The organism is Acinetobacter sp. UBA3106 (genome assembly GCA_002365595.1).
Classification (GTDB): domain Bacteria; phylum Pseudomonadota; class Gammaproteobacteria; order Pseudomonadales; family Moraxellaceae; genus Acinetobacter.
Genome location: DFAM01000009.1, coordinates 114446 through 169648, shown reverse-complemented (window position 1 = coordinate 169648; position 55203 = coordinate 114446). Strand labels below are relative to the sequence as shown.

At 42.8% G+C, this 55203-nt stretch carries 54 protein-coding genes (1 of these 54 running past the window's edge); 34 read left to right on the top strand and 20 right to left on the bottom strand.

The genetic code is table 11. The features are described 5' to 3' along the window. A partial coding sequence (locus tag B4C48_RS03455) for a GGDEF domain-containing protein (protein ID WP_291354221.1) occupies positions 1–755 on the bottom strand: 755 nt, incomplete at its 3' end. 324 nt (positions 756–1079) lie between these two features. On the opposite strand from B4C48_RS03455, the gene B4C48_RS03450 reads away from it, so the two are divergent. Further along, entirely contained in the window at positions 1080–2354 is a 1275-nt protein-coding gene (locus B4C48_RS03450; protein ID WP_291354220.1) for a replication-associated recombination protein A, read from the top strand. A gap of 275 nt (positions 2355–2629) precedes the next feature. Here B4C48_RS03450 and purC read toward each other — a convergent pair whose 3' ends face one another. From purC to dapA, 3 genes are read right to left on the bottom strand one after another with little or no spacing between them, the layout of a single operon-like run. Further along, positions 2630–3349 carry a phosphoribosylaminoimidazolesuccinocarboxamide synthase gene (gene purC, locus B4C48_RS03445; RefSeq protein WP_291354219.1) on the bottom strand — a complete coding sequence of 240 codons (720 nt, stop codon included), beginning with the start codon at positions 3347–3349 and terminating at the stop codon, positions 2630–2632. Between the two features lie 36 nt (positions 3350–3385). After that, complete coding sequence (locus B4C48_RS03440; RefSeq protein ID WP_291354218.1) at positions 3386–3991, bottom strand: lipoprotein-34 precursor (NlpB); 606 nt, start codon at positions 3989–3991, stop codon at positions 3386–3388. Between the two features lie 13 nt (positions 3992–4004). Next, positions 4005–4904 carry a 4-hydroxy-tetrahydrodipicolinate synthase gene (gene dapA, locus B4C48_RS03435; protein WP_291354217.1) on the bottom strand — a complete coding sequence of 300 codons (900 nt, stop codon included), beginning with the start codon at positions 4902–4904 and terminating at the stop codon, positions 4005–4007. A 728-nt stretch (positions 4905–5632) separates the two neighbouring features. On the opposite strand from dapA, the gene mhpT reads away from it, so the two are divergent. The 3 genes from mhpT (at position 5633) to B4C48_RS03420 (ending at position 8749) form a co-directional block, all read left to right on the top strand. Then, complete coding sequence (gene mhpT, locus B4C48_RS03430) at positions 5633–6838, top strand: 3-(3-hydroxy-phenyl)propionate transporter MhpT (protein ID WP_291354216.1); 1206 nt, start codon at positions 5633–5635, stop codon at positions 6836–6838. 237 nt (positions 6839–7075) lie between these two features. After that, entirely contained in the window at positions 7076–7711 is a 636-nt protein-coding gene (gene pncA / locus B4C48_RS03425; protein WP_291354215.1) for a bifunctional nicotinamidase/pyrazinamidase, read from the top strand. A 96-nt stretch (positions 7712–7807) separates the two neighbouring features. Then, a complete protein-coding gene (locus B4C48_RS03420) occupies positions 7808–8749 on the top strand; it encodes a bile acid:sodium symporter family protein (RefSeq protein ID WP_291354214.1) in 942 nt (313 codons plus the stop codon). An 88-nt stretch (positions 8750–8837) separates the two neighbouring features. Here the strand turns inward: B4C48_RS03420 and B4C48_RS03415 are convergent, their stop codons facing one another. Beyond that, positions 8838–10091 (bottom strand): hypothetical protein, encoded by a 1254-nt coding sequence (locus tag B4C48_RS03415; RefSeq protein WP_291354262.1) that lies wholly within the window; start codon positions 10089–10091, stop codon positions 8838–8840. Positions 10092–10168: 77 nt separating this feature from the next. Between B4C48_RS03415 and serB the strand changes: the two genes are divergently transcribed. The 4 genes from serB to B4C48_RS03395 all read left to right on the top strand — a co-directional run bounded on the left by serB (position 10169) and on the right by B4C48_RS03395 (position 13354). Continuing rightward, positions 10169–11389 (top strand): phosphoserine phosphatase SerB, encoded by a 1221-nt coding sequence (gene serB, locus B4C48_RS03410; protein WP_291354213.1) that lies wholly within the window; start codon positions 10169–10171, stop codon positions 11387–11389. A 422-nt stretch (positions 11390–11811) separates the two neighbouring features. Then, the gene (aciT, locus tag B4C48_RS03405; RefSeq protein WP_291354212.1) at positions 11812–12147 is read left to right on the top strand and encodes an AciT family ciprofloxacin tolerance protein; all 336 of its coding nucleotides are present in this window, start codon (positions 11812–11814) and stop codon (positions 12145–12147) included. Positions 12148–12299: 152 nt separating this feature from the next. After that, entirely contained in the window at positions 12300–12779 is a 480-nt protein-coding gene (locus tag B4C48_RS03400; RefSeq protein WP_291354211.1) for an SCP-2 sterol transfer family protein, read from the top strand. Between the two features lie 68 nt (positions 12780–12847). Beyond that, the gene (locus B4C48_RS03395) at positions 12848–13354 is read left to right on the top strand and encodes a hypothetical protein (protein WP_291354210.1); all 507 of its coding nucleotides are present in this window, start codon (positions 12848–12850) and stop codon (positions 13352–13354) included. Positions 13355–13409: 55 nt separating this feature from the next. Here B4C48_RS03395 and dtd read toward each other — a convergent pair whose 3' ends face one another. After that, the gene (dtd, locus tag B4C48_RS03390; protein WP_291354209.1) at positions 13410–13850 is read right to left on the bottom strand and encodes a D-aminoacyl-tRNA deacylase; all 441 of its coding nucleotides are present in this window, start codon (positions 13848–13850) and stop codon (positions 13410–13412) included. 355 nt (positions 13851–14205) lie between these two features. On the opposite strand from dtd, the gene pncB reads away from it, so the two are divergent. The 3 genes from pncB (at position 14206) to asd (ending at position 17220) form a co-directional block, all read left to right on the top strand. Next, a complete protein-coding gene (gene pncB / locus B4C48_RS03385; protein WP_291354208.1) occupies positions 14206–15411 on the top strand; it encodes a nicotinate phosphoribosyltransferase in 1206 nt (401 codons plus the stop codon). Between the two features lie 112 nt (positions 15412–15523). Further along, entirely contained in the window at positions 15524–16372 is an 849-nt protein-coding gene (locus B4C48_RS03380) for a sulfurtransferase (RefSeq protein ID WP_291354207.1), read from the top strand. After that, positions 16369–17220: an archaetidylserine decarboxylase gene (gene asd, locus B4C48_RS03375; protein ID WP_291354206.1), complete on the top strand. Its 852-nt coding sequence runs from the start codon at positions 16369–16371 to the stop codon at positions 17218–17220. The genes B4C48_RS03380 and asd overlap by 4 nt, the downstream gene beginning before the upstream one ends. Positions 17221–17392: 172 nt before the next feature. Here asd and B4C48_RS03370 read toward each other — a convergent pair whose 3' ends face one another. The 5 genes from B4C48_RS03370 to B4C48_RS03350 all read right to left on the bottom strand — a co-directional run bounded on the left by B4C48_RS03370 (position 17393) and on the right by B4C48_RS03350 (position 22522). Further along, complete coding sequence (locus tag B4C48_RS03370; RefSeq protein WP_291354205.1) at positions 17393–18004, bottom strand: SPOR domain-containing protein; 612 nt, start codon at positions 18002–18004, stop codon at positions 17393–17395. 22 nt (positions 18005–18026) lie between these two features. Beyond that, a complete protein-coding gene (gene argS / locus B4C48_RS03365; protein WP_291354204.1) occupies positions 18027–19817 on the bottom strand; it encodes an arginine--tRNA ligase in 1791 nt (596 codons plus the stop codon). 222 nt (positions 19818–20039) lie between these two features. Then, positions 20040–21347 (bottom strand): DUF445 domain-containing protein, encoded by a 1308-nt coding sequence (locus B4C48_RS03360; RefSeq protein ID WP_291354203.1) that lies wholly within the window; start codon positions 21345–21347, stop codon positions 20040–20042. Between the two features lie 30 nt (positions 21348–21377). Then, entirely contained in the window at positions 21378–21932 is a 555-nt protein-coding gene (locus B4C48_RS03355) for a CC0125/CC1285 family lipoprotein (protein ID WP_291354202.1), read from the bottom strand. A gap of 50 nt (positions 21933–21982) precedes the next feature. Then, positions 21983–22522 carry a DUF924 family protein gene (locus B4C48_RS03350; protein WP_291354201.1) on the bottom strand — a complete coding sequence of 180 codons (540 nt, stop codon included), beginning with the start codon at positions 22520–22522 and terminating at the stop codon, positions 21983–21985. A 212-nt stretch (positions 22523–22734) separates the two neighbouring features. Here B4C48_RS03350 and gshA point away from each other — a divergent pair, with 212 nt between their 5' ends. Together gshA and B4C48_RS03340 are read left to right on the top strand one after the other, a co-directional pair. Further along, complete coding sequence (gene gshA, locus B4C48_RS03345) at positions 22735–24312, top strand: glutamate--cysteine ligase (RefSeq protein ID WP_291354200.1); 1578 nt, start codon at positions 22735–22737, stop codon at positions 24310–24312. A gap of 21 nt (positions 24313–24333) precedes the next feature. Further along, positions 24334–24858: a disulfide bond formation protein B gene (locus tag B4C48_RS03340; protein ID WP_291354199.1), complete on the top strand. Its 525-nt coding sequence runs from the start codon at positions 24334–24336 to the stop codon at positions 24856–24858. A gap of 49 nt (positions 24859–24907) precedes the next feature. On the opposite strand, the gene B4C48_RS03335 is transcribed toward B4C48_RS03340, so the two are convergent. Then, positions 24908–26239 (bottom strand): hypothetical protein, encoded by a 1332-nt coding sequence (locus B4C48_RS03335; protein ID WP_291354198.1) that lies wholly within the window; start codon positions 26237–26239, stop codon positions 24908–24910. 248 nt (positions 26240–26487) lie between these two features. Between B4C48_RS03335 and B4C48_RS03330 the strand changes: the two genes are divergently transcribed. Then, complete coding sequence (locus B4C48_RS03330) at positions 26488–27072, top strand: YqiA/YcfP family alpha/beta fold hydrolase (RefSeq protein WP_291354197.1); 585 nt, start codon at positions 26488–26490, stop codon at positions 27070–27072. A gap of 14 nt (positions 27073–27086) precedes the next feature. Next, the gene (gene parE, locus B4C48_RS03325) at positions 27087–28967 is read left to right on the top strand and encodes a DNA topoisomerase IV subunit B (protein ID WP_291354196.1); all 1881 of its coding nucleotides are present in this window, start codon (positions 27087–27089) and stop codon (positions 28965–28967) included. A gap of 51 nt (positions 28968–29018) precedes the next feature. Here the strand turns inward: parE and B4C48_RS03320 are convergent, their stop codons facing one another. Together B4C48_RS03320 and B4C48_RS03315 are read right to left on the bottom strand one after the other, a co-directional pair. Continuing rightward, entirely contained in the window at positions 29019–29525 is a 507-nt protein-coding gene (locus tag B4C48_RS03320; protein ID WP_291354195.1) for a GNAT family N-acetyltransferase, read from the bottom strand. Positions 29526–29638: 113 nt separating this feature from the next. Beyond that, positions 29639–30373: an outer membrane protein OmpK gene (locus B4C48_RS03315; RefSeq protein ID WP_291354194.1), complete on the bottom strand. Its 735-nt coding sequence runs from the start codon at positions 30371–30373 to the stop codon at positions 29639–29641. A gap of 489 nt (positions 30374–30862) precedes the next feature. On the opposite strand from B4C48_RS03315, the gene B4C48_RS03310 reads away from it, so the two are divergent. The 5 genes from B4C48_RS03310 (at position 30863) to B4C48_RS03290 (ending at position 35305) form a co-directional block, all read left to right on the top strand. Beyond that, the gene (locus B4C48_RS03310; protein WP_291354193.1) at positions 30863–31240 is read left to right on the top strand and encodes an HPF/RaiA family ribosome-associated protein; all 378 of its coding nucleotides are present in this window, start codon (positions 30863–30865) and stop codon (positions 31238–31240) included. A 176-nt stretch (positions 31241–31416) separates the two neighbouring features. Next, positions 31417–31959 carry an ankyrin repeat domain-containing protein gene (locus tag B4C48_RS03305; protein WP_291354192.1) on the top strand — a complete coding sequence of 181 codons (543 nt, stop codon included), beginning with the start codon at positions 31417–31419 and terminating at the stop codon, positions 31957–31959. 15 nt (positions 31960–31974) lie between these two features. Beyond that, the gene (locus B4C48_RS03300) at positions 31975–32745 is read left to right on the top strand and encodes a transporter (RefSeq protein WP_291354191.1); all 771 of its coding nucleotides are present in this window, start codon (positions 31975–31977) and stop codon (positions 32743–32745) included. An 18-nt stretch (positions 32746–32763) separates the two neighbouring features. Continuing rightward, complete coding sequence (gene dsbD / locus B4C48_RS03295) at positions 32764–34602, top strand: protein-disulfide reductase DsbD (RefSeq protein ID WP_414631494.1); 1839 nt, start codon at positions 32764–32766, stop codon at positions 34600–34602. A gap of 4 nt (positions 34603–34606) precedes the next feature. Next, positions 34607–35305, top strand: a complete 699-nt coding sequence (locus B4C48_RS03290) for a glutathione S-transferase family protein (RefSeq protein WP_291354190.1) — start codon at positions 34607–34609, stop codon at positions 35303–35305. Here B4C48_RS03290 and B4C48_RS03285 read toward each other — a convergent pair. After that, complete coding sequence (locus B4C48_RS03285) at positions 35283–36482, bottom strand: GGDEF domain-containing protein (protein ID WP_291354189.1); 1200 nt, start codon at positions 36480–36482, stop codon at positions 35283–35285. The two genes, B4C48_RS03290 and B4C48_RS03285, sit on opposite strands and share 23 nt — an antisense overlap. A gap of 255 nt (positions 36483–36737) precedes the next feature. Here B4C48_RS03285 and B4C48_RS03280 point away from each other — a divergent pair, with 255 nt between their 5' ends. After that, a complete protein-coding gene (locus B4C48_RS03280) occupies positions 36738–37304 on the top strand; it encodes an FMN-dependent NADH-azoreductase (protein WP_291354188.1) in 567 nt (188 codons plus the stop codon). Between the two features lie 83 nt (positions 37305–37387). Here the strand turns inward: B4C48_RS03280 and B4C48_RS03275 are convergent, their stop codons facing one another. Then, a complete protein-coding gene (locus B4C48_RS03275; protein ID WP_291354187.1) occupies positions 37388–38299 on the bottom strand; it encodes an alpha/beta hydrolase in 912 nt (303 codons plus the stop codon). A gap of 153 nt (positions 38300–38452) precedes the next feature. Here B4C48_RS03275 and B4C48_RS03270 point away from each other — a divergent pair, with 153 nt between their 5' ends. Further along, positions 38453–38890, top strand: coding sequence for a DUF2147 domain-containing protein (locus B4C48_RS03270; protein WP_291354186.1), 438 nt, complete (start codon positions 38453–38455; stop codon positions 38888–38890). A gap of 74 nt (positions 38891–38964) precedes the next feature. Here the strand turns inward: B4C48_RS03270 and B4C48_RS03265 are convergent, their stop codons facing one another. Both B4C48_RS03265 and B4C48_RS03260 read right to left on the bottom strand, forming a co-directional pair. Continuing rightward, positions 38965–39312 (bottom strand): Spx/MgsR family RNA polymerase-binding regulatory protein, encoded by a 348-nt coding sequence (locus B4C48_RS03265; protein WP_291354185.1) that lies wholly within the window; start codon positions 39310–39312, stop codon positions 38965–38967. Between the two features lie 468 nt (positions 39313–39780). Next, positions 39781–40599: an exodeoxyribonuclease III gene (locus tag B4C48_RS03260; RefSeq protein ID WP_291354184.1), complete on the bottom strand. Its 819-nt coding sequence runs from the start codon at positions 40597–40599 to the stop codon at positions 39781–39783. A 40-nt stretch (positions 40600–40639) separates the two neighbouring features. On the opposite strand from B4C48_RS03260, the gene pyrE reads away from it, so the two are divergent. Together pyrE and B4C48_RS03250 are read left to right on the top strand one after the other, a co-directional pair. Beyond that, the gene (gene pyrE / locus B4C48_RS03255; protein WP_291354183.1) at positions 40640–41290 is read left to right on the top strand and encodes an orotate phosphoribosyltransferase; all 651 of its coding nucleotides are present in this window, start codon (positions 40640–40642) and stop codon (positions 41288–41290) included. A gap of 379 nt (positions 41291–41669) precedes the next feature. Continuing rightward, a complete protein-coding gene (locus B4C48_RS03250) occupies positions 41670–42158 on the top strand; it encodes a hypothetical protein (RefSeq protein ID WP_291354182.1) in 489 nt (162 codons plus the stop codon). A gap of 2 nt (positions 42159–42160) precedes the next feature. On the opposite strand, the gene B4C48_RS03245 is transcribed toward B4C48_RS03250, so the two are convergent. Next, positions 42161–42352, bottom strand: a complete 192-nt coding sequence (locus B4C48_RS03245; RefSeq protein WP_291354181.1) for a DUF3565 domain-containing protein — start codon at positions 42350–42352, stop codon at positions 42161–42163. Positions 42353–42468: 116 nt separating this feature from the next. Between B4C48_RS03245 and gshB the strand changes: the two genes are divergently transcribed. The 8 genes from gshB to lpxC all read left to right on the top strand — a co-directional run bounded on the left by gshB (position 42469) and on the right by lpxC (position 51850). Further along, entirely contained in the window at positions 42469–43413 is a 945-nt protein-coding gene (gshB, locus tag B4C48_RS03240) for a glutathione synthase (RefSeq protein WP_291354180.1), read from the top strand. Between the two features lie 322 nt (positions 43414–43735). Continuing rightward, positions 43736–44833 (top strand): undecaprenyldiphospho-muramoylpentapeptide beta-N-acetylglucosaminyltransferase, encoded by a 1098-nt coding sequence (gene murG / locus B4C48_RS03235; RefSeq protein WP_291354179.1) that lies wholly within the window; start codon positions 43736–43738, stop codon positions 44831–44833. Positions 44834–44846: 13 nt separating this feature from the next. Continuing rightward, positions 44847–46295 carry a UDP-N-acetylmuramate--L-alanine ligase gene (gene murC, locus B4C48_RS03230; protein ID WP_291354178.1) on the top strand — a complete coding sequence of 483 codons (1449 nt, stop codon included), beginning with the start codon at positions 44847–44849 and terminating at the stop codon, positions 46293–46295. A gap of 56 nt (positions 46296–46351) precedes the next feature. Next, on the top strand, positions 46352–47281 hold the full coding sequence (locus B4C48_RS03225; protein WP_291354177.1) for a D-alanine--D-alanine ligase: 930 nt from the start codon (positions 46352–46354) through the stop codon (positions 47279–47281). 3 nt (positions 47282–47284) lie between these two features. Next, the gene (locus B4C48_RS03220) at positions 47285–48139 is read left to right on the top strand and encodes a cell division protein FtsQ/DivIB (RefSeq protein WP_291354176.1); all 855 of its coding nucleotides are present in this window, start codon (positions 47285–47287) and stop codon (positions 48137–48139) included. A gap of 71 nt (positions 48140–48210) precedes the next feature. Then, a complete protein-coding gene (ftsA, locus tag B4C48_RS03215; protein WP_291354175.1) occupies positions 48211–49473 on the top strand; it encodes a cell division protein FtsA in 1263 nt (420 codons plus the stop codon). A gap of 159 nt (positions 49474–49632) precedes the next feature. After that, positions 49633–50823: a cell division protein FtsZ gene (ftsZ, locus tag B4C48_RS03210; protein WP_291354174.1), complete on the top strand. Its 1191-nt coding sequence runs from the start codon at positions 49633–49635 to the stop codon at positions 50821–50823. 124 nt (positions 50824–50947) lie between these two features. After that, on the top strand, positions 50948–51850 hold the full coding sequence (gene lpxC / locus B4C48_RS03205; protein ID WP_291354173.1) for a UDP-3-O-acyl-N-acetylglucosamine deacetylase: 903 nt from the start codon (positions 50948–50950) through the stop codon (positions 51848–51850). Positions 51851–51947: 97 nt separating this feature from the next. On the opposite strand, the gene B4C48_RS03200 is transcribed toward lpxC, so the two are convergent. Next, a complete protein-coding gene (locus B4C48_RS03200; RefSeq protein WP_291354172.1) occupies positions 51948–52388 on the bottom strand; it encodes a DUF721 domain-containing protein in 441 nt (146 codons plus the stop codon). Positions 52389–52495: 107 nt separating this feature from the next. Between B4C48_RS03200 and B4C48_RS03195 the strand changes: the two genes are divergently transcribed. Further along, positions 52496–53197: a M23 family metallopeptidase gene (locus tag B4C48_RS03195; protein WP_291354171.1), complete on the top strand. Its 702-nt coding sequence runs from the start codon at positions 52496–52498 to the stop codon at positions 53195–53197. Between the two features lie 257 nt (positions 53198–53454). Further along, on the top strand, positions 53455–55203 hold the 5' portion of the coding sequence (gene aceE / locus B4C48_RS03190) for a pyruvate dehydrogenase (acetyl-transferring), homodimeric type (protein ID WP_291354170.1). The gene runs 966 nt beyond the window's last position; only the first 1749 of its 2715 coding nucleotides appear in the window; it begins with the start codon at positions 53455–53457; its stop codon lies off the right edge, out of view.

The window sequence follows — 55203 nt, the reverse complement described above, 5'->3', positions numbered from 1 at the left end:
CGCTGCCCTAAGATTTGAAGTAAATAATCACCCGCAATATGCCCCAAGGTGTCATTAATATGTTTGAAATAGTCTAAATCAATCAGCAAAAAGCCCACAGACTGTTGTTGCTGCTGGGCATGTTGAATGGTTTTTTTAAAAATTTTATTAAATGCGCTACGGTTATATAAACCGGTTAATTCGTCGAGTTCAATGAGCTGTTGAAGATTCTTTTCCACAATTTGTTGTTGGGGAATATGATGCTGTGGGGTTAAAGGTTGAGTATCGTTCATGCTGGTATTCAGCATTTTATTCTCTGCATGCACTTGCTGATGCAGCTTGGTATGCTTTAAATAATGATCATGAATATCGGTGGCCGTCATCATCCAATCAATATTATCTAAATGCTGGACTGGTTGAACGGAAATCAGGCAAATTCTGTAGTCTTTTTCACCGTGTTGAATTCGGCATTCTTGTTCAAAACCTTGTTGGGTATGTAAAGCATGTTGCCAGAGTAAACTAAAGTTCGAATAATCATCAGGATGAATGAATTTTTCAGACGCATCGCTATGCTGTAGAGGAAGAGTCTGACCAATATAGTCGCAAAGCGCTTGATTATAATAATACTGATGTTGTTTGTTCTTGACCCAGACCAGCAAGGAGAATTGATCAAGGATATTTTGAATAATAAGATTTTTGTCAGATAATTGATTTGAAACGGGTGTTTTGTCATCCTGATTACGAGGTCTTCGCTTGTTTTTGAAAATATTTTCCATAAAGCTCACCCATTTAAATAATCAAGATGCTTAAAGTGTGACGTATTTCACATAATTATACATATGAACATTTAGAAGTAGAATGATTAAGTGTGTATTTCTGATGGTCTACTTATTTTGTTGAATCGACTTCACTCTCTTTTTTAAACCATCTAAAAACGATTTAAAAGTCATTTAAAATTAAATTCACGTAAAACAGACAGAATAATGATGTGGATGATGTAAAAGTAACAATAGGATTTTTTTGTAAATCAGTTCATTTGAAATACGCGATATTAAAATTACATAGTAGACTTACTTTAAGTAGAGTAAAGAAATAACAAGATGTCTGAGAGCCATATCCCCCTCCCTGAACGACTGCGCCCGCGTGACTTGTCCGAAATTATTGGTCAAGATCATCTATTAGGGGCAAGTGCACCCTTACGTCAAATGATTGATCAGGGACATTTACCTTCGATTATTTTTTGGGGGCCACCAGGGGTAGGAAAGACCACGATTGCTTTGCTTTTGGCACAGGCAGTGGATCGGCCATTTGTCAGTTTATCGGCCTTGAATACCGGGGTAAAAGAACTGCGTGAAGTGATTGCCGAAAGTGGCGATTTACTGACGCCTGTTGTGTTTATTGACGAAATTCATCGTTTTAACAAGTCGCAGCAAGATGCCTTATTGAATGCAGTCGAGAAGGGTAAAATTACCTTAATTGGAGCGACGACAGAAAACCCATCTTTTGAAGTCAACAATGCCTTGTTGTCGCGTTGTCAGGTATATACCTTAAATGCTCTGGATGATGATGCAATTCGAACTTTGTTGAATAATGCCATACAACAGGATAATTTTTTAAAAGAACGTTATATCCAAATTGACGAATACGAAGCATTACTGCAATTCGCTGCTGGTGATGCACGTAAGGCGCTAAATTTATTAGATTTAATAGCCAGTACTTTTGAAACTGATGTAGAAAATATCATCACCAATGCCATAGTGGTCAAGGTGGCCCAGCAGAATATTGCCCGTTATGATAAATCTGGCGAGCAGCACTACGACTTGGTTTCAGCATTTATTAAATCGATTCGCGGCAGTGATCCGGATGCTGCCTTGTACTGGATGGCACGTATGCTGAAAGGGGGTGAGGATCCAGTGTTTATTGCCCGTCGTATGCTCATCGCCGCTTCAGAAGATATTGGCAATTCGAATCCGAATGCCTTGCTGTTAGCAGGTGAGTGTTTCCGTTCGGTTCAAGCGGTGGGCATGCCGGAATGCCGGATTATTTTAGGTCAATGTGCGGTATATTTGGCGACCAGTGCCAAAAGTAACAGCACTTATTTAGCCATTAACAAGGCACTCGACTTAGCGGAAAAAACCGCGAATTTACCTGTGCCGTTACATTTACGCAATGCACCCACCAAATTGATGAAACAGCAGGGCTATGGTGTAGATTATCTTTATCCGCATAATTATCCTGAACATTTTGTCTTGCAAGACTATTTGCCGCCTGAATTAAAAGGCACCAAGCTGTATGAGTCCGCTCGAAATAAACGTGAAGTAGAAGGCGAGCGTTTACAACAGCGTCGTTGGCAGCAGGAACAGCAACAGCAGTAAGACAAAAAAAGCCCAATCCATAGGACGGATTGGGCTGAAAATAGGATGTCTTGGGAGAGATACATCCTAGAGGGTAAACTAAAATCCTGGTCGGTAAGCAAGATGTTTTCAAGCCATCTAGGCCAACCTCTTGTCACTTGGTATATAAGCTATATTAAATAAAAATCATAATGATGTAAAAACGATCATTTTTATTAGTAACATTTATTTTTCCGATTTTTAAGAATATAAAAAACCGAGCTAAACAGCCCGGTTTTTTTGAATCAGATAACTGATTAGATATCAGAAAGATCGATACCTAAACGTGCAGCAACTTCTTCATACGCTTCAACCACACCGCCTAAACCTTGACGGAAACGGTCTTTGTCGAGTTTTTTCTTGGTGTCTTTGTCCCATAGACGGCAACCGTCTGGAGAGAATTCATCACCTAGAACGATACGGTCGTGGAACACACCGAATTCAAGTTTGAAGTCAACAAGCAGCATATTACCTGCGTCAAACAAACCTTTAAGAACGTCATTCACTTTGTAAGTCAGTTCTTTCATTTGCGCCAATTGTTCAGCTGTTGCCCAGCCTAAAGCAATTGCCTGAGATTCGTTCACCATTGGATCGCCAAGCGCGTCATCTTTGAAGAACAATTCGAAAGTAGGCGGAACAAGTTCTTTACCTTCTTCTACACCTAAGCGACGGCACAATGAACCAGCAGCATAGTTACGTACTACACATTCAACTGGAATCATTTGCAATTTTTTCACTAAAACTTCAGTAGGAGAAAGAAGTTCTTCAAAGTGAGTTTCAATGCCAGCAGCAGCCAATTTTTCCATGATGAAGGCGTTAAAACGGTTGTTCACCTTGCCTTTACGATCCAGCTGTTCGATTTTTTCGCCGTTAAATGCAGATGCATCGTCACGGAAGACTAGGATGAGGTGATCTGCACTGTCTGTTTCATAAACAGATTTCGCTTTACCAGTATAGAGCAAGGTTTGTTTCAACATGGGGGAACCTTTTTCAAAAAAAAATGCCTAGTACGACTAGGCTGGCCAATTTTGGTAAATCTGGGTTAACAGTTCTGCAGCTTTTTCTTTGTCTGCAAAGCTGTTATCGGCATTGAACACAGCGATGTTGTTGCTTGTGCCTACAGAGGTCAGTCTTAATACATAAATCTGCTGATCAATCTTAATAGTCACTTCGTAACGATTTTTACTTTGACCCACAATGGTATGGTTCAGGCTGCTGAGGGTGGCAAGTGTGTACTGCCAAATTGTAGCAGAATTTCCATCGATTTTGAGCAGAGGATTTTGATTTCCATCACGAACCAGCTGTGGACGACCGACATTTGTACTGTCATTCTGATCACTTGCTACTGCATTGGTCTGAGCTTTGTCTGGACGTGGTAAAGCAAAACGGTTGCCGCGCTTATTTTCAAGCTTCGGTGCATGCTCAATGGCAAGCGGGTCAATTGTTGGAGATGGATACAATGGCGTTGCTGGTCGAACCATTGAGCCTTCCGGATATTTCAGAGGTTCAAGGGTTGCTGTATTTTTATAGTCCAGTGAACCGTTACTGATTCCCATGGAACTACAACCCGCTAAACTGAATGCCGAAAGTGCAAGGATTAAACCAAAACGTAATTGCATAGTGTTGTGCTCTTTATTTAATGACACCCGAAGCGTTCAGTGCTTCACGCAATGGGGTACGATATTGTTCTGCAAGAGGAGTTAATGGTAAGCGAATACCGGTACCAATTAAGCCCATTTCATGGAGTGCCCATTTCACAGGAATTGGGTTAGATTCACAAAATAAAATATTGTGTAAATTTGCAACTTCATTATTTAAGGCTTCAGCGCGATCTGCATCACCTGCAAGTGCAGCAGCACAGATCTGGCTCATTTCTTTAGGCGCCACATTGGCAGTCACCGAAATGTTGCCTTGTGCACCACAACCCATGAGCTGGTATGCAGTGGCATCATCACCAGAGTAAACGGTCATGTCTTTGCCGTTTAATCCTTCAATGAGTTCTTTACCACGGGCTACATCACCGGTCGCATCTTTAATGCCAATAATTTGTGGAATGTCAGCCAGACGGATTACGGTTTCATTGAGCATATCCACGCCAGTACGGCCTGGAACGTTATACAGAATTTGAGGTAAGTCTACCGCTTCAGCAATTGCTTTATAATGCTGATATAAACCTTCTTGGGTTGGTTTGTTGTAATAAGGCGTGACCAGGAGAGCTGCATCTGCGCCCAGCTCTTTGGCCTCACGCGTCAGTTCAATCGCTTCATGGGTAGAATTGGCCCCAGTACCTGCAATGACAGGAATACGTTTGTTGGCCACACGAATGATTTCTTTGATCACCTGGGTATGTTCAGCCATGCTTAAAGTTGATGCTTCGCCTGTCGTGCCCACAGCCACAATACTGTTAGTGCCTTGTGCGATATGCCACTCAACGAGCTTTTCTAGACCCTTCCAATCTACGCTGCCATCTTCAAACATCGGGGTGACGATTGCGACAATTGAACCTTGAATGATCTGTGCTTGCTGAGTCATTTTAAAAAATTATCCTATTTGGCCATCCAACTGAGGTAGAAAAACAGAGATGTGGACGGTTACGTATTTTGATTTATAGCAAAATTCAATGGAATTGAATGAAATTGAATAATGCTTATGCAAATTATGAACGAACAAGCGGTGAAGAACAATATGCTTTAGTCAAACCATCTAAAAACTTTATGAAAAGCAAGTGAAAAATCTAACAAACAAAACCTCGTTCATTTTCTTAAATGAATTTGAATGATAATTTTAATCAGCTTAAAGCAATGAAAAATCGTTTTTTGGACTGGAAAATGGCTGTTTCTGTCTTAAAAAGCTAGGCTTGACCCAATCAACTCGGTAATTCCGGGTAAAAAAATCGGAATTTAAGATTTAATACAGCTCAGCATAGACTTTTAAGCTATATGAATCAGACCATTCATCTATCAAAATGATCATTAAAAACGACTTTAGTAATTAATAAAAACTATTAATGTATTTTTGCTCTTTTCGCACAGGATGATTTTCAGAATAAAACTCATCCTGCTCAGATTGAGTTTTTCTGTGTGAGTTAAAGCTGATTAAGTGTTTTTGCGACTATCTGTTTGAGGTATGAGGAAGTTTTAAATAGCCGGCATTTTTTTTAATAAAGTGTAGATTATTCCACTTATTGGTAGTTATTTGAATTTCCAGACTCGTGGATGATGCTGTTCTATTTTGGACACTGATTGCACAAGGATTTTCCAATGGAAAGATCAGATAACAAGCATTCCGTCATTACCGTGGCAATCTGTTTTTTAATTGCTGTCATTGAAGGATTGGATATTCAGGCTGCCGGTATTGCAGCAGCCGGTATTCGTGAGGCTTTTGGCTTAGATAGTTCTCAGTTAGGAGTATTTTTTAGCGCAGGAATTCTAGGGTTATTGCCGGGTGCTCTGATTGGTGGGCGTTATTCAGACCGGATTGGTCGTAAAAAAGTACTGATTTGGTCAGTCGCCGTATTTGCCGTATTTACCTTATGTACCGTATGGGTAAACAGTTTCAATACCTTGTTATTGGTTCGCTTTTTAGCTGGTGCCGGTTTAGGCGCAGCCATGCCAAACTTGATCACGCTGGCATCTGAAGCGGTTAAGCCTGAGAACCGGGGACGTGCTGTAGGCCTGATGTATTGTGGTATGCCTGTAGGTGCGGCCATTTTGTCGTATGTTGCGAGTTTGGATTTTGGCTCCAACTGGAAAAATATTTTCTATTTAGGTGGTTTGTTGCCAATTATCGTGCTGCCTATCATGATTAAATTTTTACCAGAATCACGTGAATTCTTAAAATCACAAAATACCCCTAAAACTGCTGCTGTCGCTCAGGGTTTTTTTAAAGATTTGTTCAACAGCAGCAACCTGATGCGCACCTGCCTCATTTCAGTGAGCTATTTCTTCACCCTGATGGTGGTCTACATCATGTTGAGCTGGTTGCCTTCACTGTTTATGGAACTGGGCTTTACCCGTAAAGAAGGCAGTACTGCACAATTCTTCTTCATGGTCAGTGCAACGATTGGTACCATTGTACTGGGTATGCTGACGGATCGCTGGAAAAAAGCCTACGTAATTCTGTTGATGTACGGCGGTATTTTGGCTGGTTTATTCTGTTTGAATGCAGCTAGCTCATTAACGCAAATGTATATGGCTTCTGCCTTGGTGGGTGCATTCGTGATTGGTTGCCAAGGTGTACTGTATGCTTTCGGTAGTATTGTCTACCCAACTGAAGTACGTGCAACGGGCGTAGGTATGGCTTCAGCGGTAGGGCGTGTAGGTGCCATGCTTGGGCCAACTATTGCGGGTCAGTTGCTTGCCGCAGGTTTTGGTGCAGCAGGGGTAATTTCAGCTGCTATTCCATGTATCGTGATTTCAGCACTCTTTATGTTGATTCTGGTGCGTCGTTTACAAACACAAGCTTAATGTTTTGACTTATCAAAATGGCTCGCTATGGCGGGCTATTTTTATTTCTATTCCTCGCCTGTGCGCAAAGCACAAAATGACCGACAACGGATAGAAAAGTATAGGCTTGATTTGCCAGGTGAGCATGATTCTTTGCCTCCACAGTCATTATCTTTTTACCTGCATCTTTAAATACTGCAATTTGTTTTGTTATATGCTTAACAAAAATCACAATAGGTAAAGAATGGACTGAGAATTATGCAAAAAAATACTGCTTTGATTGTTGTCGATGTACAAAATGGTTTTACCCCAGGTGGAAATTTAGCCGTAGCGAATGCAGATCAGATCATTCCAAACATTAACCAATTGGCACAGTATTTTGACAATATTGTGATTACTCAAGACTGGCATCCCCAGAATCATGTGTCATTTGCTGAAAATCATATAGCAAAGCAGCCATTTGAAACGATTGAGCTGGAGTATGGTACTCAGGTTTTGTGGCCTGTACATTGTGTACAAGGCACTTCGGATGCAGAGCTGCATCCGGATCTTTATTTACCCACAGCACAACTGGTCATCCGCAAGGGCGCGCATGCCCATATCGACAGCTATTCAGCTTTTTTGGAAGCAGATCAGAAAACCACTACCGGTTTGGCCGGTTATTTAAAAGAACGCGGTATTGATACAGTTTTTATTGCAGGAATTGCTACTGATTTTTGTGTGGCATGGACCGCAATAGATGCCTGTAAATTGGGATTTAAAACCTATGTCATTTCCGACGCCACCAAAGGCATTGATTTACACGGTTCACTGCAACATGCCTGGCAAGACATGCTCGCAGCCGGGGTCAAGCGTATTCTGATGAAGGATATTGTTCAACTCAGCAGCTGCTAAAAACATGATCAGGTTGATTAAAGCTGCTGATTTGCCTGATAGATATGGTAAAACGTCTTCTCTAGATCAGACCAGCATAAATATTGGATGTATTGTATGTCTGCTTTTTTGCGCTTTACGCAATTTATTCAGAAAACCTTTGCCCTCTGGGTGGTGTTATTTGCCGGTATTGCCTTAATTGTCCCGGAAGCCTTTGTCTGGCTTAAAGTCTATATTACCTGGATGCTCGGGATCATCATGTTTGGTATGGGCATGACCATGACGGTAGAGGACTTTAAAGGAGTATTACAAAGTCCTAAAGCTGTGGTTATTGGTGTGGTTGCACAATTTGTGGTGATGCCGGGGCTGGCTTATCTGTTATGTCAGCTGTTTCAACTACCGCCGGAAATTGCCGTAGGGGTGATACTGGTCGGCTGTTGCCCGGGCGGAACAGCATCTAACGTGATTACCTATATGGCCAAAGGCAATACCGCGTTATCGGTGGCCTGCACCTCGGTTTCGACGCTTTTAGCACCTGTGTTAACCCCTGCAATTTTTTATCTTCTGGCGAGTCAATGGATTGAAATTAATGCCATGTCGATGTTGGGTTCAATACTTCAGGTGGTACTGTTCCCAATTATTCTGGGTTTGATAGTTCGTGGAGTATTGAAGCACAAAGTCGATCCCTATATTCAGGTAATGCCCTTAATTTCAGTAGTGGCAATTGTAGCTATCGTGGCGGCAATTATTGCTGGTAGCAAGGCTCAGATTCTGCAATCAGGTTTACTGATTTTAGGCGTGGTGGCCTTGCACAACGGTCTGGGCTATTTATTGGGTTTCTGGGCAAGCCGTTTCTTTAAGCTGCCTTATGCAGACAGCAAGGCTATTGCCATTGAAGTCGGCATGCAAAATTCAGGTTTAGGCGTGGCTTTGGCGGCAGTACATTTTGCTGCATCGCCCATTACTGCGGTACCAAGTGCCATTTTTAGTTTATGGCATAACATTTCAGGACCTGCATTAGCGAGTTATTGGGCAAGCAGGGCCAATAAAATAGAATAATTGTGAAGTAATCTCTGCTGAGCTCCGTTGAGACGTGTAGAGAATAAAAAAGCCGAGCATAACAGCTCGGCTTTTTTATTGACCTCTTTTAAGAGGCTTTGGATTGCTTGGCTTTTAGAATTTCCGTTCTAAACGTTTGTGCCAATTCGGCCACTTCGCTATCCATGCCGTTCATCATAAAGGCATGACGAGTCAAAACATTGGTTGGATTCGGTATACTGACCAACTGGTAACGATCTGAAATATCTTTCAGTAATTCATTTGGCAAATGAATGGCACTTTCTTTGGCAGCCAATTGCTGTACCAGACGTTCTGCCGCTTGAACCGGGCTAAGATGCATCGCTTCAACATGACTGGAAATGGCACTGCGGGTTTGCAACACAAAACGCTTTTCTTCACGATAACGTTTATATAATACATCCGATAATAACTGGAATACGGTGCTAATCATGACTAGACATTGCACAGCATTTGGCGTATCCACCGACATGCTAATGGTCGCGCCATGTTCATCAAATTTATGCACTGTAGCGATATCTGAACTGTTTAATTTGTAGTGTTGAACACACAACTCTGTCGTTTTATTCAGGAAAATCTGACATAAATTGAAATACGGAACTGAAACGGTTTTATTGACCGAATCCATGAGCTGTTTAGGGTCATAAAACTGGATATTTAAGGCAATACAGTTGTCATTCAGCACCACAGGTTTCGATTCTTTAACTTTCGCTTTTGCCTGAGCATTGCTCTGTGCCTGGGCAATCGCGACTGCGGCGTTATGCTGTTCCTGCTCTAAAGCCTGAGTCAGGGTCTGAATTTCATGTTTAAGGCGGGATTCATTATTGATACGCGCCAGATATTCGGTACGGCTTGGACGGGCAATCGCGCGATAAGCTAACCATAATAAGCCATGAATCAGCAGCGATAATAAAATCGCCAGCCATTGGGTACGTAAAATTTCCCCAATACTCGGCTGAATCAGGGTAATTTCAATACTGCCGACTTTCTTTTCATTTTGCAGCGCTTCACGAACAAACACTTCGCCTTGGCGTGTTTTGGTTAAACCACCTGTTGCCAGCACCTGATTATTGGCATCTAGAATACGAATAGAAGCCACGCTCGGGTTAGTGGCATAACGGTCGGCCAATAATGCCAATGACACCGTATTGGCCGGTTCCAGCTCGGACAGGCTATCTGTAACCAGTTGCGAGGTCATCAGCTGTCCCTGACTGGCGCGGTTTGCATTCAGCTGATGCGTCGTCGCAAGGACCAGTAAAAAAGTGTGTAAAGCAAAACTTACAATCAGTAGGCTAGCAAATAGCCCTTGTCTAGGCGCATTCAACGTAAACTTCCAAGGCATTTATGTTCAAATTCGATTATGATTCTAACAATAGTTGTAGCTCAGATCCGAGTCAATTCATGCGAGAAATCATTCTTATATCATTTTTGGGACCCGACCAGCCTAATCAATTTACACGATTAATGCAGGTATTGTCCGTACATTCTTTACAAATTTTGGACGTTGGACAAGCCGTCATCCACAACCAACTGACTTTAGGTATTGTTGTTTCGTCAGATGACCAAACTGCTACAGCATTAGCCATGAAGGAGATTCTGATTCTAGCACATGATATTGGCTTAACAGTGCGCTTTAAACCAATCTCTGCATCAGAATATGATCAATGGGTGAGTGAAGGTGGGCAGACTCGCTATATCGTGACGGCTTTGGCACCGGAGCTAAGCGCATCACAGTTACAGGCAGTGACGCAGATTGTCTCCAATCAGGGCTTTAATATTGAAACAGTCACCCGTTTATCGGGCCGTCCGGAACTGAATAATCAGGTGGAAGGACCAAAACGTTCTTGCGTGCAATTTGGTCTGAAAGGACAAATGCTCGATGCGACCGCCATGCGTGCGGCCTGCTTGCGTTTATCTGCTGAACTGAGTGTCGATGTCGCGGTTCAGGAAGACAATGCTTACCGTCGTAATCGCCGTTTGGTCTGCTTCGACATGGACTCGACTTTAATTGAGCAAGAAGTCATTGATGAGTTGGCGATTGAAGCCGGTGTCGGTGAACAAGTCGCTGAAATTACTGAACGTGCCATGCAGGGTGAACTGGACTTCCAGCAAAGCTTCCGTGCCCGTGTCGCCTTGCTCAAAGGCATGGATGCATCGGTTTTACCAAAAATTGCCGAGCGTCTAACCGTGACCGAAGGGGCAGAGCGCCTGATTTCAACCTTGAAAGCATTGGGGTATAGAACTGCAATTCTTTCTGGTGGTTTCCAGTATTTTGCTGAATACCTGCAAGAGAAATTGGGTATTGATGAAGTACATGCCAATATTCTGGATGTACAAGATGGTCTGGTGACAGGTGAAGTCAAAGGTCATATTGTCGATGGTGCACGTAAAGCATTGTTGCTGCGTGAATTGGCGGACAAAATGGACATTTCACTGGAACAGGCGATTGCCGTGGGTGATGGTGCCAATGACTTGCCGATGCTGTCGATTGCCGGTTTAGGAGTGGCTTTCCGTGCCAAACCTTTGGTTCGCCAGAATGCCAATCAGGCGATTTCAAGTGTGGGTCTGGATGGGGTGCTTTATCTGCTAGGTGTACATGATAAAGACCTCAGCCGTGCCTAATGCTTGAGTCCAACTATTGAATTTGATCTATAAAACGCGACATTGATGTCGCGTTTTTTGTTTAAAAACAAGCAAAATAAGATGAGTGGTTAAATGAAATCGTCGACAAAAACAGCATACAAATCATTATAAAAAAATATTTTTTTAACACTTTTAATGCGCTGTTTTTTTGTAATGACACGGCAAGTCCGAGCCCATCTCACTTCCAGAAAAAGTTAAAAATAAAAAAATGTAATGACAAAATAATATTGCGACAAGGTGTGTCGCTTGCTGAAAATACAAGACTTTTTTTCTTAAAAAAACTCCGCATAATGCTTGCATAGAGATTGATATAAATATATTTCATCATTTATTCATGGTATCGGGGATTTAATTTAGACCCATATAAAAGTGTCAAAATCCTATAGAGGACGGAGGTTTTTATGGTTACAGCGAATTTAGCAACCATCATAGGCTTAAGCTTGATTGCCGCTGCTTTGATAGCTGTTTTCTTCTCGCCTTATCGTCGTTTGTTAAGCTTTATGTTTGCAGGTATGCTGTTTTGGGGATTAATTGAAGCGATTCGTTTAAGTACACAACTGCTCTTTGATTTACCCATGGCATACAGCTATCTGACTGCGTTAATGTCGGTGATGGTTATTGTGACCATGCTGTTAATCCGCGAAGATCGTCGTGCAGAGCGAGCTTTAGCCAAACGCCGCTATATTGAACATACACCAGTCTATGACGATGAACAGCAACACTATTCAAGCCGCTAATTTGCAAGACTGATAAATCAAAGAAATTAAAAGATGTGCTCCGGCACATCTTTTTTTATTCATTATTGTTATACAAAGCCTTACTTGAAAAAACACAAGTTATGGTAGGATAAGTCGTCAATTTTCCAACAATTACAATAGGCTTAAATGTCATGAAACTATCTTCGATTCCTGTCGTAAAATTACCACTGGTCGATGTAAGCACGGATCCGCTTGATTTATTAGTTGCGGGCTTGGCTTTGCGTATGAAGCAATTGGCACGTACCAGTCCAAAATTTATTGAACTGGTTCATGAACGTCAATTCCGTATTCAAATTGGTACCGACCTCGGTGTTGCACGTCAAATTATTGTAAACAATGGACAAATTGACACAGTATCGGGTGATGCAGAAAAAGCAGATTTTATTTTGCAATTTGCAGACAGTGAACAGGGTGTAAAAACTTTAGTCAAAGGTGACCCAAGCGCTTTTATGACCGGCATGCAAAATGGCAGCATTAAAATGGAAGGCGATTTCGGTCTCTTGGTTTGGTTTAATAAAGTTGCAAAATTGATTCCACCAAAATTACCAAAACCGGTACAAGAAAAAGTGAAATTGGTACGTTCATTTATTCGTGAAAAAACCGGTAAGTAATCAAGATTAATTGAAAAGTATAGTTTTTTTATTAATAATACCCCCCGCTTAAATAGGGGGGTATTCTAATGAAGAAAATTTTAACAGCTTCAGTAATTGCAGCTTCAATGACTTTTACTGGTTGTGCAAGTATTTTCTCTGGTTCAACACAGACTTTGACTTTTAAATCAGTACCAGAGTCGGCTAATATTACTATTACAAATAAATCAGGTGAAAAGATTCATACTGGCTCAACTCCTGCTACTGTGACTTTAAAACGCGGTAATGGTTTCTTTAAACCAGCAGGATATGAAGTGGCTTTCTCAAAAGAAGGTTTCCAAACTAAAAAAATTCAAGTAACTGCAAGTGTAAATGGTTGGTATATAGGTAATATTATCTTTGGTGGTTTACTTGGCCTTCTGATTATTGATCCAGCTACTGGAGCAATGTATACATTATCTCCAAAAGATGTAAATGCAGTCTTAGAAACTCAACAATCAGCAAAAGTTAAAGGCCAGCAATCATTAACAGTGATGTTAGTTCAAGACATTCCTACAGATGTAATGGACCGTGCAAAATATCTTGCTACTCTTTAATTAAAATAAAAAAGCCCTCAATAGAGGGCTTTTTTATGCTTGGAATATTGTCGCGTTATTCCACTTCCAGATTAAAAGTCACTGGACCATCATTGACCAGATGCACTTTCATATCGGCTGCAAAAATACCGGTTTGTACATTTTCAAATTGAGATTTTGCATAGTCCACCAAGGCTTCATATAAAGCTTTAGCCTCGCTGGGTGGCATGGCTGGACCGAAGTCGGGGCGTAAGCCTTTTTGCGTTTGCGCCATTAAAGTAAATTGCGAAACCAGTAATAATCCACCGCCAGCCTGAGCCACATTCCAGCCCATTTTGCCCTGCTCATCATCAAAAAAGCGATATTTCAAAATCTTGTCGATCAGCTTTTTGCCCTTTTCCAGATTATCTTCTTTGCCTAATCCCAGAAAAACCAAAATGCCTTTTTCAATTTGTCCGGTTGTTTCACCTTCTACCACAACTTTTGCTTCTAGAACCCGTTGTAATAATGCACGCATAACTTAACCAATTTATATCTTCAATTTATCCGCCGCATTGTAGCAAACAGGCAGAAATTTAAGCGTTAAAATGCAAACAATATCGCAATAGCATCAGCAGGTTTTATTAAATATTTTCTTCTCTCTTTGCATACATAGACCCACCAAGGTTTTAACGAAAATGAATATAGATATTTGAACAGGAGACTTGTGGCAAAGGCATTTTGTAGCAAATGAAATAAAGACCTGGGATTGAAAAAAAGCGAGATTTAGCCCTGACTATATGGGCTTGACTGGCATAGCTGTACGCAAAACTAGCAATATCAAGATAAAAAGTGTGTTTTAATGCAGTCAGCACAGCGAAATTTCATTAGATATGGCTCCAATCATTCAATCTTTGCTTGATACTGACTTGTACAAATTTACCATGCTACAGGTGGTACTGCATAAATTTCCTCAAACGCACAGTGTTTATCATTTCCGTTGCCGTAATTTAGAGGATACCGTTTATCCACTGACGGATATTCTGGACGATTTGAACCAACAGCTCGACTATTTATGCCAGCTTAAGTTTAAAGAAGATGAGCTGCTCTATCTTCGCAGTTTACGTTTTATCAAAAGTGACTTTGTCGATTATCTGGAACTGTTCCAGCTAAAACGCCGTTTTATTAAAGCCCGCATTGATGAACAAGGTCGTCTGGACATTTGGGTTGAAGGCCCGATGGTTCAGGCGATGATGTTTGAAATCTTTGTTCTAGCCATTGTCAATCAGCTGTATTTCACGCGCATTCGTAGTGATCAGGTTTTGGCAGAAGGTGAACGTCGTTTACAGGCTAAAATTGCCCTGACTCAAAAATATCAAGCTGAACAAAATCCGGAAGATCCACCATTTCTGGTATCTGATTTTGGTACCCGCCGCCGTTATAGCTTTGCATGGCAAAAACATGTGATTGAAGAATTTCATGCAGCAGTACCTAACATTTTCCGTGGTACCAGCAATGTGCTGATTGCTAAAGAATTAGGGATTACCCCGATTGGGACGATGGCGCATGAATTCCTGCAAGCCTTTCAGGCGCTGGATGTGCGTCTACGCGATTTCCAGAAAGCGGCACTGGAAACCTGGGTGCAGGAATACCGTGGCGATTTAGGAATTGCCCTGACGGATGTGGTGGGGATGGATGCCTTCCTGCGTGACTTCGATCTGTATTTTGCCAAACTGTTCGATGGTTTACGGCATGATAGTGGCGATCCCTATGAGTGGGGTGACAAGGCTTATGCGCACTATAAAAAACTGAAAATTGACAGCAAAACCAAGATGCTGACTTTTAGTGATGGCTTGAATATCGAGAAAGCCTGGAACTTGCATCAGTATTTTAAAGACCGTTTTCAGGTCAGCTTTGGTATTGGTACCAATTTAACCAATGACCTGGGACAAAAACCCCTGAATATTGTGTTAAAACTGGTGGAATGTAATGGTCAATCAGTAGCCAAAATTTCTGACAGTCCAGGAAAAACCATGACCGATAACGATACTTTCTTGGCTTATTTACGTCAGGTATTTAATCTCGCCGAAGTAGAATAATCATGATTGCTATAGCTGATTTTTTGCTAAATGAATGCAAAAAATCAGCATAATAGTGAAAATGACTTGTGCTAAGATCGTCCTGTTGATCTAAATAAAACACGAAAAAAGTATGACTGTATCTGCATTTAATTTTGGTCTGCTGATAGAAGCAGAAGAGCTGGTTCCGTTTTTAGGCAATGAAAAATTACGCATTGTCGATTTAAGCCGTCGTTCTGTTTATGATCAATTGCATATTCCGCATGCCATTCATGTGCAACCGAAGCAACTGGTACGGCAAGAAGAACAGGCTTCAGGTTTATTGCCCGATGTAGAAGGCTTACAGGCCTTAATTGAGTATCTGAATATTTCTCCGGACCATCATGTCGTAGCTTATGATGATGAAGGCGGCGGCTGGGCGGGGCGCCTGATCTGGAACCTGCATTGTCTGGGTTTTGAAAATACCAGCGTGTTAAATGGCGGTATTCATGCCTGGCTGGCAGCCGGTTTGCCTACTTCTTCAGAAGTGGAAAAACCAGATCCTGTAGCGCATCTGGTGGAGATCAACCAGGAGAATATTGAAAAATACCGTATTGAATATGCAGATCTTTTAGAAAAAGTCCAAAACAATAATATTCAATTGTGGGATTGTCGTACTGAAGATGAATATACCGGTCTTCGACTCGCAGCGCGACGCGGCGGTCACATTCCAAATGCCCGACATTTTGAGTGGAGTACTGCCCTAAACCGTGAAAATCATTTAAAATTACATCCTTTAGAACGCACTCAACAGCGCTTAGAACAACTGGGTTTCAATTTAAAACAACCTGTGGTGGTTTATTGTCAGTCACATCACCGTTCGGGTTTGGCCTATATTCTGGGCCGATTACTCGGTTGGAAGATACGGGCTTATGATGGTGCGTGGAGTGAATGGGGCAACCGCCTCGACAGTCCGATTATTACCGGAGAGTTACCATCTTGAGCTTCGCATCACGTTTAAAAAAACAAATTTTTATTCAAGCGCAACGTGTTGTGCCACAACACCAATTATCACGTGTCGTGGGTAAACTGGCTGCCAGTGAACATCCGATTATCAAAAATACCGTGATTCAGGCTTTTAAAGCCCAGTATGGCATTGATATGTCGATTGCTGAACAAAGCAATGCATTGAAATTCAAATCATTTAACGATTTTTTTACCCGCTCTTTAAAACAGGGTGCACGTCAAATCGATACGGATCCACGTAGTATTGTTTCACCCGCCGATGGGGCTATCTCACAGTTGGGCAAGATTGAAGAAGGCGATATTTTTCAGGCCAAGGGTCAAAGCTTTTCGGTGGAAAAACTGATTGCCGATCCGCAATTGGCTGAACCTTTTAAAAATGGCCATTTTGCGACTGTGTATTTGTCACCTAAAGATTATCACCGTGTGCATATGCCTTTTGCCGGCACTTTGACTGAAACCTTGTATGTTCCAGGTGAACTGTTCTCGGTCAATCAAACCACTGCGGAAAATATTCCGGGCCTGTTTGCGCGTAATGAACGGATGGTGTGTTTGTTTGATACTGAACTTGGTCGTATGGCGGTAGTTTTAGTGGGGGCTATGATTGTGGCAGGCATTGAAACCGTAGCCACAGGCAAAGTAAAACCTACAGGACGCTTGGAGCTAAACCAGCACAATCTGTTTCTGGAAAAAGGTGCAGAGTTGGGCCGTTTCTACTTGGGCTCAACTGCGGTGATTTTATTTGAAAAAGATAAAATGCAGTGGGACGCGATGTTTAAAGCCAATTCTGTGGTGGTCATGGGTGAAGCTTTGGGACATACGGTTTAAATGCTTTTAGCCTCCCTTTTTTAAAGAGAGGTTGGAGGGATTATTTACCTCTTGAATTATATTAATCCTCCTCAGTCCCCCTTTGTTAAGGGGGATGTTTCATCAAGGAAAAAATTTAGGACGGTCAAAATAAAAAAGCGCCTCAAATGAGGCGCTTTTTTATGGATTAAACTTAGCGTTTCACCACAATAGAATCAATGCCACTGCGTTGTAAGGTCTGCTGGGCAATCATCGCAGCTTCCTGAGAATCATAAGGTCCTGAAATCACACGGTACCAGGTTTGACCGCCTTCCACCGATTTCACCACATCCGCAGACAAACCATTCAAGATAATTTCAGCACGGCGTGCATCGGCACTATCTGGATCAGGATAACTACGAACCTGCAGTATAAAACTTGGTGGCTGGGCAACTGGCGCTTCAGAAGCTTCTAGACCTGGCTCGGCGGTATCTGCCGGGGGAGCTGTTTCTGCTTCTGGTGCTTCAACAATCACCACAGTTCCCGAGTTTTTAGTTTCAGGCACAGCCTGATCAGGAATAGGCGTCACTTGCTGTTGTGGCAATAAATCGTAGAAACGATAATCTTTGTTTGTATCTTCCTGATAATGCTCAGAATTAATCTGATTCTTCGGTTTGACCGGTGCCCACGGCTTCCATAGCATCAAAGCTACAGCAAAACTCAACACGATTAAAATAACCACCAATGTTCCTAACCATGCAGGAATCAATGGCTTTTTCGGCTTACTCGGTCGCTCAGAGACACCGCGCTGCGTTTTTCCAAACACGTGGGACTTCCTTTTGTGCTAATTACATTGATGTAGGAGCAGATACACCTAATAATTCTAAACCATTACGTAATACTTGTTGTACGTTTACTGAAAGTAATAAACGGGCTTGCGTAAGTTCAGCATCATCATTGAGTACTTTATGCTCATTATACCAACCGTGGAATAAAGCTGCCAATTCTTTCAGATAGTTACCGACTTGATGCGGTTCATAACTGTTGGCTGCACGAATCACAATTTCCGGATAGGCTGCAAGTTTGGCCAGAATTTCAGTTTCGGCATCAAGATCCAGTTTTACCGCAAATTGACGTGCATTCGCAGCATCAAAATTCACATCGGTAGAGGCGGCTTTTTCAAGCATACGGCAGATACGGGCATGTGCATATTGAATGTAATACACCGCATTGTCCTTGCTTTGTGAAACAGCTAGGTCCAAGTCAAAGTCAATGTGCTGTTCAGATTTACGCATCACGTAGTAGAAACGCGCTGCATCATTACCGACTTCTTTACGCAGGTCACGTAAAGTCACGAACTGGCCTGAACGTGATGACATTTGCACCATCTCGCCGCCGCGCCACAAGCTTACGAACTGAACTAGAAGAACGGTTAATTTTTTCGAGTCATAACCCAGAGCATCAATCGCTGCTTTAACACGTGCGATATAGCCGTGGTGATCTGAACCCCAAATATCGATGATGTCAGTATAGCCACGTTGTAATTTATTCAGGTGGTAAGCAATGTCAGAGGCGAAATACGTGGTTTGACCATTACGGCGTTTGACCACGCGATCTTTTTCGTCGCCAAATGCAGTCGATTTAAACCAGATGTTGCCGTCTTGTTCATACAAGAAACCGCGTTGATCAAGCGTTTGCAGCGCTTCTTCAATTTTATCTGTCAATGATTCTTCACTGAACCACTGGTTGAAGGTTACTCCGAATTCGCCCAGGTCATCTTTAATATCATCAAGAATGGCTTTTAATGCCGCTTGCAAGAAAACGCGGTAGCCTTGACCGATTAATTGTTGTGAATTGAAAATCAAGCCATCGATATGTTTTTCTTTATCGCCTGAAAGTACAACCTTGTTGCCATCAGCATCGAGTTCAGCAGCAAACTGTACATCTTCAGGCACGTCTTTATAAACATCGGCAACTGGGCGTACATAGGCATCACCATTTTGGTCGATAATGCTTTGCGCGATTTCTTTCACATAGTCGCCTTGGTAGGCATTTTTAGGGAAAACCAGTTCCTGACCGGTGAGTTCCAGGTAACGCAAATAAGTCGAGGTTGCCAGGATGTCCATTTGACGGCCAGCGTCATTGACATAATACTCACGGTCAACTTTGGCACCCGTTGCTTCTAATAAGTTGGCAACTGTCATACCGTAGGCTGCACCACGACCATGACCGACGTGCAGGCTTGAAGTCGGGTTTGCTGAAACAAATTCAACTTGAATGCGTTTTTCCGCATTGGCTTGGGTACGACCAAATTGATCTTTTTGTGCTTGAATCTGGTCTAAAACAGCAAAGCGTTGGTCGGCATTCAAGAAGAAGTTAATAAAGCCGGGACCCGCAATTTCTGCTTTGCTGATGTCTGCTACTTCAGGCAATGCAGCAAGAATTTTTTCTGCAAGATCACGAGGCTTCATACCCGCAGCTTTAGAACCAATCATTGCAATATTTGAAGCGAAGTCACCGTGGCTTCGGTCTTTGGTTCGCGTTAAATGACCGTTGTTATTCCAGTCGGATGGAAGTACACCTTCAGCTTGAAGAGATTGCACTGCATGATCGAGAGCTGCTTGGATTGCCGTATTCATAATCAGTCGAAAAATAAATGTCGCAGAAAAACAGCAAATATAGCAAATTTCGTGCTCTTTAGGTGAACCCATTTGTATTGAATGAATCTTGTCCGATAACTAACCCGGAATTGAAACAGGATAAATTCTAGAAAAAATTCAAAAACAAATAGTTAATGGCGTATTGCAGATTTAAAGCAATGCACAATAAGGCCGCCACGATTCAAATGCCTGAGCTCAACTTTACAGCACCACATCAACCAAGGCGCGGATAATACCCAGAATTAAGCCAATAAAACCACCGACCACCACGCCATTGACCCGAATCATGTGTAAATCGCCACCGACTTCATTTTCAATTTTGTCGATCATTTCCCGTGAATCCCATTCATGAATACGTTCGCTAATAAAACGGATCACTTTTTCACTGTATTGATCACTCAAATTGACGGCAAGTCCGCTCATGCGGTCATTGAGTAATTGACGTACCGCCGGATTGGAAATGATGTTTTCCCCAACTTGCTGAATCGCAACACGCAGGTTTTTTGCAATGCCTGAATCGTCTTTGAGCAAGTCTGCCTTAATGGCATCACAGAGAATGACCACGGCTCCGCTAATAAAATTTAGGACCTGAGGACTGTCCAGCAGGGCATCTTTGGTACTGTTTAAACGATGGCTGGCTTCACTTTCACTATCGGCCAGTTCCAGCATCAGCTGCTGGCCCATCTGTTCAATTCTTTGCCGCCAGGGATGCTGCGGGTCGGCCAGCATCGATTCTACCCGTTCAATCAGTGAATTGATGGTGCGTTGCTGCACATCAATACCAATCCAGCTGGCGCCTTTGGCCAGTTTCCACACTCCGAGTTCCTTGAACAGCTGGCGAGTCAGTTCATGGGCTTTTTCAGGATGTGAGATCATCCATTCATGCGCCAAATCCAGTCCACGTTGCAATACGTCCTGATGGAAGTCATTTTCCAGCACCGCGCGCAGCATTTCACTGGCAAGCGTGTTGATCTGGGTGTTGCGAACCCATTGCACACTGTTGTTCTGAATAAAGTTTCCAATCTGCTCCTGACCGACGAATTCAAAAATCTTGGGTACGGTTTGCTGAATAACTTGGGTGACCTGGCTATTATTTTCCGGCTTGGCCAGCCATTGCCCGACTGCCAGACTAAGGTCGGTATTGTTCAGGCTGCGTTTAACCACCTGGGGTGATAAAAAGTTTTCCTGTACAAAACGACCCATGGATTCGGCAATACGGGCTTTATTACGTGGAATAATTTCAGTGTGATCGAGCAGGAATTTGGGAATAGGCATTTTCCCAAACGGATTGCGAAACAGCACGGTAATGGCATACCAGTCGGCCAGTCCGCCGACCACACCCGCTTCGGCGGAAAGCATCAGAATATGAATTAGCCAGGCATAGTCAGGAATCAGCTTGGCGACCACCATCAGCACTAACCATGCGACAATCGCGCTGATGAGGGCAATGGTGGCAAAGCGTTTACTGCGTTGCAAACTCGGTGTTGTGGCTGCTTCCGCTGTGGTCATGCAAGATTCCTGTTATTTGCTAGGCGATTGTTATTTTGCTGTTTCCGGTACTGCTGGCACGAGTATTTGACCGTTTGGACCCAGGCCATATTTTTGTCCTAAATATTTTAAAATCAAATAGGCATCAAAGGCATCATCCGGTGCTTTTTTCTGATCTTTATAACATTCAATGGTATAGGAAACCTGTACCGGGTCAATGGTCACTACGCGCGGCATATCATAAAACGGGTCAGGCCAGAAACCGGGATAACGACGATAATAACCATAAGGGTAATACATCGGGGTAGAGTAGACCACGGCCTGACGGGGTGGCTGGCTACGGTTACTCGGATCATTCAGCACTTTAAAATAGCGGAATCCATTTTGTACCGTAGTCTGGGCTGCTTTCACCAGGGTGATTTCTTCGGCAGTTCCAAAACTCATATTGGGACGGGCCTGGAAACTGATGCGATAGGTTTGTGTATTTAAGGGCGTATTACTGAATTGCCCCAGCTGGTCAAAAGTCAGCGGTTTGGAAGGTGTGGTTGCACAGCCTGTAAGTGCGATGGCCACGGCCATGCTCAAACCTATAATGCTGTTCTTCATGTTAAACCTCCATACCATTTACTGTGTGCGGGAGGAGACACAATAAATGGTTAGAAACTACTATTCGGTTGGGTTAAGAATTCGAGCTCTTCTGCAGTTGAGGTGCGCGCCAGGATAGGGTTGCGGTGCGGATAGCGCCCGAAACGGTCAATAATGGCTTTATGCATTTTTTCATAATCCAGATTCATGGGATTATTTAAGCGTTGAAATAATTTTAACGCGAATTCGTGGATCAGTTTTGATTCACTGTGCATAAAGGGCATGTATAAAAACGCACGTTGTTCTGGACTTAATTGTTTATCCAAATCCAGACTAATGGCTTCTTGCGCCAGTGCCAATGCCAAGGCATCCTGGGCAAAAGCTTGGGCTTGATCCCGAAACAGATTACGCGAGAATTGATCCAGAATAATGATTTCTGCCAGGCGGCCTTCAGCAGTTTTACGCCATGACCACAGTTCGGCCTGTGCCGCTTTTTGGTGAATGTCATGAAACTTTTGCTTGATCAGTGCATCAAAATCATCACTTTTTGCAAACCATAAGGGCTGGGTTTCCGGGCTAAACCAAAAGTCCAAAATATCTGGATAATTCATAATATTTACAATTCCTTAGCACTTATTATTCAATACAAACACAAAATTCAGATGTCTTATACAGTAACTTTGTGATAAAAATTTGCCAGAAAATAAATGGTCATTTTGCTTGAAAACTAGACACGGTGTGATTTGACCGCACCAATTCACGTTATACTGATATAAACTGATGATTTTATTTTAGTAGTTATCTTCCGCTAAGCGAGATTGTAATGAGTCAACCCGAATCGACCCCTCAAGTTATGGTACCAGCTTGGGTGGATTCTTCGCTGTTTAAAGGCATGCTGCGAGGTATTGAACGAGAAAGCCTGCGCATGCAAAGCAATGGTTTTTTATCGCAAGCAGCGCATCCAAAAGCATTGGGGTCGGCATTAACACATCCGCATATTACCACTGACTATTCCGAAGCCTTGATGGAGTTTATTACCCCTCCACAAGACAGCATTAAAAAAGCACTTGATTATTTAACCGATATTCATGCCGTTGCGCATCGCCATTTAGAACATGGGGAAAAACTCTGGCCCTTGTCGATGCCGTGTATGTTGGATGATAACGAAGAAAACATTCGTCTAGCCCAATATGGCAGTTCCAATATTGGACGCTTCAAGACTTTGTATCGTCGTGGCTTAGGGGTGCGTTATGGCCGCCGTATGCAAACCATTTCCGGGGTGCATTATAATTTATCTTTTCCTGATCAAGTATTTGAAGCGCTGCAGCAACATGAAAGCGATGAAGCGCTCAAAAGCCTGAGTTTGCAGGATTATCGCAGTCACCGTTATTTTGGCCTCATCCGTAACTTTATCCGTTTGACCCCCTTAGTGATGTTTTTGGTGGGCGCCAGTCCTTCTGTTTGCCAGTGCTTTATGACCGGACGTGAACATCATCTGCTGCCTTTGTTAAAAGGCACCTTGTTCCTGCCGTATGCAACAGCACTGCGGATGGGCAATTTTGGCTATCAGAATTCTGCACAGAAGCAATTGGGCATTCACTACAATAACCTGTCAGGTTATTTGGATGGTTTGCAGAAAGCGGTAAAAACACCTTATGCGCCTTTTAGCCGTTTAGGACTAAATGATGAACAGGGTGAGCCGATTCAAATTAATGACCATGTGCTGCAAATTGAAAACGAGTACTACAGTCTGGTTCGTCCGAAACAGGTGCCGCAAGCGGGAGAAACTCCATCCCAGGCGCTGCAAAATCGCGGGGTCGGGTATGTTGAACTGCGCGCAGTCGATGTCAATCCATATAGTCCGATCGGCGTCGATGAGAACACCGCAGCATTTCTGGAAGTGTTGGCACTGCATTGCCTGGTACAAGAGAGTCCCGATTTGCTTGATCCGGAACAGGAACAGATTGAGCGTAACCAGATGGAAGTGGTCAATCGGGGGCGTGCACCAAATGCCTCTATTGTTGATGCAGCAGGAGAACATCCGATTGAAGACTGGGCACGTGCGTATGTCATGCAAATGCAGCCTTGGGCTGATTTACTGGACGCGGCTTATGACACTGACATGTACTCAGCAGCCTTGACAGTGATGCTCAATCGCATTGATGAGGTGGATCAAACCCTGTCAGCACAAGTCATTGCCGATACGCTGGAAAATGGCGGAACCTGGAGTTTTGGTAGCGTGATGGCACTGCAACATGCGACCACTTATGAACAACATCCGTTAAGCCCGGAAACGCTGGCTTATTTTGATGATTTAGCGGGGCAGTCATTGCAGCAACAACAGCAACTGGAACAGGATACTGCGCTCAGTTTTGAGCAATATCTTGCCAATTATCGATAAAAATTAATACGAGGATTTACCATGCAATGGAGTTATCGCTTCGTGAGTGGTTTGTTATTTTTAGCCAGTGTCATTGGGATGGCATTTGCGTTGTATTTAGAGCATGGACAAGGACTTGAACCTTGTCCACTCTGCGTTTTTCAGCGTATCGGCTTGATTGGGCTAGGGATTATTTCTCTGATTGCTTTTTTGCATAACCCGAACTCAAATGCGGTTAAACGTATTTACGCCCTGTTGGGTTCAATCAGTATTCTTTGGTCTGCAGGGGTAGCAGCGCGTCATGTCTGGCTGCAAAATTTGCCACCCGATCAGGTACCGAGTTGTGGTCCTGGCCTAGATTACTGGGTAGAGACTTTACCGTTAAAGGCGGTGTTTGAACAGGTGCTGACAGGTTCTGGTGAATGTGCCAAGGTCGATTGGACTTTCTTGGGGCAATCCCTTCCGGTATGGTCATTGGCTTTCTTTGCGGTACTGGCCTTGATTAGCCTGTGGCAACTGTTGCGTCGCTATCCGTTTGTGAACGCTAAAGCTGCGAAGGAAAAATAAAATGTTAAATAAAAAAGCCAACATTGAGTTGGCTTTCTTCATTCCTGGTTTAAGTCAGTGCAATGCCGGCCAAATCTTCCAGTTGCATGCGGTATTCATGCACTTCTTCTTTGACCTGTTCATTTTCTGGCGGGTAGAACCATTTCACAATCTGTTCTGCCACACTGGAATGATAGTTAATTTCAAAATGACTCAAGCCATAAAAGATCGCTTTATGGGATTCCGGCACTTTCAGTTGAAAACGCGGATTTGGATGTTCACCTAAAGCACTTTCCACACTGACCAGATAATCACCCAGCACCTTTAAGGTTCGGTTCTTTTTATTTTCATATTCAATGGTGCCGGCAACCAGATAGGTATTGATATGTTTCGGTAGGGGCGCCGGTTTACGGTTGTCATCCATGCCGCCAATTCGGGCATCATTATGCTCCCAGTCATCATCGCGGACACTGCCATAACGTAAATCCAGAATGCCATTGCTGCGGATATTGACAATATGCCGGATAATTTTCACAAAGGGAAAATGCCCCAGTTTGTCCTGCAGGATAAAACCAAAGCGCTCCAAGACGGCACCATGGTGCGGAGAGCCCAGGCAGACTAGATTTTCGGTCAGATGTATCCATTGATACATGTTTTGCTTGCCGTAAAACAGGGCACTGCGCGAAACCAGGCCGCCCATACTGTGGCCAATTAAATCAATACTGGTAATGCGCGGATTGCGACGAATCAGATCTTCCAGCGTATTGGCCAGGCTACGACCATTGGCCGAGATCCGGCGTCCGCTATTGTAATTCAGGTAGAGCATGGTGTTCTGGTCACGTTGCGCCAATAACTTCTCACCTATACCGCCGTATTGAGTGTTGGTCCAGTCCAGATGGTTCATGCATAAGCCATGTACAAAAATCACTACGCGACCGGATAAATCGCCCTTTTGCAGTCCGCCATAGTGGTCATACAGCACCATCGGCAGTGCCATCGGGTTTTGATATTTTAATAAATAATCCCCTAGCACCCCGTTAAGCACCCCGACTAAAAAGTGGAGTGTCGGTGTCAGCGGTTTATCATGCAATTTCGGATATTTTTCAATAATTCGACGTAAGCCGGGTGCCAGTAAATAGTTCCCATAATTGAGTAAGGTGTCGAAGGAAAACTGATACAGTTTGTCGATATGAGGAATTTTTTGTAATTTTTTCGAGCGCTGCTCACTCATGCCAAACACGCTAATTAAAATCTCGCGTTGAATTGCCTGGATCAAGTCCTGCATAACATCGCCTAGACGAGTCGTCACCAATTGTGCGAGACCTTCCAATACATCAGCCTGACTGGGTGGTGTACGGTCCCACCTACAATAAGTTTCATGTAATGGGGTTAAACTCGGCATTTGATCCTGTCCTTTTTCTGACCATGTTTCCCATACCCTTTATTTTTTCTTGGGATCACGGTATAAACTCTTAACTTTTCATTTTATATCGTTCGTCTCGAACAGCTTTTACAATAACGATGATTGAGCCTTGGGATTAATTTTTTTGTCTGACAATTCGGGGTTTATCTACATTAAAACAGACGGATAACCGAGATTGGTGTATAAAATGAATCGAGTTTAAATTTCACATTGATACAATAAAAACCATGAACATCATTTATTTACATGGGTTTCAAAGCAGTTCTTTATCGATAAAAGGACAGCAAATTAAAGACTACTGTCAGAAGTTAAGTAATGTTCAGGTGCATCTACCAGATCTTAACCTGTCTCCTGAGCAGACGTTGGCACATGTAGCTGACATGATTGAAAGCCTGGATCGGGTCGTGCTGGTCGGGAGCAGTCTGGGCGGCTTTTATGCGACACAATTAGTCGCAAAGTATGGCGTGCCGGCTGTTCTCATTAATCCCGCTATGCGACCATGGCAACTGTTTCGCGACTTATTTGGCGTCGAGCAGATTCCTTATGTAGTCAGTGATGAATGGACTTTAGATGAGAGCCATCTGGATCAGCTTGAGCAGATGGCGGTGCCATTTGTACACGATGCAGACAAAATTTTAGTGTTATTACAACAGGGCGATGAAGTTTTGGATTATCGTGAAGCACAGCGCTATTATAGCAATGCTCCGCATCAGTCCATGCTGATTACCGAAGCAAAAGGCAATCATGCGATGGAAAATTTCGCAGACAAAATACCGATGGCATTACAGTTTTTATCGGATTGTATAAATTAAGGAAACAGTACAACGTGTCTCAATATACGGCTCAATCACTTGAAGTTTTATCTGGTTTAGATCCGGTACGTCGTCGTCCGGGGATGTATACCGATACCACTCGTCCAAACCATTTGGCGCAAGAAGTCATTGATAATGCTGTGGATGAGGCGCTAGCAGGCCATGCCAATAAAATTACCGTCACGGTATATAAAGACGGTTCCCTGTCAGTTGAAGATAATGGCCGGGGTATGCCGGTGGATATCCATCCTGAATATGGTCAAAGCGGGATTGAAATTATCCTGACCAAACTGCATGCCGGCGGTAAGTTCAGTACCGATAACTACCAGTTCTCTGGTGGTTTGCATGGCGTGGGCATTTCAGTGGTCAATGCGCTTTCCACTCGGGTAGAAGTGGAAGTACAGCGTCAGGGCAACCTGTATAAAATGGCCTTTGAACGGGGCGAGCCAGTGGCACCGCTTGAAGTGCTGCAAGGTAAGGCACCGAAACGTGCAACAGGCACCACGGTACATTTCTGGCCGGAAGCCAAATATTTTGATTCACCGAAGTTTGCTTTAAAAGCCTTAAAACATAATTTAAAAGCCAAAGCCGTGTTAGCGGCAGGCTTGCAGATCAACTATGTTGATCAAATTAATGATGAAAAGATCACTTGGCAGTTTGAAAATGGTCTGGTCGACTATTTAATGGATGAGCTGGAAGACCGGGAAATCATTCCAAACCCTGCTTTTGTGGCCACTGGCGAAGCTGAACGTGCTAGTGCCGAATTTGCCATTTGCTGGAATGCCGAAGGTGGCGAACAAATCCAAGAAAGCTATGTCAACCTGATTCCAACCGCGCAAGGCGGTACCCACGTCAATGGTTTACGTTCAGGGGTCACCGATGCAATGCGTGAGTTCTGTGAGCTGCGTAATTTGTTGCCGCGTAATCTGAAACTGTCTGCCGAAGATGTCTGGGATGGGGTGAACTACATTCTGTCGTTAAAATTCCAGGAACCACAATTTTCCGGTCAAACCAAAGAGCGTCTGTCGAGCCGTGAAGCATCCAGCATTGTGCTGAATATTGCCAAAGATGCTTTCGCGCTGTGGCTGAATCAGAATTCAGACATTGCCATGCAACTGGCTGAACTGGCGATTGCCAAGGCGGGTCGCCGTTTAAAAGCAGCGAAAAAAGTTGAACGTAAGAAGATTGTTTCCGGGCCTGCATTACCAGGTAAACTGGCAGACTGTGTAGGACATACGCTGGAAGAATCGGAGCTTTTCATTGTAGAAGGGGATTCTGCGGGTGGGTCAGCCAAACAGGCACGGGACAAAAATTTCCAGGCCATCATGCCAATTCGCGGAAAAATCTTGAATACTTGGGAAGTGTCTTCCGATGAAGTTTTGGGTTCTCAGGAAGTGCATGACATCGCCATTGCCATTGGGGTTGATCCGGGCAGTGATGACCTGTCAGAACTTCGTTACGGTAAAATCTGTATTCTGGCCGATGCCGATTCGGATGGTTTGCATATCGCGACCCTGCTCTGTGCCCTGTTTGTGAAACATTTTCCAACCATGGTGGAAGAGGGGCATTTGTTTGTAGCGATGCCGCCATTATTCCGGATTGATGATGCTAAAGATGTGCACTATGCGCTGGATGAGGACGAGCTGGAAAGCATCCTGAAAAAATGTAAAAGCAAAAATCCGCAAATCACCCGATTCAAAGGCTTGGGTGAAATGAACGCCAGTCAGTTACGGGAAACCACGATGGACCCAAATACCCGTCGTTTGGTACAGCTGGATCTGGACGATGCGCATTTTACTGCAGGCCTATTGGATAAATTACTTGCGAAAAAGCGTTCATCTGACCGTAAGCACTGGTTAGAACAGAAAGGTAATCTGGCTGATCTGGCGGTTTAATTTTCTGGTTTAATCAGTATTTATTTAAAAGCTCACGAATGTGGGCTTTTTTTATGGATTTAAATTAAGTTGCATCAACACCAGATCACGCCACTGTCCGAATTTCTGCCCAACTTCAGGCATATAACCGGTTTGTTTAAAGCCTAATTTTTCATGTAATGCGATAGAAGCAGAATTTTCTGCGTCAATCGCAGCCACCATGACATGAATATGATTGTGCTGTGCATGATCCATCAGTTTCAGCATTAAGGCTTTACCCAAACTTTGCCCGATAAAGTCCGGATGAATAAAGACCGAATGTTCAACCGTGTGTTTAAAACCGGTAATTTGACGAAATGAAGAATAATCGGCGTAGCCTGCAATTTGTTTAGATTCGGGATGTTCAGCGACAAATAAAGGAAACTGTTGAGCTATGAGAGTGTTAAACCAATTCAGAAAATCTTCTAACGATTTTTCCTGGTCATTCCAGGTCGCCGTGCCAGTTAAAATTTCAGCATTATAAATTTTCAGGATTTGTTCTAAATCTTGTCTTTGAGCGGGACGAATGAGAAAACCCATGAGTATATGCCGAACGAATAAATAGATGATGGATTTTAGAAATAAACCTGATTTTCAGCAATAAAAAAAGCAAGACCAAAGCCGTGCTTTTTTCAACGTTCAAAACGCGGTGCTTAGAAGTGGTATTTAACCAAAGCACTTACGTTATTTTCATTGGCATCTGCAATACCGAATTTGTTGTTCCATACTGAATGCTCAATACCCAAGTATAAGCGGGTATCTGGAGAAATGTGTTTACCCGCATTCCATTTCCACTGTGTGGTCCAGTTCAGTTCGCTTGCATGAGCAACTGTATCTTTTTCAGCAGTAGACCAGTCAAGGAAACCGTCAACAAGGAAGTCTTCAGAGCCTAATTTAAATGGCACACCATAAGTGAGTGTCATTTGATAGTCATCTTTTTGAAGTTCATTATTGGCACGATAGAAATTTACACTCGCATATTGAAAATATGGAATATCTAGATCGAAGCCAACGCCGTATAAGAAGTTGTCAAAGTTGTTGAAATCGTCACTGTTTGCTTCCCATGTGGTTGAAATCAACACATCTTTCACTGGACCAAACGCAAGTTTTTGACCGGTGACTTCACCCAGGCTTAAACGAGGTGATAATTCAAAATAAGTTGATTTGTTGTCATCACCACCGCGCATGCGGTCAGCAAAGAAGAATACATCTGCATATTTTACTTTGGCTGCATATTCAACAGTCATAGTAGTTTGCTGATCATCTACAACTTCATAGTTTTCACCATAAAGACCAGTCACGCTGAAGTCTTGCCAGATTGGCGCAGCTTGAGTAAGTGCAGCAGTTGAAGCCAATGCACATGTAGCAAAAATTTGTGTAAGTTTCATTAAAAGATATCTCCCCCGAGAAGCACACAAAGCATACAGATTCTTTGGCAAAAATAAAGCCAAAATTGATCAATAATTCAAACTAATGTAATTCTCTAAGATAGCTTTTAAGTCAAAATTACACTACAGCTTTGATACTTAAAAAAACATGCTTATAAAAAACATAAAATAATTTTAATGAGCAGTTCTGCTCAATAAAAAATAATATGAGATTTATCAAGTAACTTAGTAAATAAAGTTAAATCACATTATTTTTATATGGATATTAAAAAATATCAAAATACTACTTGCATAAGCTTCACCTAGCCCCTTATATTCAAAGCATAAGGATACGATTCTGCAGACTCAAAAGTGTTCATCGTTCAATGTGGAGGAATTCGTTCCAAGCTAATTTGAAGATGTTTCGCGCTGTTTTTTTACAGTAAGTTTAAACGTGCCAAGATAAAAAAGTTTTGCACAAAAGATGTTAATAGAAGAGGATGAAATTATATGAACATTGAAATCCGTACAGATAAAAACATTCAAAATAGTGAACGTTTAATTACTTATGTTCGTGCAGAACTGAATGCAGAATTCCAGCGTTATAGTGAACGTATTACTCATTTTTCGGTTCATTTTAGTGATGAAAATGGTGCCAAAGGTGGTGCAGATGATATTCACTGCATGATCGAAGCACGCCCGTCAGGGTTGAAGCCTGTGGTGGTGAATCATCATGGTTTTAATATCGATACTGCCATCCATGGAGCCATTGACCGCTTAAAACGCAGTTTGGAACATTTATTTGAAAAAATAAATGACCCTCGTGCTGCGGTGCCGGCCCTTGCTGAAGATACAGAAACAGCTGATGTGGATGAAGTCAATCATTAAGCAAAATTTTGCTTAAATGAATAAAAAAGCTCTTCGGAGCTTTTTTTATTGGCTTTTGGTTCGCTGTTCGGGATAAGAAAAAATGAATAAAAAATATACTCCTTATACATTTAGCTAAAACAAATGCCAGTTTATTCGGCATAATAGTCAAAAAATGATTGAAGAGTATTTTCTCCATGTTAACAGCGCAACAACAAGTCTTTGTACAGGCAATAGAAGAGCTGGATCTTGCTCAGGTACAACGTCTTTTGGCAGAAGGTCTCGATCCTAATTTTATTGATCTGGAAAAAGGCCCGGCTATTTCTGTCTGGTCAGATGGTTTGTTTCACTGGTGGGAACAGATTTGCGAAGCCTATGAGGCGGGTTCGCCTTTATCTGAACAGCAAAAGCAGCAGAATTTGGCGGTTCATCTTGAAATTCTAGAGGCTCTTATTCAAGCCAAGGTGAATTTACATTTATGGGATGCCGAAGAACTGTATGGTCCATTATGGGATGCGGCCAGTTCTGCCTGTGTGCCTGCAGTAAAACGTTTACTGGATGAAAAAGTGGATCCCAATACCAAAGATGAAGATGGCCAGACCATTTTATCTTCGATTAGTGATTTATTCTTTGATTGTGATTTTGACGAAATCAATTGGTCAGAAGCATTGGCTGAAGAAAAGCAAACTTTAGAATTACTCCGTAGTCATGGGGCTAAAATGACTAAAGAATTAACATAATCAGTGAGACAACTCATGTCAGTCGTAAAAACAGTAAATTTTATTTTTGCAGCGGGTTTCAGTATCAATGGGATGGCTGCCGATTTTTCTTTTGACCGTCCGGGTGCGGGTATAGGCACGGGTATTACACCTGTCGGTCAGCTGGCATGGGAACAAGGCTTACCAAGTTTAAGCTATTTAGAAAGCAGAGATGAAAACGGGATTAAAGTTAAAAACACCACTTTAAATGCCGACATGTTGTTGCGTACCGGTTTGGCTCAAGACCTGGAATTGCAATTAGGTTGGCAAGGTCCATCCTGGTCAAAAACCAAAACAGCAGGCCGGTCTGTTGAAGAAGACGGTTTGGGTGATGTCAGCATTGGGGTGAAAAAAGCCATTAATCTGGATGATGAAAAGCTTTCTATGGCCATTTTGGCTGAAGCAATTCTTGCGACCGGTAATGATGAGTTCAGTAATCAAGATGATATCTATAGTCTGACTTCGGCTGTGGCTTATGATTATAGTGATCTCATTCGTACTGCTATAACCATGCGTTATGAAGCGCAAAACAGCAATTGGGCTGTGACTGCGATCCCGACCATTGAATATAAAATTACCGACAAATGGTCCGGTTTTTCTGAACTGGTCTATCGCAAAGCGGAAAGTCAGCACTATGAATATGCACTGGGTTCCGGACTTATTTATGCGCTGAACGAGCGCATGCAAATGGATGCCAGTATCGGTGTGGACTTAAATGGCCGAGATAAAAGCTATCAATCAGGTTTGGGTGTTTCCTTCCTATTCTAATTAAAAAAATAAACTGATATGAAAAAGCATTTTCCAGACCTTGGTTTGTGGTTGCATTCTGCTCTAAGCGGATTGATGTGTAGTGTGGTTTTATTGTGTTCCATGACACTACAGGCACAGGAGCAACTGCTTGCAGCCGAGGATGCTTTTTCTTTTAGTGTTGAATCCGGCAGCACCCATGAAGCTCAATTGAGCTGGAAAATTCCAGATCGCTATTATTTATATCAGCATAAATTTGAAGTCCGGCAAGGGGGGCAAAAGCTGGCGTTAAAATTGCCGCCAGCGACCGATTTGCATGATGAAAATTATGGACATACTCAGGTCTATTTTCACAATGTCCAATTCACTGTTCCGACCGAAGCCTCCAGAACTTATCAGGTAACCTGGCAGGGCTGTGCCCAGGACCGGATTTGTTATCCACCGCAAACCATTGAGTTCCAGACCGATATTGATGGCTTGGTGCTGTTGCAAAATCAGGCCAAAGCAAGCAAGCGTCTACTTGATCTTTCCACCTCTTCAAACAGTTCTATCAGCGGCCAAACAACTTTGAATGCTGAACAGAATAGTATCCAGCCGAACAATCAGCCCGTCACATGGGATACTGCACAAGATCAAATGTGGTCGGCAAAACTGGCTGAAAATTCTTTGCTTTATAGTTTATTGCTGTTTTTCGGTTTAGGCATATTACTGGCCTTTACCCCATGTTCCTTGCCGATGCTGCCCATTTTGACCTCACTGATTGTGCGTGACAGTAAAGGGCTGAAAGCCTGGATGATTGCCCTAGTGTTTGTTTGCAGTATGGCCATGGTCTATGCGGTTTTAGGCTTAATCGCTTCATCTGCCGGTTTGAACTTTCAGCGCTGGCTACAGCAGCCTTCCACCCTGATTGCTTTTAGTGCCTTATTCGTTTTATTTGCCCTGAATTTATTTGGCTTATTTGAAATTAAATTGCCGCAAGCTTTGGTCAACCGCCTGGATCAGGTCCAGTCCCTACAAAAAGGCGGCAGCCTGATTGGCGCGGCTATCATGGGCATGATCTCGGCACTGCTGGTGGGTCCCTGCATGACCGCTCCACTGGCCGGGGCACTGCTATTTATCTCGCAAAGCCAAAGTCAGTGGCAGGGGGCAATCTTACTGTTCACATTGGGTTTTGGCATGGGAACGCCCTTGCTACTGGCCAGTGTATTAGGTTCCAAGGCGCTGCCTAAAGCAGGGCTATGGATGCACCAGATTAAGGTACTGTTTGCCTTTATCATGTTGGCCCTGGCACTGTATTTCATTCGCCCGCTCATTTCTGAGGCCTGGTTGCAATGGGCCGGCTTGGGTTTAGGCATCTGTTTTATTGCTTATATTGTCTTTCGCATTCGGCAACAGACGCCGCTTCGGGCCTTATATGTACTGGTCTTGCTCGTGGCGGTTCCCTATTTGGCCTATACTCAATATCAGCACAGCCAGCGGTTTTTTGTCGGGCAGAGCAGCACTCAGGCCACTTGGCATGTGGCAAAAACAGCGGATGAATTTCAACAGCTCTTGAATAGTGTGCCATCCAATCAGGCAATTGTTATTGATGTCTATGCAGACTGGTGTGTGGCCTGTCAGCCAATTGAACATCGGGTATTAAAATCAGCTCAAGTACAACAAACCCTTGCGCCGTATTTTCTGATTAAACTGGATTTAAGTGACTATGATACAACGCATCAGGCCTTATTGAATCAGTGGGATATTTTAGGGCCGCCCACCTATTTATTCTTAGATACGACGCAACAGGAAATTCGTGGTTTACGTCTAACCGGTGCTTTTAACGAGACTGAATTACTGAAACAGCTCGATCTGTTTCAACAGCAGCTAGGACCATAATGTGATGTATCAGCTCTATATTGCTAATAAAAATTATTCCAGCTGGTCAATGCGCCCCTGGTTAGTGCTCACGGCATTTCATTTGCCGTTTGAAGAAATCATGATTCCTTTTCCTGTAGAACGCAACACTGGCACATTCAAGCAGGATGTATTGGCCATTAACCCTAATGGTAAAGTTCCGGTATTGATCGATCATGACTTGATGTTAGGGGATTCACTGGCGATTTGTGAATATCTGGCCGAACAGCACCCAGATCAGCATTTATGGCCGCAAGATGTGAAACAGCGGGCACGGGCGCGTTGTATTACGGCGGAAATGCACAGTGGATTTGCCAGTTTGCGCAATGCCTGTGGCATGAATATTCGTGCCCATTTAGCTGAGGTAGGCAAACGCTTGTGGCAGGATAATGCGGAGCTTCGTCAGGATGTGGCGCGAATTGAACAGATCTGGTCAGAACGTCCCGATATGAACGGTTTTCTATGTGGTGAATTTTCCATTGCCGATGCATTTTATGCTCCGGTTGTAACCCGGCTCATGACCTATGCCTTACCTGTCAGTGAATCTACACAACAATATATGCAGACCATGCTGCGGCATCCGGCTATGAAACTGTGGATTGAAGCTGCCTTGAAAGAAGACGGCTGGGTAAATTATTTAGAGTCGTATCAAAGCAGCCGCTTTAGCAGGGTTTGGGTTCAGTAAACAACTCTTCCTGATAGCATTTGACCTGATTGCGCCCGCAGGCTTTGGCAACATACAGTGCCTTGTCTGCCTGGCTGAGCAATTGTTGTGGATTTACTGAGTGGCTGGATAGCGCAATACCAAAACTTGCAGTGATTGAAATGATTTCTCCCACATCACTATATAGAGCAACTTGTTGAATCGCCTGGCGGCAACGTTCCGCAATACTTTGTGCCTGTTCCAAAGAAGACTGATTCAGAATCAGGATAAATTCTTCCCCACCAAAGCGACCGACTACATCACTATCACGAATCATGTGAGACAGGATTTGGCTAACCTGAATCAGGGCTTCATCGCCTTTATCGTGCCCGTAATGGTCATTAATACGCTTAAAATGATCCAGATCAATTAACACCAGCGCATAAGACTGACTTGGTTTACGTTCCAGTTTTTCCAGGCAGTAATTGATACTGCGCCGGTTAAGCGCATTGGTTAACGGATCTACCTGACTTAAATGCTGAATCAGTTTTTCCCGGTGACGCCACTGGCTGAGTAAAATTTCAAATAAAATGAGGCAGGTAATTAAAATAGGGATGATGAAATACATCATCGTGAGAACCCAAAACATATTTTGGTAGGGCATGGTGTGTAGGTAAAATAGCGGTCCGTAGCTGATTTGACCTTGTACACTTAAATAGCCACAGACCAATAAAAATAATGTGGCTGGGATAAGGGCGCAATAAACGATTTTACGGCTAAATAGCACTAAGCCTACAGTGAGCAAGCACATATACGTGATCATGGTGGCCGGACTAAGTACACCGACTACATAACCATCACGACAGAGTGAAATAACTAAAATGCCTACAGATATATAGGGTAGGTATTGCTGTACCCAGGCTTTTTTACGCCATACCGAACATGGGTAAATCAACCCAATAAAGATGGCCAACATCAGGATATTCATTTCTAGCTGTAGTTTGAGCAAGGGTAAATTGACCCAAGGCCAGACTTCAGGTGATAAAAGTACGAATACTTTCCAGATAATCCAGATCAGATGCACCGAACTTCCTAAAATCAGCATCAAAATGCATTTATTCAGGACACTCCAGTTCATTACGCCCCCATCTTCTAACAGGTATTTCGCAATTTTTTCTTTGAACGTGAAGGAGGTATTCGGTGAAAAGATTGGCTTCATTCGATAGATGTAATCCTTGGTTCTTTGAATTCTGAATTAATGTGAGTGAAGTAGATTTATTTTAATAATTCACAACATAGCACGTTTTTTTGCACATAGTAATGACTATATTTTGTACTTTTGGGTAAAAAGTAATGAGCTTATAGTATGGTTGTTTTAAAAATGGAACGGTGTGTCATATATAGGCATATTATTCTATTTTTTGTGGTCGATTAAAATGCCTGCATTGAATAAATAAAGATGAAGGTAACAGGCATGAAAGTTTTACATATCGATTCCAGTATTTTAGGTGATGCCTCTGTTTCACGTCAGTTGAGTCAGGCAATTGTCACTCAATTGCAAGCCAAGCATGCAGATGCAACCGTAGAATATCTGGATTTGGCAAAACAGACTATTCCACATTTAACCGCTGAAATTTTGATGGGGCAAGATGCTGAACAGGCAGCCTTAGGTGAAAAAATTATTCAGCAGTATCTGGATGCCGATGTGGTTGTGGTCGGTGCAGCGATGTATAACTTTGGCTTGCCTTCTACTTTAAAAGCCTGGATTGACCGTATTAGTGTGGCGGGTAAAACCTTTAAATATACTGAAAATGGCCCTGTTGGTTTGGCTGGCGAGAAAAAAGCTTATATCGCCAGCAGTCGTGGCGGTGTATATGGTGAAAATAGCCCGGCAGATTTTCAGGAAGGTTTTTTGAAAACTGTATTTAACTTCACCGGTGTGAGTGATGTCGAAATTATTCGTGCAGAAGGCGTGAATATGGGTGCAGAGTCAAAAGATCAGGCGATTGCCAGCGCTTTAGCTCAGGTACAAAGCCTATAATTTAAAATCATGCACGCTATGATTTCACTCAGGTCAGCTTCGGCTGACCTTTTTTATGGAATATAGCTCATCACTAGATAAATTTAGGTTTGATCCAGTGCATGGGCAAACTCGGCCAGATCTGCCATGGCCTGTTTGGCTTCATCAAACCAGGCATAGAACATCTGAAAATTGTGCCACATGCCGGTATAGAGTTTAAAGGTCACTTCTACATTGGCCTGTTCGGCTTTTTCCTTAAAACGCTGTGCATCATCCAGTAAAATTTCTTTTGATCCTACTTGTACCAGCGTCGGAGGTAATCCGGTTAAATCTGCAAACAGGGGAGAAATAGAGGGATGTGACTTATCCATAGATTTCGGGACGTAATAATCAATCCCTGTTTCTAAGGTTTCAATCGACAATAAGGCATCATGTTGCTGGTTATAGCGTAAGGATTCACTGGTCAGGGTTAAATCTAAAAACGGTGACAACAGCATCAACCCACTAACCTGAGGCAGCTGTTCATCACGAATTTTAAGCGCCAAGGCCAAAGCCAGGTTGGCACCGCAGGAGTCGCCAGACAAAATGATGTCCTTGGCCTGTATGCCCTGAACCAGCAGAGTACTGTAGATATCAAAAAGTGCATCCAGCGCTTCAGGAAAAGGCTGTTCTGGCGCCAGAGGATAATCAACGTGCAGCGCTTGCATTTGGGTACGTGCCACCATATCAGAGACAAATGCCCGATGGGTCTTTAAAGATCCTAAAAAGAATGCACCGCCGTGAATATGTAAAATCAGCTGTGTGGCCTCATTCTGAGGTTTGATTTCTTCGGCACGTAAACCGGCAAGACGGATTGGACGAATATTCACGTCCTTGTTCTGTGGAAATAACCGACACATTTGTTCTATCGCAAAACGTGCTGAATTCGGGGGTAAATTAAATTGGCTCGGCAGACGAATCGAGGTTTTCAAAAATCTTTCTGTAATTAATTGTTTCCATAGCGGACTTATCTTCATGTTTTTTCCATCTTGTTCTATCTTTTGGAGATGACTGGATATTTACCAATTCAAGTTACAAGATTACACTAAACGGTCACACGGAAAAATTGCAAATATGTTGTGAATTTTTAATACTAAGGCCGTCTACACTAGACTAGGAAACGAAAAAAAATGAAAAAAATTGCTCTTGCATTAGGATTGCTCGGATTAACAGCTTTGGCGAATGCTGCTGATCCTTTAAATGGAACTGTTTGGAAAACGATTGACGATAAAACAAAACAACCGAAAGCAATCGTAAAATTTACTGAACAAAAAAATGGCACATTGTCTGCGAGTATTCAAAAAGTTTTGACACCGGGCGAAGAACAGGCGTGTAAAAAATGTGAAGGTCCATACCATAATAAATCTCTAAAAGGTTTAAAGATCGTGCATGGTCTTAAAAATGTGGGCGGCACAAATTATGATGAAGGCACCATTCTTGACCCTTCTTCAGGCAAAACTTACAAGTTAAAGGGTGAAATCGCGAATGGCGGTAAAACGCTAGAATTACGCGGCTTTATTGGCGTATCAGTGTTAGGTCGTAACCAAACCTGGATTCGTGCAAACTAAGTTTGCTGAGCCAAATGGATTAAACAAAAAAGCCTGACATTCTCAGGCTTTTTAATATTGCTGGGACAGAAGGTTTACTTTAATGCCCCATATGCTTCTTCATCAAAGCCCACAATATAACCTGAAGCGGTTTCAAGCACTGGACGTTTGATTAAGCTGTTCTGGTGAGTGAGCGCTGCAATAAGATTGTCTTCACTGGCCAAAGCCGTTTGTTGTTCCGCTTCGCTGAGTTTGCGCCAAGTGGTGCCTTTTTTATTAAGAATAACGTCCTGACCTTTGGCATCCAGCCAGGTTTTTACCGTTTCAGCAGCAATGCCATGTTTCTTGTAATCGTGAAACTCATAGGCAAGGCCGAGTTCATTCAGCAAGTCAAAGGCCTTTTTCATTGAATTACAGTTTTTGATGCCATAAATCTTAAGCATAAGTCAATTAATCCGTTTTCTATTGTTCAATAGCGTAGCGAAAATCGCCTGCAAGCTCTAGAGTGAATTAAAAGTATTAAAATTAAGAAATAGATTTAGCTGTCATCAAACTGACATTGAGATTTGCCAATATAGTGGCATAGAGAAAAATAACTTAGTTTTTGATTGGTGTGGTGGCTATAAAAAATTGTATAGCTCAAATAGAGAAAACCCGCATTTAATCATCCTGATCATGCGGGTCTCATTTCAACGTCCATTGTCACATCCTTGCAAAATAAGCTACCGAAGTGGTTTATTTTGTTTCATCCTACGGCGTCCTATCCTTTTGCTGTCTTCCTGACATATCCCTGTGCCGTGTGAGTATAATGCGCTTAAAACAGTTGTATAAAAATACACAAACGCGTCAAGTGGTGTAGGATTTTAGAGGGTGTTAAGTGAACAGTTGTTCACTCAACATGAGGTTATTGTTTAGATTTTATAATCAATAATGACCGGTGCGTGATCGCTAAACCAGTTGTCCTTATATACCCAAGCATTGACTGTGCGTGCTTTCCAGTCCGGTGAGCAGGCCTGATAATCAATGCGCCAACCGACGTTTTTGGCACGGGCTTGGCCTCGGTTTGACCACCATGAATAAAGTTCGGCTTCTTTACGTACTTCACGGAAAGTATCGACATAACCCAAATCATCATAAATATGATCTAGCCAGGCACGTTCGTGTGGTAAACAACCGGAAGATTTTTGGTTACCTGTCCAGTTTTTAATATCAATGCGTTTATGCACAATGTTGTAATCACCACAGACAATGATCGATTTATCTTCATCACGCCATTGTTTTAGAATGTCTTGGTATTGATCTAAAAAGTGATCTTTACGTGCTTGCGCTTCCTCACCCGATGAACCTGAAGGTAAATACAGTGAACAGATATGAACAGGTTTTTCCAAACCTAGATCGAATTCAGCGCTAATAAAACGGCCTTGCGAATCTGCCAGTTCGAAACCCAAGCCATCTTTGACCGAAACAAAAGGCAGGCGGCTATAAATGGCGGTACCGGCATAGCCTGCACGTTCTGCCGGAAACAGATGTGTGTACCAGCCTTCAGGTCTAAATTTTTCAGTCCACTGCGCATGGGTGATCCGGCTTTCCTGCATGCAAATGACATCGGCATCTGACTGTTCCATCCATTCCAGCAAACCTTTGGTCACTGATGAACGCAAGCCATTTACGTTAATTGAAACGACTCTTAGAATTTTTTGATCACTTGGATAGCTACTCTTTGGTATCATGCGCAAGTCTTACCTCTATTTATGAATTTTGGAGCACCTCATGACGTCGCAAGCGACTTTTAACCCTCAAGCTTTTATCGAACTTGCATTATCACGTGGTGTGCTTAAATTTGGTGAGTTTACTTTAAAATCGGGTCGTGTGAGTCCTTATTTTTTTAATGCAGGTTTGCTCAATGACGGCGAAGCCTTGACTGGCTTGGCGTCAGGCTATGCTGCAAAATTAACTGAATGTGACAACGTTGAAGTGATTTTTGGCCCTGCATATAAAGGTATTCCCTTTGTTGCGGCAACTGCTGTTGCACTTTCACAAAATCATGGCGTGAGTGTGCCTTGGGGCTTTAACCGTAAAGAAGCCAAAGATCACGGTGAAGGTGGGGTATTGGTTGGTGCTTCTGTTGAAGGCAAAAAAGTCTGGATTATTGATGATGTGATCACTGCGGGTACTGCCATTCGTGAAGTGGTGACCATTCTTAAAAATGCCGGTGCACAAATTGCCGGTGTATTGGTTGCGCTTGATCGTCAGGAAAAAGGTCAAGGTGAATTGTCTGCGATTCAGGAAGTGCAAAAAGAATTAGAAATTCCTGTGCATGCATTGATTACCATGAAAGATTTAATGGATTTCCTGGATGCGAAAGGTGACAAAGACGCTTTAGCGAAAATGGAAGCATATCGTGTGAAATACGGTATCTAATACTTAATACAAACTATTGATTTTTAATAAAGCTCTATCCATGATAGGGCTTTATTTTTTTCTAAAAATTAAAATGCATCTAGACTGGAATTTATTAGTAGCTAGTTTTTCAGCTATTGCAGCAAGTATCGCATCGATAGCAACATTCTTAGGTTGAAAAGAAAATAGGGAACTTCGCAAAGCTCAAACAGACCCTTTTGTTGATGTAAAGCTAGAAACCATAGACTATCACATTAGTCTTTTACGGCTAAAATTAACGAATACTGGTAGAGGTGGAGCTTTTAATCTTAAGATTCATTTGAAGCCACATCCATCATTAAATAATGAATCTACAAATATAGCTCGGCGTATAATAAATATATTCAATAGCTCTAAGTTTATGATGGACGGAGTTAATTATTTAGCGCCTTTAGATTACAAAAATACTAGATATTTGAATTTTTATAGAGGTGATCACGATGGAATAACAAGTGATGATTTTTTTAAGACAATTATAATTGCACGAGTAGAATTTACGGATCTGAACGGTAAAAAATTTATTCGTGAATATGAAATAGATGCATCTGAGTATAAGGATACTTATAAACTAGGGAAACCTTTTGAAGAGTCTGTACCTCAAGTATTGGAGAAAATGCAGAAAGATATAGGTGATATTAATCAAAATCTTAAAAAACAGTATTCATTAGTAGAAAGAAAATTTAATGATCAAAAAAATGAATGGGATGAATTTGAACTACAGAGAAGATTACATGAGATAAAATTTATAAAAGAGCGTGATCAAAGGCTAGGTAGAATAAACAGAGTATATAAATATAAAAAAAATGATAAGAAATTCTCTATCCAACAACTGAGAAAGCAAAATAAATGAAATCAAATTATTTCATCACATTTCTTGCATTCCAACATCACACCTAATTTTTCTTTGCGTCCTTCTTCAGTGATTACCCAAGGGCGGTTTTGCCAAGGCGGGTTATGCCGTACATGCTGGGTATGCCCACAAGCGAGGTCTGCGACCCAATGATTTTCTTCATCTAAATGAAATCCAATAATGGCTTGTTGCATAAAGTATTCCTGTGAGCTTTCCAAGTATTCGATACAAGCTTTACTAAAATTGAGAAAAAAGAAAGATTAAACTCCGCTATACTTTTCTCAATTTAAAAATACATGAGCAGATCGATATGCGCGTACTTGTTGTGATGGATCCCATCGAAAATGTAAACCTGAAAAAAGATTCCTCTATGGCAATGCTGTGGGCAGCGTCGCGCCGTGGACATGAGTTAGGTTATGCATTACAGCAAGATTTATATATCGATCAAGGTAAAGCCTTCGGTTTGATTTCACCTCTGAAAGTGTTTGAAGACTATAACCATTATTATGAATTGGGCGAAAAGAAAAAAGAATCCATTGCTGCGTATGACGTGGTGTTAATGCGTAAAGACCCTCCGTTCGATATGAACTTTGTCTATACCACCTATATCCTGGAACAGGCAGAGCGTGAAGGGGCATGGATTATCAACAAGCCGCAAAGCCTGCGTGACTGTAATGAAAAACTGTTTGCTACCCAGTTCCCTGAGCTTCAGGTACCAACCTTGGTGACTTCACAAGACAGCTTGATTCGCGAGTTTCTGAAAGAACATGTCGATGTAATTGTCAAACCACTGGATGGTATGGGCGGTACCGGTATTTTCCGTTTATATCAAGATGGCATCAATATTGGATCAACCATTGAAATGTTGACCAATAATGGCACGCGACCAATTATGGCACAGCGTTATATCCCGGAAATTGTAGAGGGGGATAAACGTATCTTGATGATTAATGGTGAACCTGTCCCTTACTGTCTGGCACGTATTCCACAAAATGGCGAAGTACGTGGCAACCTGGCAGCAGGTGGCTTGGGGCAAGCTCGTCCTTTAAGTGAAAATGATAAAGCCATTGCTGCAAAAGTAGGTCCTTACTTACGTGAAAAAGGCCTGATTTTTGTGGGTCTGGATGTGATAGGCAATTACGTAACTGAAATTAATGTTACCAGTCCAACCTGTATCCGTGAAATTGATGACCAGTTTGGAACATCAATTGCTGATGATTTATTTAATGTTCTGGAAGCAGGTTTAACGGCCTAAGTCTTATTTTTATAAAACAGAGCTTCAGAATTGGAGCTCTTTTTTCTTATTTTATTGGTTTTTTAGGTGGCTTTTATTAGCGGTAAACAGGCTGAAATTTATTGGCTAATGAAAAAAAACAGGTCGCAAAACTGCATAAAAAATGCATATTTTTGCTCGATTATTAATAAAACTAGTTTAAACTTTAAAATCAGAAGAAAAAAACAATGAAACGCATGTTGAAAAAAAGTAAATAACCTTTCACGGTTATGCGTTTGTGATTACAATTGTTGGCTTAAAATCAAATTTCGTTATCCCTATTTTAGAATTGAAGAATTAGACTGTGACCCAAGCAACGCAAACAAAGCCGAAACATGTGATGATGATGGCTGCCGGAACTGGCGGGCATGTTTTTCCAGCACTTGCTGTTGCCAAGGAATTACAGCAGCAAGGGATTGAAGTGTCTTGGCTGGCCACGCCAACAGGCATGGAAAACCGCTTATTAAAAAATCACGATATTCCAATTTACCAGATTGATATTCAAGGTGTGCGTGGAAACGGTGCTATACGTAAGTTATTGGCACCGTTTAAAATTTTAAAAGCCACCTTAAGCGCGATGCGCTATATGAAACAGCTTAAAGTCGATGCTGTGGCCGGTTTTGGCGGTTATGTGGCGGGTCCTGGCGGTTTGGCGGCTCGTGCCTTGGGTATTCCCGTGATTATTCACGAGCAAAATGCCATTGCTGGTTTTACTAACACACAGTTGTCACGTATTGCTAAAAAAGTGTGTCAGGCATTTCCCCATACTTTTGCTGAAAGTGCAAAAATTGTGACCACAGGCAATCCGGTTCGTAAAGAAATTACCGAAATTTTAAGTCCGTCCTGGCGTTATCAAGAACGTGAAAAAGCGGGTTTGCCGCTACGTATATTGATTGTAGGCGGTTCACTCGGTGCGCAAGCATTGAATGAGCGTGTTCCCGAAGCTTTAAAACAGCTGAATGTACCGTTGAATGTGTATCATCAATGTGGTCAAAATCATGCCGATGCAACCCAAGCGCGCTATGCAGATAAACCGGCGTCCTTAGAGGTTGAAGTACAGCCTTTTATTGAAGATATGGCCAAAGCCTATTCTGATGCAGACTTGATTATTTGTCGTGCCGGTGCTTTAACCGTCACTGAAATTGCAACCGCAGGGGTGGCAGCGGTTTTTGTACCATTGCCAAGTGCAGTCGATGATCACCAGACGGCGAATGCCAAATTTTTAGCTAATAGTGGTGCTGCAAAAATTTGTCCACAAAGCACCTTAACACCAGACAGTTTAAAAGAACTTTTAGCCCCGTTGATGAATCGCCAATTGTTGTCTGAAATGGCAGTCAAGGCACGTCAACAGGCTCAACCAGATGCAACCCGACACGTGGTTCGTTTAATTCAAGAATTGTAAATTAGAGTTATATATGTCTCCATCTACTCCTGCTGATCAAGCAAAAAAATTAATCAAAGTGCCTGAAATGCGCCGTATCAAACACATTCATTTTGTGGGAATCGGCGGTGCAGGGATGTGTGGCATCGCAGAAGTATTGAAGAACCAAGGTTATCAAGTGTCTGGTTCAGACATCAAAGCGTCTAAAACGACTGCGCAACTCGAAGAAAATGGCATCAAGGTTTATATCGGCCATGCGGCAGAAAATATTAAAGATGCCAATGTACTGGTGGTTTCAACCGCGATTGATCCGGAAAATCCGGAAATCAAGACTGCCATCGAAAGCCGTATTCCAGTGGTTCGCCGTGCAGAAATGCTGGGTGAGTTGATGCGTTACCGTCATGGTATTGCCGTTGCCGGTACGCATGGTAAAACCACCACGACAAGTTTGGTGACTTGTATGCTGGCAGAAGAAAATCTTGATCCCACCTATGTGATTGGTGGCTTGCTGAACCGTACCGGCGTGAATGCTGCACTTGGTGCGAGCCGTTACATCGTGGCAGAAGCAGATGAATCAGATGCATCATTCCTGCACTTGCAGCCTATGGCCACCATTGTGACCAACATCGATGCGGATCATATGGATACGTATGGCGGTAGCTTTGATGTCCTGAAAGATACTTTTGTCCAGTTCCTGCAAAAACTTCCATTCTACGGCTTGGCTGTGGTCTGTGGTGATGATGCCAACATCCGTGAAATTATGCCGCGTATTGGCCGTCCACTTTTAACCTACGGTTTTAATGAAGACAATGACATCCGTGCTGTCGATGTGGATCAGGACGGTATGCGCACTCACTTTACCGTGCTGCGTAAAAACCGTGAACCGCTTCGTGTGACCGTAAACCAGCCGGGTCTGCACAATGTATTGAATGCCTTGGCAGCAATTGGTATTGCAACCGATGAAGGCGTTTCTGATGGCGCGATTTGCCGTGCATTAGAAGGCTTTAGCGGTGTAGGTCGTCGCTTCCAGGTACAAGGTGAATTTGAGGTTGACGGTGGCAACGTGAAACTGGTTGATGACTATGGTCACCATCCTAAGGAAGTTGAAGCGACCATTAAAGCTGCGCGTCAAAGTCATCCAGACCGTCGTCTGGTGATGATGTTCCAGCCGCACCGCTTTAGCCGTACCCGCGACTGTTTTGATGACTTCGTCGATGTATTGTCACAAGTGGACCAATTGTTATTGCTAGAAGTGTATCCTGCAGGCGAAAAACCGATTGTTGGGGCAGATAGCCGTAGCCTGGCGCGTAGCATCCGTTTACGCGGCGATGTCGAGCCGATTTTGATTGATCCTGTAGAAGGCAATTTACAAAATGCGGTGCAAAAAGTATTGCAAGCAAATGACTTGTTATTAACGCAAGGCGCAGGTAATGTGGGTGCTATCTCGATTGAGCTTGCACAAAATAAATTGTATTTAAAATAATCACTTTTTGTGATTTTGAATGTGATCGTTCAGTTATAAAGTTTAAGGATATAAACGTGGCAAATGCTTCAAAATTCGGCAAAGTTGCCGTATTGCTTGGTGGGAAATCAGCTGAGCGCGAGGTTTCTCTAGATAGTGGTAAAGCTGTGCTTGAAGCATTGGTACGCTCGGGGGTGAATGCCGAAGCTTTTGACCCGCAAGAGCGTAGTGTGACTGAACTGGTCAACTATGACCGTGCCTTTATTGTGTTGCATGGTCGCGGTGGTGAAGATGGTCAAATTCAAGGCACATTGGAATGGTTGAATCTGCCTTATACCGGTACCGGTGTGCAAGGTTCGGCTATTGGTATGGACAAGGTGAAAACCAAGCAGGTATGGCAAGGTTCAGAACTGCCAACCGCACCTTACCGTATTGTGACCAAAGATTCCGATCTTGATCCGATTGTGGAGAGCATTGGTCTGCCATTCATTATTAAACCGGTACATGAAGGCTCAAGTATTGGCATGAGCAAAGTTGAACGTAAAGAAGACTTTGCCGCTGCGATTGCCAAAGCGACTGAACACGATGCTGTGGTGATGGCAGAAAAATGGATTACCGGTCGTGAATTTACCATTGTGATTTTAAATGGTGAGGCTTTGCCGATCATTCGTCTGGAACCGCCAAAAGACGTGGCATTCTACGATTATGAAGCCAAATACAACCGCAATGATGTGCAGTACGGTATTCCTTGTGGTTTAACTGAAGAAGAAGAAAAGCGTCTGCAAGCTTTATGTTTACGTGCTTTCCAGGCCGTAGGTGCAAGCGGTTGGGGTCGTATTGATGCCATGCAGGATGAACAGGGTAACTTCTGGTTATTGGAAGTAAATACTGTTCCAGGCATGACAAGTCATTCTCTAGTACCAAAAGCTGCCCAAGCTGTTGGTTATAGTTTTGATGAATTGTGTGTGGCTATTTTAGAACAAACTTTAACGGCTGCGGCTCACTAAACTATGGCTCAACTCCCTGCTTCAATGCGTCGTAAACGAGCAGCAATTACCTCCATCCATGATAAGCCACCTACACGTAAGGAAAAGCTTACGAATCTGGGTGGCTGGCTATTGATGCTGGTAGCACTTGCCGTATTGGCTGTGGGAGTATATGGTCTGTATGGTGTCATGACGGATGCTCAGGTGGCCAAACTGAGTGTGATAGGTACACGTTCAGAGGCTGAAAATCGCCAGGTCATGACCCATGTTGCACCCAAGGTGACAGAAAATTATTTTACCTCTGATCTGGAACAAATCCGGGATCAGGCTTTAGAGTTGTCTTGGGTCGATCGCGTGGTGGTCTCACGTGCATGGCCGAATTCAATTCGTGTGCGAGTGATGCCTCGTCATGCCATTGCCCGCTGGGGAACCGGACGGCTGTTGAGTGACAGTGGCGATATTTTTGCAGAAGTGGTGCCACAAAATAACCAGAAATTACCTTTGCTGCATGGTCCCGCTTCTCAGTCAAAAATGATGATGCGTCGCTACAATGAAATTAATCAGTTATTCCTGCCGGTCAACATTCGTTTAAAAGAATTATATTTAACAGAACGTATGACCTGGTTCATGCAGTTTGATTCAGGTTTGCGCATTATTGTCGATCAGGATCAAACCATGGGTAAACTTCAACGCTTGAGTCATCTGGCACAAAGTGATTTAAAACCGGTTTGGGCTAAAATTTCGTCAGTGGATTTGCGTTATAGAAATGGATTGGCCATACAATGGAAGAATGCAGCACCCCAAAATATTGTAAATGGTCATTTTGTTGTAACGATTGATGACACAAGCATTGCAGATGCAAGAATGGTAAAGCCATAATTGGGCGGCTTTATATAAAATAGAGGCTTAAGGCCATAAATTAACTAAACACGTAATGGTAGTAGTAGATAATGAATGAAGCTGTTCCCTCGGTTGTTGCGATTGACATTGGGACACACAAAGTTTCAGTTTTGATTGGTAAGGTACATGCGCCAGACAATATCCAAGTGATTGGAATGGCAACCGCTCGTAACCGAGGCATGAATAAAGGGAAAATTGTAAGTCTCGACAAGGTCATCACGGCAATTAAAAATGCCGTACAAGAAGCAGAAGATATGGCTGAATGTCGGGTGCATTCCGCTTGGGTTTCAATCCCAAGCGCAGAATTAAAAAGCTTTTATGCCTCAGGCCGTACACCGATTGAAAATAGCGACCACACAATTACAACAAGCGAAGTGGTTCGTGCGCTCGAGTTGGCCAAAGCCAGTCATTTGACGTCAGACCATTATCTGGTGAGTGCTGTACCTTTAGGTTTTGAATTGGACGATTCTGCGGAATGGGTGCAAAATCCGATTCGCATGTCTGCACATAGCATGGTGGGGCATTATCAGCTCATGATGTTGCCAATCAGTACCATGCAGAATCTGGATCGTGCCCTGAAAGGGGCCAATATTGGCGTTGAGAAAATGGTGGTTTCCTGTTTGGCGACTGCCGAAGCCAGTTTGTTGAAAGATGAAAAAGAATATGGTGTATGCTTGGTCGATATTGGTGCCGGTACTACCAATATTGCTGTCTATCTAGATGGTCGCCTGGCATTGACGCATACTTTGCAGCGCGGTGGTGAACATGTTACCCGTGATATTGCTGCGGTATTGCAAACCACAACTGAAGAAGCTGAACGGCTGAAGTTGTTATATGGCTGTGTTGACCTGAAAGTGGTCAAACCTGACCATATGATTCAATTCCAGGGGATTGATGGTCCACAAACCATCAGCCGTATTGAACTGGCAGAAATCATTATTGCGCGTTATGAAGAAATTCTGACCCAGGTTCATCAAGAGTTACAGCGTAATGGCGCCATCCATGGTTTGTATCATGGCGTAGTTCTGACCGGTGATGCCAGTCAAATTGAAGGCATGGTGAATTTGGCACGTCATATGTTGGGTGTATCAGCGCATTTAGGTAATCCGCCAGTACAGGTACATGCTGATGAACAGAATCAGGCGGCTTTACGTCGTTCACAATATACGACTGCTGCCGGTTTGTTGATGTTTAGCCAAAGTGATACGCAAGATACGATTGTAGAAACGACAGATCCCGAAAAACTGACGGTTTTCAAGCGGGTTGGTCGGGCATGGTCAGCATTAAACAATCAGTTAAAATCGATATTTTAAGTGAAATTTATTGGGAATATTGTAAGGAAGTTGTACGTCTAACGGCTTGCACTTGACAAGCGTGTAGTTGGGCAGCATCCTAAACTCAATTTTTATTAAGATCAAGGCAGTATACGGGCTTAAGTGACTGCCAATTACGAATTAGGAAATCCAAAGGTCATGGCCTCATTTGAATTTTTAGAAGATGATCAAAACGATAGCAACGGTCAAGCCCGTTTCACTGTATTTGGTGTTGGTGGTGCTGGTGGTAATGCTGTGCAACACATGCTTGAATCCGACATTCAAGGGGTAAAATTTGTTTGTGCCAATACGGACAAACAGGCTTTAGACCGCATGAATGCTCAATTCAAAATCCAGTTAGGTGAACAAAGTACGCGTGGTCTGGGTGCTGGTGCAAATCCGCAAGTGGGTCAAACTGCTGCTGAAGAAAGCCGCGAGTTGATTCGTCAACATCTGGAAGGTACAGACATGGTGTTTGTTACTGCAGGTATGGGTGGTGGTACAGGTACCGGTGCTGCGCCAGTTGTTGCTGAAATTGCTAAAGAAATGGGCATTTTGACCGTAGGTGTGGTAACTACACCCTTTAACTTTGAAGGTAAGCGTCGCCAGCAATCTGCTGAAAAAGGCATTGAAGCTTTGGAAGCGCATGTTGATTCTTTAATCATTATTCCTAACCAGCGTTTGCTTAAAGTATTCCGCGATATTTCAATGAAAGACGCGTATAAAAAAGCCGATGACGTATTGCTCAATGCGGTACGTAGTATCTTTGATCTTGTGGTTCGTCCAGGTCATATCAACCTTGACTTCGCCGATTTGAAAACTGCCATGAGTACGCGTGGTTATGCCATGATGGGTGTGGGTTCAGGTCGTGGTGAAACCCGTGCGCGTCAAGCTGCTGAACAGGCTATCCGTAGTCCACTGCTCGATAACGTAACGATTATGAATGCCAAAGGCATTTTGATTAACGTGACTGGCGGTGATGATGTGACCTTCGGTGAAATTGAAGAAATTACCGATGTAGTTAACCAGATTGTCGATTTAGATGAAGGTCAGGTGTTCTACGGTACGGTATTTGATCCAGATGCACGTGATGAATTGAGCGTAACGGTGATTGCGACAGGTTTGACCCGTAATTCAGCAGATTCAGCAGAGACGGTGAAACGTCCATCAGTACAGTCTGCAACACGTCCTTCTAATCATGTGGCGCATGCGGTGGTTGAAGATGATGATGTGCCCGCCATTCAGCGTCAGCAAAATGAGGCGGCAGCCACACCATCTCCAGCAGTGGGTTCAGCACGTCCAACGCCAATGAGCATTCAAGATTACTTGAAAAATCAGCAACGTAAATAAAGAAAAATCTATGCAATCTGCATAAATTCAACAGAAAAGGTAGTCTTGCGGCTACCTTTTTATTTTTTATCAATGGCTAAATATGCTAACGTATAGCGGTTTGATGAGCAGATGATAGAAAAACATGTTGAAACAACGTACCCTACAGCGTGTCGTGAAAGCGAGCGGTATTGGTCTTCATAGTGGGCAAAAAGTCTTAATTAACTTTGTGCCGCACCATGTGGATGGGGGAATTGTATTTCGACGTATCGATTTAGATCCGCCGGTGGATATTCCAGCAGATGCACTGCTGATTCAAGAAGCCTTCATGTGTTCTAATCTGGTTCAGGAAAATGCCAAGGTAGGTACCATTGAGCATGTCATGAGTGCCATTGCAGGTCTGGGAATTGATAATCTGATTATTGAAGTTTCGGCTTCAGAAGTTCCAATCATGGATGGCAGTGCAGGTCCATTTATTTACTTGCTGATGCAAGGTGGATTACAAGAACAAAATGCAGCGAAAAAATTTATAAAAATTTTAAAACCTGTAGAAGCATTGATTGATGATAAACGTGCAGTATTTCATCCTCATGACGGCTTTCAACTCAACTTTACGATTGATTTTGATCATCCCGCATTTAAAAAAGAATATCAGTCTGCAACCATCGACTTTTCTACCGAAACTTTTGTCTACGAAGTCAGTGAAGCACGGACTTTCGGTTTTATGAAAGATCTGGATTATTTAAAAGCCAATAATCTGGCCTTAGGTGCCAGTCTGGAAAATGCCATTGGGGTGGATGAAACCGGTGTAGTTAATGAAGAAGGACTTCGCTTCTCGGATGAATTTGTGCGTCACAAAATTCTGGATGCGGTAGGGGATTTATATCTCTTAGGACACCAGATTATTGCCAAATTTGACGGTTATAAGTCCGGTCATGCCTTAAATAATCAATTATTACGCAATGTTAAAAGTGATCCTGCTAATTACGAAATTGTAACATTTGATGACATTAATCAATGTCCAATTTCTTATGTCAGTGTGACATAAGTCATTGTCTTTTAATGCAAGCGTTATAATGTAACAAAAGGGACTGTTAAACAGTTCACATATTTTTTTTCTTAATTCAATGGTATGCCTGTATTGGTTACTTTTTATTGCTTGCCAAACGTAGCATAGCTTGGCTAAGCTTAGAGTCGCTTACAAAGTCAGCAGCACCGCGAAGTAAGTCTTGAGTATCTGGACTAAGGGATCTGGACAGAGATTGGGGTTTTATTGGGGTTTGTGTTTGAATTCTTAAACGTACTTGCATTTTTTGCAGGTCTTTAAATTCAGGCAATTGCGACAATTGAGTAATATATTGCTTTTGAAGATATGCAAGTTGACTAATCATGGCTTGATTTGCACCTGTTATCGTCAAAATGCCATGTTGATAACAAACAACTTGCCATTGCTCCGGTTGGGGCAATATCGGTTGAATGAGTTTTGTGAGTTTCTGCCATGCAGCAACTTGTGTAGAGAGAAACGTAAAGTTTCCTGTTTTTAAGTGTTTTCTTGTTTGTTGAAAGACGTTCACTGGTTCCGACATACATTGTTCCTACATATTTATGTCTTAATCTTACGCACTTCTTTTAGTAGATATCAAGGAAGAGATCACGCAAGGACATTGATTAAGAACAGTCAAAAGAGGTTTTTATGCACACGCGACGTATTTTATTAGCGTTTTCATTGGCAGCTTCTGCCGCATCTGTAGCTTTTGCAGATTTAGTCGAATTAAATCCTAACTCTAACAATGCATCGGTAGATCGCATTGAACAATTAACCCGTACTTTAGCTCAAGGGTCTTATGCAGAATCAAATGATATTGATATTCCTGCTGAAACCCGAATGAACGTTCAATTACGTAAAAAAACCACTGAATTAAACAACGAATCTTTAGCAAAAAAATACGGTTCAGCAAGCTCAAAAACTTATTCTGGCAATGCCTACTCTTGGTTGGTGTCTCATCCTCTTCCAGAGATGAAACGTGTAAGCTCAAACTATGGTGGCCGTACTATGGGCGGTCGTGCTGAAAACCATTCTGGTTTAGACTTATCTGCACCAAGTGGTACACCTATTTATGCAACTGGCCCGGGTGTAGTCACCAAATCAGGTTGGGGTACAGGTTATGGTCAATACGTGGAAATTAATCACGGTAATGGTTATTTAACCCGTTACGCACATGCGTCCCGTTTGATTGCTCGTGTTGGCGATCGCGTCGATGCCGGTGAACATATTGCCAATGTCGGTTGTACAGGTCGTTGTACTGGTCCACACCTACATTATGAAGTGGTTAAAGACGGACAACGCAAAAATCCTTCAACTTATCTAGCAATGTTGCCATACGCCTTAAAATAGTCTGTGTTGATTTCGTTAAAGAATGGAAACCTATATCTTTATAGATTTCACATATAATACTATCATTCCCCAGAATACTTATTGTATAAAAAACCGCCTTTATTGGCGGTTTTTTGTTTTATTGTGTAAGTATTAGTCAACGAGTATTTATTATCTAAATAATAGTGGTATTCCGTATTCAGCTGTAGCAATAACTGATGGCTCCTAAAGTATGGTACATATAGAGACTATAAATAAGCTCAAGGAATAGGTGAAATATGGCGTTTTATGGTGATACCGATGCGCAAGAAACCCAAGAATGGCAAGACGCGTTTGACTCGGTTTTGCAGCACATGGGTACGGAGCGAGCTGCCTTTTTATTAGAAAAGCTCTATCAGCGCGCGATTGCCAAGCATGTTCCTATTCAGCGTTTAAATACTCCTTATCTCAATACCATTTCAGTGGATGAAACACCGGCGATGCCAGGTGACCAAGATATGGAACGCCGTATCCGTGCACTGATTCGCTGGAATGCTTTGGCGATGGTATTACGTGCCAATAAAACCGGTGACGATCTGGGTGGCCACTTGGCAAGTTTTGCATCTTCTGCAACCCTATATGATGTTGGTTTTAACCACTTCTTCCGTGCTAATAGCGATCACTTTGGTGGCGACATGATTTATTACCAAGGACATTGTGCCCCTGGTATTTATGCACGTTCATTCCTGGAAGGTCGTTTGACTGAAGAGCAACTGAATAATTTCCGCCGTGAAGTAGGTGGTAATGGTTTGCCAAGTTACCCGCATCCGTACTTGATGCCGGATTATTGGCAATTCCCGACCGTATCGATGGGTCTGGGTCCGATCATGTCGATTTATCAGGCGCATATTCAAAAATACCTGATGAACCGCAGCCTGATTAAAGAAGAAGACCGTAAAGTCTGGGCTTACCTCGGCGATGGTGAGATGGATGAGCCAGAAAGTACAGGTGCGATTTCACTTGCTGGCCGTGAAAAGCTGGATAACCTGATATGGGTGGTGAACTGTAACTTACAACGTCTGGATGGTCCGGTACGTGGTAACGGTAAAATCATTCAGGAACTTGAATCTTTATTCCGTGGTGCCGGCTGGCGCGTGATTAAAGTCGTATGGGGTCGTCATTGGGATCCATTACTGGCCAAAGATGAATCAGGCGCATTAAAAGCCGTGATGGAAGAAGCGGTGGATGGTGATTATCAACGTTACCAAGTAAAAGGCGGTGCATATACGCGTGCACACTTTTTTGGTAAATACCCAGAAGCTGAAGAACTTGTTAAAGGTTTAAGCGATGAAGATATTGATAATCTGAACCGCGGTGGTCACGATCCATACAAAGTTTATGCTGCCTATGCTGAAGCGATGAAATCGACAGGTCAGCCAACCGTAATTTTAGCGAAAACAGTTAAAGGTTATGGTCTGTCTGAAGAAATTGAAGCGGTGAATAAAACCCACCAAATCAAGAAAATGCAGCTTGAATCACTCAAGTATGTACGTAACCGTTTCAACCTGCCATTTACCGATGAGCAGCTTGAGGAAGTGCCATTCTACCGTCCAAGTGAAAACTCGCCTGAAATTAAATACATGAAGGCGCGTCGTGAAGCATTGGGTGGTTATCTGCCTGCACGTCGTAAAGAAAGTGAAGTTTTGGCAATTCCAGAACTTTCAGTGTTTGATGCTGTATTAAAAGGCTCAAATGGCAAACAACAATCGACTACTATGGTCATGGTCCGCTTAATTTCAGCGTTGCTGAAAGAAAAAGCAATTAAAGACCGCGTGGTTCCGATCGTACCGGATGAAGCACGTACCTTTGGTTTAGAAGGCATGTTCCGTCAGTTGGGTATTTATGCTGCACATGGCCAGAAATATACTCCTGAAGACCAAGAACAGCTGATGAACTATCGTGAAGCTAAAGATGGTCACATGTTGCAGGAAGGGATTAACGAAGCCGGTGCGATGAGTGCATGGGCAGCCTTGGCGACCAGTTATTCA

What these genes read in the sequence shown, in the direction of transcription:
- B4C48_RS03450 (WP_291354220.1), top strand. Translation starts at nt 1,080, where the DNA reads ATGTCTGAGAGCCATATCCCCCTCCCTGAACGACTGCGCCCGCGTGAC.
- purC (WP_291354219.1), bottom strand. Translation starts at nt 3,349, where the DNA reads ATGTTGAAACAAACCTTGCTCTATACTGGTAAAGCGAAATCTGTTTAT.
- B4C48_RS03440 (WP_291354218.1), bottom strand. Translation starts at nt 3,991, where the DNA reads ATGCAATTACGTTTTGGTTTAATCCTTGCACTTTCGGCATTCAGTTTA.
- dapA (WP_291354217.1), bottom strand. Translation starts at nt 4,904, where the DNA reads ATGACTCAGCAAGCACAGATCATTCAAGGTTCAATTGTCGCAATCGTC.
- mhpT (WP_291354216.1), top strand. Translation starts at nt 5,633, where the DNA reads ATGGAAAGATCAGATAACAAGCATTCCGTCATTACCGTGGCAATCTGT.
- pncA (WP_291354215.1), top strand. Translation starts at nt 7,076, where the DNA reads ATGCAAAAAAATACTGCTTTGATTGTTGTCGATGTACAAAATGGTTTT.
- B4C48_RS03420 (WP_291354214.1), top strand. Translation starts at nt 7,808, where the DNA reads ATGTCTGCTTTTTTGCGCTTTACGCAATTTATTCAGAAAACCTTTGCC.
- serB (WP_291354213.1), top strand. Translation starts at nt 10,169, where the DNA reads ATGCGAGAAATCATTCTTATATCATTTTTGGGACCCGACCAGCCTAAT.
- aciT (WP_291354212.1), top strand. Translation starts at nt 11,812, where the DNA reads ATGGTTACAGCGAATTTAGCAACCATCATAGGCTTAAGCTTGATTGCC.
- B4C48_RS03400 (WP_291354211.1), top strand. Translation starts at nt 12,300, where the DNA reads ATGAAACTATCTTCGATTCCTGTCGTAAAATTACCACTGGTCGATGTA.
- B4C48_RS03395 (WP_291354210.1), top strand. Translation starts at nt 12,848, where the DNA reads ATGAAGAAAATTTTAACAGCTTCAGTAATTGCAGCTTCAATGACTTTT.
- dtd (WP_291354209.1), bottom strand. Translation starts at nt 13,850, where the DNA reads ATGCGTGCATTATTACAACGGGTTCTAGAAGCAAAAGTTGTGGTAGAA.
- pncB (WP_291354208.1), top strand. Translation starts at nt 14,206, where the DNA reads ATGGCTCCAATCATTCAATCTTTGCTTGATACTGACTTGTACAAATTT.
- B4C48_RS03380 (WP_291354207.1), top strand. Translation starts at nt 15,524, where the DNA reads ATGACTGTATCTGCATTTAATTTTGGTCTGCTGATAGAAGCAGAAGAG.
- argS (WP_291354204.1), bottom strand. Translation starts at nt 19,817, where the DNA reads ATGAATACGGCAATCCAAGCAGCTCTCGATCATGCAGTGCAATCTCTT.
- B4C48_RS03360 (WP_291354203.1), bottom strand. Translation starts at nt 21,347, where the DNA reads ATGACCACAGCGGAAGCAGCCACAACACCGAGTTTGCAACGCAGTAAA.
- B4C48_RS03355 (WP_291354202.1), bottom strand. Translation starts at nt 21,932, where the DNA reads ATGAAGAACAGCATTATAGGTTTGAGCATGGCCGTGGCCATCGCACTT.
- B4C48_RS03350 (WP_291354201.1), bottom strand. Translation starts at nt 22,522, where the DNA reads ATGAATTATCCAGATATTTTGGACTTTTGGTTTAGCCCGGAAACCCAG.
- gshA (WP_291354200.1), top strand. Translation starts at nt 22,735, where the DNA reads ATGAGTCAACCCGAATCGACCCCTCAAGTTATGGTACCAGCTTGGGTG.
- B4C48_RS03340 (WP_291354199.1), top strand. Translation starts at nt 24,334, where the DNA reads ATGCAATGGAGTTATCGCTTCGTGAGTGGTTTGTTATTTTTAGCCAGT.
- B4C48_RS03335 (WP_291354198.1), bottom strand. Translation starts at nt 26,239, where the DNA reads ATGCCGAGTTTAACCCCATTACATGAAACTTATTGTAGGTGGGACCGT.
- B4C48_RS03330 (WP_291354197.1), top strand. Translation starts at nt 26,488, where the DNA reads ATGAACATCATTTATTTACATGGGTTTCAAAGCAGTTCTTTATCGATA.
- B4C48_RS03320 (WP_291354195.1), bottom strand. Translation starts at nt 29,525, where the DNA reads ATGGGTTTTCTCATTCGTCCCGCTCAAAGACAAGATTTAGAACAAATC.
- B4C48_RS03315 (WP_291354194.1), bottom strand. Translation starts at nt 30,373, where the DNA reads ATGAAACTTACACAAATTTTTGCTACATGTGCATTGGCTTCAACTGCT.
- B4C48_RS03310 (WP_291354193.1), top strand. Translation starts at nt 30,863, where the DNA reads ATGAACATTGAAATCCGTACAGATAAAAACATTCAAAATAGTGAACGT.
- B4C48_RS03305 (WP_291354192.1), top strand. Translation starts at nt 31,417, where the DNA reads ATGTTAACAGCGCAACAACAAGTCTTTGTACAGGCAATAGAAGAGCTG.
- B4C48_RS03300 (WP_291354191.1), top strand. Translation starts at nt 31,975, where the DNA reads ATGTCAGTCGTAAAAACAGTAAATTTTATTTTTGCAGCGGGTTTCAGT.
- dsbD (WP_414631494.1), top strand. Translation starts at nt 32,764, where the DNA reads ATGAAAAAGCATTTTCCAGACCTTGGTTTGTGGTTGCATTCTGCTCTA.
- B4C48_RS03290 (WP_291354190.1), top strand. Translation starts at nt 34,607, where the DNA reads ATGTATCAGCTCTATATTGCTAATAAAAATTATTCCAGCTGGTCAATG.
- B4C48_RS03285 (WP_291354189.1), bottom strand. Translation starts at nt 36,482, where the DNA reads ATGAAGCCAATCTTTTCACCGAATACCTCCTTCACGTTCAAAGAAAAA.
- B4C48_RS03280 (WP_291354188.1), top strand. Translation starts at nt 36,738, where the DNA reads ATGAAAGTTTTACATATCGATTCCAGTATTTTAGGTGATGCCTCTGTT.
- B4C48_RS03275 (WP_291354187.1), bottom strand. Translation starts at nt 38,299, where the DNA reads ATGAAGATAAGTCCGCTATGGAAACAATTAATTACAGAAAGATTTTTG.
- B4C48_RS03270 (WP_291354186.1), top strand. Translation starts at nt 38,453, where the DNA reads ATGAAAAAAATTGCTCTTGCATTAGGATTGCTCGGATTAACAGCTTTG.
- B4C48_RS03265 (WP_291354185.1), bottom strand. Translation starts at nt 39,312, where the DNA reads ATGCTTAAGATTTATGGCATCAAAAACTGTAATTCAATGAAAAAGGCC.
- B4C48_RS03260 (WP_291354184.1), bottom strand. Translation starts at nt 40,599, where the DNA reads ATGATACCAAAGAGTAGCTATCCAAGTGATCAAAAAATTCTAAGAGTC.
- pyrE (WP_291354183.1), top strand. Translation starts at nt 40,640, where the DNA reads ATGACGTCGCAAGCGACTTTTAACCCTCAAGCTTTTATCGAACTTGCA.
- B4C48_RS03250 (WP_291354182.1), top strand. Translation starts at nt 41,670, where the DNA reads ATGATGGACGGAGTTAATTATTTAGCGCCTTTAGATTACAAAAATACT.
- B4C48_RS03245 (WP_291354181.1), bottom strand. Translation starts at nt 42,352, where the DNA reads ATGCAACAAGCCATTATTGGATTTCATTTAGATGAAGAAAATCATTGG.
- gshB (WP_291354180.1), top strand. Translation starts at nt 42,469, where the DNA reads ATGCGCGTACTTGTTGTGATGGATCCCATCGAAAATGTAAACCTGAAA.
- murC (WP_291354178.1), top strand. Translation starts at nt 44,847, where the DNA reads ATGTCTCCATCTACTCCTGCTGATCAAGCAAAAAAATTAATCAAAGTG.
- B4C48_RS03220 (WP_291354176.1), top strand. Translation starts at nt 47,285, where the DNA reads ATGGCTCAACTCCCTGCTTCAATGCGTCGTAAACGAGCAGCAATTACC.
- ftsA (WP_291354175.1), top strand. Translation starts at nt 48,211, where the DNA reads ATGAATGAAGCTGTTCCCTCGGTTGTTGCGATTGACATTGGGACACAC.
- ftsZ (WP_291354174.1), top strand. Translation starts at nt 49,633, where the DNA reads ATGGCCTCATTTGAATTTTTAGAAGATGATCAAAACGATAGCAACGGT.
- lpxC (WP_291354173.1), top strand. Translation starts at nt 50,948, where the DNA reads ATGTTGAAACAACGTACCCTACAGCGTGTCGTGAAAGCGAGCGGTATT.
- B4C48_RS03200 (WP_291354172.1), bottom strand. Translation starts at nt 52,388, where the DNA reads ATGTCGGAACCAGTGAACGTCTTTCAACAAACAAGAAAACACTTAAAA.
- B4C48_RS03195 (WP_291354171.1), top strand. Translation starts at nt 52,496, where the DNA reads ATGCACACGCGACGTATTTTATTAGCGTTTTCATTGGCAGCTTCTGCC.